The organism is Ruegeria sp. BE10 (genome assembly GCF_056538905.1).
Genome location: NZ_JBQFTX010000010.1, coordinates 57,672 through 115,342, shown reverse-complemented (window position 1 = coordinate 115,342; position 57,671 = coordinate 57,672). Strand labels below are relative to the sequence as shown.

The window sequence follows — 57,671 nt, the reverse complement described above, 5'->3', positions numbered from 1 at the left end:
CCACCCATAGATGAACAGGATCACGAACAACGCTGCGATATTGGTCCGGCTCATCGGCACCACGATATCGATGAAGAACCGCATCGGCCGGGCCCCGTCCACGCGGGCGGCTTCGGCCAGTTCATCCGGGATCGTCAGAAAGAACTGCCGGAAAAGAAATGTTGCCGTGGCCGAAGCGATAAGAGGGAAGATCAAACCGTAATAGCTGTTGAGCATACCGAACCCGGCAACAACTTCGAACGTTGGAACGATACGCACCTCGACCGGTAGCATAAGCGTCAGGAAGATCAGCCAAAAGAATGTCGTCCGCCCGGGAAAACGGAAATAGACAATCGCAAAGGCTGACAGCAGCGAGATGACTATTTTGCCAACGGCAATCCCGATGGCCATCACCAAACTGTTGAACAGCATCGTTGCAACCGGGACATTCACGCCGGAAAACAGCGCGGCCTTGTAGTTTTCCCAGAACTGATCACCCGGCACCAACGGCATGGGCGGTGTCACGATTTCCGGTTGGGTTACGGTCGACGCGACAAAGGCCAGCCAGATCGGGAAAAAGATGATCAACACCCCGAGGATCATCATGGCATGGGTCAGCCAGATGCCCATCCCGCGTTTTTCGACCATTCCGTGTTGTTGGGCTGCCATCAGTAGTGCACCCTTTTTTCCACGTATTTGAATTGGATGACCGTCAGCAGGCCGACGACGATCAGCAGGATGACCGATTGCGCCGAAGACGAACCCAGATCCTGTCCCACGAACCCATCCGAGAAGACCTTGTAGACCAGAATGGTTGTTGCCTGTTGTGGTCCACCACCGGTAATCGTGTGGATAACGCCGAAGGTTTCAAAGAAGGCGTAGACAACATTAACCACCAGCAGGAAGAACGCGGTGGGTGACAAGAGCGGCAGCACTATGGTGAAGAACCGGCGCCAGAAACGCGCGCCGTCGATCGCAGCGGCCTCAATCACGGACCTTGGAACTGACTGCAATGCCGCGAAGAAAAACAGGAAGTTATAGCTGATGCGCCCCCAGGCCGAGGCGACAACAACCAGCCCCATGGCCTCGGTTCCGTTCAGGACATGGTTCCAGTCATAGCCGAGTTGGCCGAGGTACCACGAGACGACGCCGACGCGTGTGTTGAACATGAACAGCCACAGCACGCCTGCAACAGCGGGGGCAACGGCGTAGGGCCAGATCAGTAGCGTCCGGTAAACGCCCGATCCTTTGATCAGGCGGTCCGCGATGACCGCCAGAAACAACGCCGGGATCATCGAGCAGAGAGTGACAAGCGTTGAAAACACCGCTGTCGTCACGAAAGAGGCTCGGTAGAATTTATCGCTCAGCAGGAATTCAAAGTTACCGAGACCCACGAATTGGGACGACAGCCCAAAGGGGTCAGGTATGAATAGAGATTGCCAAACAGCCTGCCCCGCCGGATAGAAAAAAAATACAGCGGAAATGATGACTTGCGGGGCGATTAGCGCCAATGGCAACAGCCAGCCGCGAAAGGTGACGCGTTTTTCCATCCCGATAATCCACCGAATATAGAAAATGCGGGCCCGAAACAGGCCCGCATCGAGTTACGACTTATTGATTGGCGGATTCGAACCGGCGCAGCAGAGCGTCACCTCGCTCTTTCGCGCTGTCCATCGCTTCCTGAGCGGTTTTCTCGCCGGACCAAACGGCCTCAAGCTCTTCGTCGATGATGCCGCGAATCTGATCAAACGATCCCAAACGCAGACCTTTCGAATTTGCGGTGGGCTCTTTCGCCGTCATCTGGATCACAGCGATATCGGTTCCCGGGTTTTCGTCGTAAAAGCCTGCGGCACGCGTGGCTTCACCTGCTTCGGCCGTGATCGGAAGATAACCGGTGTTCTGGTGCCACGCCGCCTGAACGTCCGAAGACGACAGGAAGCTGAGGAATTCGCCGACGCCTTTGTATTCCTCGGCGTCATGACCTTCCATCACCCAAAGGGACGCACCGCCGATAATCGTGTTCTGCGGCTCGCTTGTGACGCCTTCCCAATAGGGCAGCGGGCGAACATCGAATTCGAACTCGGCTTCGGAGCTGATGCCAGCGTAACCGGCCGAACTTTCGGTAAACAATGCGCATTCGCCAGCCCGGAAGTTTGCACCACCTTCATTTCTGCGTCCGGTATAGATGAACTTGCCATCCTTGGCCCAGTCACCCATTGCTGTCAGGTGTGCGACCTGCGCCGCACCGTTCAGCATCAGCTCGGTATCCAGACCGGCAAAACCGTTGTCCTGCGATGCGAACGGAACGTCGTGATAGGCCGACAGGTTCTCGAGGTGAATCCAGCTTTGCCATGCAGTCACCAGCGGGCAGTCCTCGCCGCCAGCCTTAAGCTGCTCAAGTACATCGCCAACCTTTTCCCAGGTCGATAGATCTGTGTCCGGATCAACACCCGCCGCTTCGAAGGCATCGCGATTGACCCACAGAACCGGGGTGGACGAGTTGAAAGGCAGTGAGAGCATTTCTCCGTCCGTTGTAGTATAGTACCCTTTGACAGCGCCAATGTACGCGTCAGGATCAAACGACGCGCCGCTTTCAGCCATCACTTCATAGACGGGTTTGATCGCACCTTCGGCTGACATCATCGTTGCCGTGCCCACTTCGAAAACCATTAGAATGTGGGGCTGCTCACCGGCGCGGAAAGCCGCAATACCCGCGTTCAGAGTTTCCGAGTAATTGCCTTTGTGGCTTTCGACCACGACGAACTCATCCTGGCCGGCGTTGAACTCTTCAACCTGCGCTTTAACAAGCTCACCCAGTCGGCCGGTGAAGGCGTGCCAGAACTGAACTTCAGTTTGGGCCATCGCCGCCACGGGGGACAACGCAGTAGTTACGGCGAGAGCGCCGAGAAATTGCTTATTCATGATTCCTCCCATGCATCAGTGTTGATGCTTCGTTGAATACCGACCGCAACGCGTAATCAGCACACATGACGATTTCACGACGTTAACGTTACAAATCTATAATTCAAGCATTTAATTTTTGAGAAAAACATAACATTACATTATAAAGCAGCTAAGCAAACAACGAACCAGGATCAAAGTATGAGTCAAACTTTGAGGATCCGCCAATTGGAGGCGCTCATGGCAGTTTCCACAAACGGATCGGTCACTGCTGCAGCTACGGATCTTGGGATAAGCCAACCTGCGGTCAGCCGACTGCTTTCCGATCTGGAAAAATCGCTTGGCTTTCAACTTTTTGATCGCAGGGAAGGTCGCTTGGTGCCTTCGCAGGAGGTGCGTTATCTGCAACCCAGCGTAGAGCGCGTTTTGGAATTGATGAAGCAGATCTCGGACGTTAGTCAAGACATAACCCAACGCAAAGCGGGACACATCCGCATCGCATGTTTGCCCGGGTTCGCCACCAGTCACCTGCCCAACGTCATCGCCACGTTTTTACAAGATCGGCCAGGTGTAACCATGACGATCGAACCTGACAGACCGGAACGCATTCTCGAGTGGATGATCGGTGAGCAATATGATTTCGGAATCACAGATAACTTTAACGGGCATCCGGCCGTCGAAAGCAGAGACATCGATGTCCGTACAGTTTGCGTGTTTCCAACCGGACATGAATTGGAACACCTCTCCGAGGTGACACCTACGGATCTTGCAACCGCCAAGATTATTCACACACGGCGCGACAGCAATTTTTTTGGACAGCTTTCAAAAGCCTTTCAAAGCGCCAACGTCAAACTGAATTCCCACATCGAAGTCAGGCAGTTCACGGCGGCATGTGAATTGGCTGTAAAAGGTGTTGGGATTTCCGTGGTCAGCGAGTTGGACGCCGTCCAATATGCAGACAAGGGATTGAGCTACCGACCGTTCCAACCGCTCTTGTCACATACGCTTTCCCTTGTGCGTCCTATTTTGAAGCAACCGTCACTGGTGACGCTAGAGTTCATCGAGCAGTTCCAAGAGAGCCTAGCCCCGTTCAAGGCAGGTAAACTCCATCACTGATTGTAGGGCGGTAAACGCTAACGTTCGCTGCCTACAGGCCGAACATTTTCTATCTTCATAGCTTGAAACCAATTCTTGAGCATTTGGAATAGCCCTAAGATCGACCTCGCCTTATTAGTCAAAGTGGTGAAAGACCGAGTAGTTTTGCTGTTGAGCTTGGATAATTTAGCTCCTAATCCTAGGACACTCTAGCGCCCGCTTCGTCCCGCATTTGGTGAGTTCATAACGCTCTGTATATTGCCCGTGCAGCGAACGGCAGTAATGTGGGCTGCAAACGCAGCTTCGAACATAGTGCTCAAGGTCGGCAATGGGCCGACTATACCGGTCCGCTCATAGGCGATTGCGGAAGACACAGCAATGAAGCGGATATCAGATCGATCCCCCCAAGAAGAGGTCGGATAGTAAGATGCTAACCCAATTGAGGCGTGTTCTTTCTAGGCGCGCGAGAGAGCTTTAACCCTAGCAGTGCAATCAAGACGTATGGCCAGATGAAGAGAGCGATCTGTCCTATTGTGGAAGCTGATCGCTCTTTCTCCTTCTCAATTTCGTCGGTAATTTCTCGGCTTTTGGACCGAACATCGTCGATTTTTTGATTGAGGACGGTTTGTGCCTCTTCAAGGGCAGTGATGTGCTCTGCCATAGAAAATTCGCCGCTAAAGACCGCAGACGCTGTTCCTATTGTCACGCTGTACCCGCCGAGCCGTACCAAACGTTGGGATATTCCACTCTCTTTCAGCACGGTTTGCTCGATATCGCCGAACCTTGTCGCTATCGGATAGTTTTCGACAAAAATAGCCCGCTCTTGTTCGATTCTCGTTCTTGCTGCAGAGCACATTTGTTGAGCAAATACGCGCTCCATTTCTTTTTGATGGTCATCAATGATTGCATCAACACCAGATGGCTCATCTAGGCCGAAGTCGGTAGCCCCAAAGTCAAAGCCGCTTCCAATTAAGCATGCGTCCAGTTCTGCTGCGTTCATCTCGATTTGAAGCGAACGAAACTCGGCAATTTCACGACTAATCTCGCGAACTGATTGCTCTTCGTTCTCTCGGATGAATCGGGCTGCGCCCGTTCCATTTTCGACATCGATCTCAAGCCGATCCACGGTCGACTGAGAGTCCTCTAGCTGAGATCTTAGTTCGGCCAGGTCTCGATACCCGAGAAACTCTGTGCGCTCCACTGACTGCGCGTAGAAATAGAGACAAGCTCCCAACATAGCCGATGTGTAGTAAGTTCGGTCGACGGCTTCTCCGTTCAGAGGGTTGGTTTTCGAGATCGTGAGAGAAGCCACAAAAACTAAAACGGCAACAATCACTAACGTAGTTGGGCTTCCCCCAAATAACGCGGTAAGTAGCGCGCCCATAACAAGAATTACTGTTACAAAAGCAATGCAATTTCGATAGTGAATCACGAAATTTCCTTGCTTAAAGCTTTTTCTCAGAACGAATTCGTGTGGTCTTTACCTGCGTGGTATTCGCGATGCTATTTTGACGGGAATGTGCGACTGTGTCATCGTCTGAAACTGGCGATAGCCTCGCGAAAACGACTGCAAAGTCCGCTGTGAGCCCGCAGTCTAGAGTTTCGCGACCACCAATTTCGAGCATATAGAGCGAAGGTCGGCAATGTGGGTTGCTGGCGCAGCATTGAGCAACACCACTAAACGGTAGCTAAGGACCGCCTTGTTGGTACGGATGGTTTTCCACGAGTCAGATAGTGCGGTGCATCCGAGGTCTGGAAAGAGCACAATCTACCGGATGCTGCGCCTCGAACGAATGTCCGCTCAAAAGCAATGAACGATACCAACGCTCATGACCTGCCTAATGAAAGTTAAGGTCGATTAACTCGCAGATTTGGCGTGCTCAGCTGCCGTATCGGCGAAGACTCCAGCGAAGTCCGTTGCTTCGTGTTCCGTCTGACCGCCACTTTTCAGGAAGGCCTTGATAATCATTTGAGTCTTTTCTTCAGCCACCCGCTCAAGGAAATAGCGCAACTCGATTGAGGCACCCGCTGCTTCGTCACGGATCGACGCATTCACAATGTCCTTGTACATGGTCAAATCGTGCAGGTCTCTGGCTCGAAGAGTATTCAGGATGCCTTCAAGATACAGTTCTGTCGCAAACTTTGTTCCACCTGTCAGACTGAGTGTCGTTTTGGTAGCGCATGCTCAGATAAGACAGGAGCAGACCGTGACCATCTCATTCAAAGGTGCGCACTTTCCGAAAGACGTGATCTTGTACGCTGTTTTCTTCTATCTCCGATACGGCGTGTATCCGATACCGATCGAGATGGTGAGGCAGAAGTATCTCAACAACATCATTGAACAAGAACATCGATTCATCAAACGTCGGATCAGGCCCATGGTGGGTTTCAAGTCTTTCGATTCAGCTGCATCTGCCCTGGCTGGCACCGAGCTGGGCAACATGATCCGCAAAGGTCAATTCACACCCGGACTCTCCCTGTTTCAGCAGTTTGTTCAACTGGTAAGATAATCAACCCGCCTGCGTTGCCTTATCGTCCTTCAAAGGAATTTGCGACAGAACCGTTTCGGGGAACGGGGGTTTGTGCTGGCCTCACTCGCGCCACTGTCGGGGCGAGGTTTGGATGTGCCGGATGGGCTGAGTTATCAGACACCCGATGTCTGGCAGGCCGTACAGGTGTTTGGTGCCGATATGGACCGCGTTGCGGCCAAGCCCAACACGCTGCAGACCCATGTGCTGGCGGGGTACTACTTAGACGGGTGGAACTATTGGTTCCGCTGAACTGCGGCCCATACCGGACTTTGTGATCGCATTTTTCAGATGGTCACTTGAAGTCTTAGAAAAATTAGTATACCGCCGCATACAATTCGATACCGGCAGTGGTCAGCCCGCTGAAAACCCGGTAGGCACCCACACGAAACGCTAACAGCCGGAACAGCCATGAGCCTTTATACAGATTACCTCAGCGAGATCGAAACCCGCAAAGGACAAGGGCTGCATCCTAAGCCCATCGACGACGGCGCATTGGTGAAAGAGATCGTCGCCCACATCAAGGATGTGGCAAGCGAACACCGGGACGGGGCGCTGAACTTTTTCATCTATAACACGCTGCCTGGTACAACCAGCGCTGCCGGTGAAAAGGCCAAATTCCTGAAAGAGATTATTCTGGGCGAAGCTGAGGTCGAAGAGATCTCGGTTCCTTTCGCGTTTGAGCTGCTGTCGCACATGAAAGGTGGTCCTTCGGTTGAGGTTCTGCTGGACCTGGCACTGGGTTCGGATGCCTCGATTGCGGATCAGGCCGCCGAGGTGCTGAAATCGCAGGTCTTCTTGTACGACGCCGATACAGACCGTCTCAAGGCGGCCTATGAAGCTGGAAATATTATCGCGAAGGACGTTCTGGAGAGCTATGCCAAAGCAGAGTTCTTTACCAAGTTGCCAGAGATCGACGAAGAAATCGAAGTCGTAACCTATGTCGCGGCCGAGGGTGACATCTCGACCGACTTGTTGTCGCCGGGCAATCAGGCGCATTCGCGGGCTGACCGGGAGTTGCACGGCAAGTGCTTTATCTCGGATAAGGCGCAGCAGGAGGTCGAAGCACTGAAGCTGCAGCACCCCGACAAGCGTGTCATGCTGATCGCGGAAAAAGGCACCATGGGTGTGGGCTCGTCCCGGATGTCGGGCGTGAACAACGTGGCGCTGTGGACCGGTAAGCAGGCCAGCCCCTACGTGCCATTCGTCAATTTCGCGCCGATCGTTGCGGGTACCAACGGCATTTCACCGATTTTTCTGACCACCGTGGGCGTGACCGGCGGTATCGGTCTGGACCTGAAAAACTGGGTCAAGAAGGTGGATGAAGACGGCAACGCGATCCTGAACAATGACGGCAACCCGATCCTTGAAGAGAAGTACTCGGTCGCAACCGGCACGGTTCTGAAGATCAACACCAAAACGCAAAAGCTTCTGAGTGAAGATGGCGAAGAACTGGTTGACGTGCCTTCGTCCTTCACTCCGCAAAAAGTAGAGTTCATGAAGGCCGGCGGATCCTACGCCATCGTCTTCGGCAAGAAACTGCAGGCACTTGCGGCCGAGACGCTGGGTGTTGAGGCACCTTTGGTGTTTGCACCGTCGAAAGAAGTCAGCCACGAAGGTCAGGGCCTGACCGCGGTCGAGAAAATCTTTAACAAGAATGCCGTGGGCTCAACCCCAGGCAAGACCCTGCACGCCGGTTCGGACGTACGTGTGAAGGTCAACATCGTCGGTTCGCAGGACACCACCGGCCTGATGACCATGCAAGAACTTGAGGCGATGGCCGCCACCGTCGTGGCACCCAGCGTTGATGGAGCCTATCAGTCGGGTTGCCATACCGCGTCGGTCTGGGATGCCAAAGCTCAGGCAAATACGCCTCGTCTGATGAAGTTCATGAACGACTTCGGCCTTGTCACTGGTCGTGACCCGAAAGGGGTCTATCACTCTATGACGGACGTAATCCACAAGGTGCTGAACGATATCACCGTGGATGACTGGTCGGTGATCATTGGCGGCGACAGCCATACCCGGATGTCCAAAGGCGTGGCCTTTGGTGCCGACTCGGGCACTGTGGCACTGGCGCTGGCCACCGGCGAAGCCTCGATGCCGGTTCCGGAATCGGTCAAGGTGACCTTCAAGGGTAAGATGGCTGAGCATATGGATTTCCGCGACGTGGTGCATGCCACCCAGGCGCAGATGCTGGAACAGCATGGCGACAACGTGTTCCAGGGCCGCGTGATCGAAGTGCATATCGGTACGCTGTTGGCAGACCAGGCCTTCACCTTCACCGACTGGACGGCCGAGATGAAGGCCAAGGCTTCGGTCTGTATCTCGAATGACGAGACCCTGATCGGTTCGCTGGAACTGGCCAAGTCGCGCATCCAGATCATGATCGACAAGGGTATGGAGCATGAAAACGGGATGCTGCAAAAGCTGATCGACATCGCTGATGCACGCATTGCCGAGATCAAGTCGGGTGAAAAGCCTGCTCTGACACCCGATGACAACGCGAAATACTTTGCTGAGGTTGTTGTCGATCTGGATCAGATCGTCGAGCCGATGATCGCCGACCCGGACGTCAACAATGCCGACGTGTCAAAGCGTTACACGCACGATACGATCCGTCCGATCTCGTATTACAATGCCGAAAAACATGTTGATCTGGGCTTTGTCGGATCGTGCATGGTGCATAAGGGTGACATCAAGATTGTCGCCCAGATGTTGAAAAACCTGGAAAAGGAAACCGGTAAGGTCGAATTCAAGGCTCCGCTGGTGGTTGCGGCACCGACTTACAACATCATCGACGAGTTGAAGGAAGAAGGCGACTGGGAAGTGCTCGAGAAATACTCGGGCTTCGAATTCGACGACCTGTTCCCGAAACAGAAGGCGCGCACCGAGTACGAAAATATTCTCTATCTTGAGCGCCCCGGCTGTAACCTGTGCATGGGCAACCAAGAAAAAGCCGCTAAGGGTGATACCGTTCTTGCCACGTCGACCCGCCTGTTCCAGGGCCGCGTCGTGGCAGATGCACCGGACAAAAAAGGCGAGAGCTTGCTGGCATCGACCCCGGTTGTTGTCCTCTCAGCGATTTTGGGCCGGACGCCGAAGATCGAAGAGTACAAATCCGCCGTGGAAGGCATCGACCTGACAAAGTTCGCACCGCCCGTCGCGCCGGAAGGGACCAAGTCGGCCCATTTCTAAGTTCTGCACGGCCGGTTCACCTGTCGCAGGTTGGGCCGGCCCGCTTCTTTACCAGATATGACGTCCGGGATGCTCGGCTAGCTTAGGGCGGCCGTGCGCTCAGGAACAATGTCGTGCAATCCGGGCCAAGCAATAGAAGTGTTGCACAGAATCAGGAAGTGCCTGACCAGTCCGCCCCGCAAGCGCCGGTCAAGAATCCATCGCTTAGGCGCAGGGCGGGGTCCTCCGTCGTGATCGCTTTTGCAACACCGCCTTGGGGCAAGGTCTGATCCAGACGCTGGCGGTACAGTATACAAAGTTTCGCAAACCCCTTGGATTGTGGCGACAGACGCAAGGCTGACACTCCGACCCAGCGCAATTGGTCAATTTGATGGTCGGTGCAGGCATAGCTGTCGGATAAGGTCTGTACCCCGTTCATTGCCATGAAGGGCCTGCCGTCGCCGGTCAGAACCTCGAGCCCGTCGGGGTCGTCTTCGCAAGCGAATTGGCAGTTGTCCTTGGTGCGCCCATGTAGGCGAGCGTGATAGCAGCGGCCAGAGATGGCAAGCGGTAACCGGCCGTGACCCCAGACCTCGATCGCGATATCCAGGTCATTGGCAACCCGCGTCAATGCCTCAACTGATGCCAGGGGCAATTCCGGCGGCAGACAGACTCGATTTGCGCCACGGGCCGCCAGCCAGTTCAGCGTGCCTTCATTGTAGACATTCACCAGCGGTCCTACCGTGAACGCGCAGCCCTTGGGCAGATGGGCCAGGGCGGTCAAATCATTGACCTCGACCGTCACACCCATTTCGGCCAGTTCGGCGGTCAGTTTGCGTTCGCGTTTCAGCGTGATCAGCGCAAGACTGGTGAGGGAAACCTGTTTCCCGGCCTCGATCAACGCGGCAATCGCATCGGGGATACGGTCCTGGTAGAAGGGCAGGCGTTTGGAACAGACCAGCTCGCCGATCACCACACGATCGACCGGAGACTGGGTCAGGTCCTGATAAAATCCGGTCCAGAAATCGGCGGGCCAGAAGAACTGGCTGGGCCCGACTGTCAGTTCCATCGCGTTATCTCCATGTTTTCTTGTAGGCGCCGGTTGTCATGGCCTGCCCCTCGGACAGGCGGGCCAGCATGCCCTCGGGCATCGGGCGCCCGGCCTCAAGCGCATCCACCGCCGCGCGGAAATTGCGCACCACTTGCGCGACATAGGATTTCGACCGTTGCCGCCCTTCGATCTTCAGCGCCGTAACGCCCGCTTTTTGCAATTGCGGGATCAACTGCTCGGCGTTCAGGCTGACAGGATCTTCGAACAGATGTCCGGTTTGGGATCCTGCGGTGAAACATCCCTTGCACAGGGTGGGGTAGGGGGCCGGTTCCCCCTTATCGACCCGGTGGATTAGATAACCGCCCAGACGCGCATCCAGAACGCCCTGATCTTCTGAGTAATCCACATGGCTGGCGGGTGAGCAGACACCGTTCATGTTTGGTGACAACCCGGTGGCATAGGAAGAGAGCGAACAGCGCCCTTCGGCCATCACGCACAGGCCGCCGAAGACGAACACCTCAGTCTCAACCTCGGTTTCGGCATTGATGGCGGCAATCTCGGGCACGGACAGAACGCGTGGCAGGACCACACGTTTGACGCCAAACGTGTCTGCATAGAAATTGATTACATCGGCATTGGCAGCGGCGGCCTGCACAGACAGGTGCCGTCGCAATCCAGGGTGGGTGCGGGCGGTGTGGTCCAGCAGTCCAAGATCGGCAAGGATCACCGCGTCTGCGCCGCAAGTTTTGGCATCTGCTACGGCGCTGTGCCAGATCGCCTCATCCCCTGCGCGCGGGAAAGTATTGATGGCAACCAGCACTTTTGAGCTGTGTTGATGGGCGAAACTTACAGCATCGCGCATTTCGCTGCGATTGAAGTTGAGGCCCGGAAAGTTTCGGGCGTTGGTTTCATCGTTGAAACCGCAATAGACCGTATGTGCCCCCGCCTTAACGGCGGCCCGCAAGGCGGCGGGCGTTCCTGCCGGGCAGACGATTTCCATCACCATATTACTGCGTCCTCGGGTCGGGTCAGGCAGAGGCCGGTTTGACGCTCGGCCAGGGCAATCAGCTGCTGTATCGGACGCGCGAATGGCCCGGTAAGTCTGGCCGCTTCCTGCGCCAGGTCCAGTTCGGCATCGTCCACGGCATTGCGCAGGGCGAGGGCGGCGCCGGTATCGCCCTCAACCACCAGATCGCGCGAGAAAAACAGCGCATCGCCATCAAAGGCCCCGTGTACCAGACCAAGCAAGGCCGCAAGCGGACCCGAGATCCGGGCCACTCCTTTCCCCCGACCGCGAGTCAGGGTCACCTTTGGTCGACCATCGTTGGGATTGAGACACAGAACAATCGGCAGGTCGACCGGGTCGAGTACAAAATCGGTCTGCCTGTATTCGCCGAGGCGCTGAAACAGGCCGGGTGAGGTGCGGGCGATCTTGCGCGAAAAAACCGTCAGCGACAGGGACAGGGGTGCAAGCGGTACCAGTCGAAGCGCCGCCGCCAGAGGGGCGGGGCAGTGCGGTATTGTTATGTGAGGATCGGACAAACTGACCTCCGGCGGTTTAGCAGGTCCTGCTGTCGTAGGCGGGTGCAGGTGCCCGTTAATTGACTGTTGTCAATTCTGCGCGACAAAATCGTTGTTAGGGAAAGGCAGATTACCGGAGCTGTCCCATTCGCACCTTACCGAAATTTCCCACCCTTCGTGATTTTCTTGTTTGGAGCGAAAGCACCGGCCAATTCCAGGCGGTGTCCGAACCCATCTCTTTGCGCCACCAGATGACGGCCGTGCATCGCGCTGTTTTGGAAGCACAAGGGCCGGTTCTGCGGTTTGATCACCCGGTAACGGCGCAGGGCGACCGATTGGATTTTCCCGTCGTAGTCAACCTGTTCGGCACAGCCCGGCGTGTCGCCGCCGGGCTGGGCGTTACGCCAGATGGCCTGGATGAATTGGGGTCCTTTCTGGCGGCGCTGCGCAGCCCCGCGCCGCCGGATGGGTTGCGCGATGCCCTGTCACACTGGCCGATGTTGAAGGCGGCGTTGGCAGCGCGTCCAAAAACCGTTCGGTCGGCGGCGGTTCAGGATGTTGTCCACACCGGGACAGATGTCGACCTGTCTGCATTGCCGGTACAGACCCATTGGCCGGGCGATGCCGGGCCACTGATCACATGGCCCGTGGTGGTGACCCGCCCGTATGACAGCGATGCCGTGGATGTCAGCCGCTACAATGCTGGTATCTACCGTGTGCAGGTTCTGAACCGGAGCCGATTGATCATGCGCTGGCTGCCTCATCGCGGCGGGGCGGGGCATCATCGCAGCTGGGTTCAGCGTGGTGAAAAAATGCCTGTGGCCATCGTTTTGGGTGCTGATCCGGCAACGCTGTTGTCAGCAGCGTTGCCGCTGCCGGAAACCGTGTCAGAGTTGAGTTTTGCAGGTGCCCTGAACGGCACACGACCCCGGATGATACCTGCCAAGTCTGTGCCACTGTTGGTGCCGGCCGACGCCGAGATTGTGTTGGAAGGCTGGGTTTCCCCAACCGATACCGCCCCCGAAGGACCGTTTGGCGACCACACTGGATACTACAACCCGGCCGAGCCGTTTCCTGTGATGCATGTCACCGCCGTGACCCATCGTGAAGCACCAGTCTACCTGTCCACTTATACCGGTCGCCCCCCGGATGAACCTGCCATCATCGGCGAAGTGTTCACCCGGCTGTCATTGCCGACCATCCGAGCGCAGATTCCCGAAGTGCGTGACCTCTGGCTGCCACCTGCCGCTTGTTCGTATCGCATGGCGATTGTCAGTATAGACAAACGCTATCCCGGACAGGCGCGGCGGGTGATGATGGCGCTTTGGGGGATGTTGCCGCAATTCAGCTATACCAAGATGATCGTGGTCGTGGATGACGATATCGATCCGTCCAACTGGGACGACATCGCCTGGGCGCTGGCCACCCGAATGGACCCTGTGCGCGATGTGATGTTGCTGGAAAATACTGCCATGGATTACCTCGACTTTGCCTCGCCCCAACCCGGATTGGCGGGCAAGATGGGCATCGATGCCACAACCAAGATCGGTTCGGAAACCTCGCGCGAATGGGGTGAGGTCATGCGAACTTCGGATGCCGATGCGGCCTTTGCTGCTGATCTGTTGGGCCGGATCATGCCGGGGCTGAGCCAATGAGCGCTGCCCGTGTCATATTGGGGGTGTCCGGTGCATCGGGCGCAGCGCTAAGCCTTGCTGTGGCGGGCAATTTGTCGGGGTTGGGAGTTGAGATTGATCTGGTCGTCAGCCCGGCGGCCAATCTTACGTTGGCGCAGGAATGCGGCGCGGATGCGTTGGACGATCTGTGCAATCTGGCGACCCGGCACCATGCCACCGGCGATGTGGGGGCAAGTATCGCTTCCGGCTCGGTCCCGGTTGCGGGCATGATTGTAGCGCCTTGTTCGATGCGCACGCTTGCAGCGATTTCGTTGGGTCTGGACGACAACCTGCTGACCCGAGCGGCCAGCGTGCAGCTTAAGGAACGCCGCCCTTTGATCCTGCTCACCCGCGAAGCGCCGTTGACGTTAGCGCATCTGCGCAACATGACCTCTGCAACGGAAATGGGGGCCGTGATCATGCCGCCTGTGCCCGCCTTTTACCTCAAGCCGCAAAATTTGAATGACGTGATCGATCAGATTGCTGCGCGGGCTGTTGATTCCCTGCGTTTGAGTTCCCCCACCGCCGCGCGCTGGAATGCGGGTGCCTGAACAGGGCGCGATTTGGATGTTAGGGAACCCATAATTCTGCCACTATGGTGCAATCTATTGGCGAGTATTGGTTTTTTGGGATTCTCTTATTGTGAACGCTCTTTTTCCTGACATTTCGGCAGCACCAGTCAAAACTCCCATTTTAAACGTTGAAACCGAATTGAATGGCGCCGTTCGGGCAGAGCTGCGCCAATTGGAGGCCCGCAAGCAGTTTGCGCTGAACATGCTTTTTGCCCTGGCCTTGAGTGTCTGGGCTGCCATTTTCCTTGCTGAATCCGTGGGCACTTTCTTTATTTCATGGCATTCGAATCTGGGCGTTTCGGCGGCTGGTGAACAACCTTGGACCGCGTTGTTCGTCGGGCTGCTATGCTTGTTCTTTGCGCGGTCGAGCGCGTTGAAAGCAGGCAGTTTCTGGGCGATCTGGACGGGCCGCGCGCCTGTTATTCTTACTCCAACTGAGCGTGTGCCCGAGGCGGTGACTTATTCGATTGAGCAAGATCACGTTACCGCACAAGAGAAGGATTTCACTGAATCTTGGCATTTTGCGCATATCTCTAGACTTAAACGCAATGGGCGGTTCGTGATTTGGCGCAGCCCCGATATGCGGTTGCTTTTTATCCCCTTACCGACCGAGCAAGATGCCCAGCACCTGCTGCGCAAACTCAAACAGGAAAGCCGTTCGGGCAAAGGCAGTTTTGCGCTGCAAGACGCACCGGATGCGGCGTTGGTGCAGAAAATCTCGGCCCGGGACGCGTTTGAGGCGCTTAAAGGAGTCGCAAAGAAAACAGGAACCAAATGCCCCAATAGGTTGGATTCTGTTTTCAACTATTTGACCTTCCTGATCCTCACCGGGTTTGCTGCGCTTGGCCTGTGGTCCCTTGTTTCGGGTAATACCGTGCAGGCAGGTTTTCCGCTGTTCAATCAGCTGTGCATCGTGCTGTTGGTCACCGCACTGATGGCGCATGCGTCGTTTTTTCGAAAGCATCTGCCCCGTCTGCGGCATCTGCACTTTGCTCGGTACGGGCTTGTGCGCGGCATCGCCTGGGGACCGACCGCCGTGACCTGCGACACGTCAGGATTAGAGATCTGGCGGGAAGGCAGGGTTTTGCGCATCGGCTGGAACATGGTGCGCGCGGTACACTGCGAAAATTTTCTGACTGTTGTTGAGCTGACCGACGATCAGGTTTTTGTCATCCCTGAAATCCCGTCGGCGACAAACCTATTTGCTGCCCACCGTACATCGCGAGGGTTGGGCCCATGGGATGGCGCCAGACACGCCACGGTACCGAAACAGGGAAAAAAGAAACGGTGGTGGTCGTTCCTGATCAGCGGCGTGGTCTGGTTGATTGTTTTCGTGACGATCTTGGGATTCATCGGCTGGCTTCAATCCAAACCCGCCGCAGCCGAGATGCTGCGAAATCCAACCCTGCCTGCATGGTACGAAGAGGTTTCGCCACAGGATCGAGGGGCCGCTTTGGCAGCAGACAGATCCGTGAGCCAACCCCTGTTTGATGAGAAAATGCGGGTCGAAGAGGCCGGGTATGAAATCGTCAGACAGGGATTTTTTGTTGTTCACGACCGGTCCAGTCTTGAGGATTTCGGTGAGGTTCGCCTGACGGTGGATCCGATTTTCGAACGCGCCACATTGCATCGGCTGCGGATACATCGGAAGGGAAAGACATTTGACCAACTCGACTTGCCGTTTCGAGAATTGAGTCTGGAGCGTGAACTCAAATCCGGCGTGATGCAGGGCGATATTGAATATTTCGGCCAGATCGCCGATCTGCGCGTGGGGGATGGCCTTGAGATCATCTGGTCGAAAAAAGCGACAACACCGGTTTTTCCTGATCAGTTCCACTATTGGGCAGACAAGCCCAGAGTCAGCAGTTGGACGGAGAGGCGGATAAGCATCGACCTGCCAGCGTCGACCCGTTTTGGTCTAAATCATACCGAAGACTTCTCGATCAACCGCTACGAAGCCAATGGGCGCACGGTCTTGTCGTGGGCCTTTGGCGAGATTGAGGAGGAAGACGGAAACCTGCATGCGGCAGAGGCCTGGGATGTCTCGAATGACGGGGTGCAGCTGTCCACGTTTCTCGATTGGGGACAGATCGCACAGCGCTTTGCGACAGATTACCGACCTCGTCCTGATCTTTTGCCCGATGATCTGATCGCGATACTTGAAGAGATCGCGGCGCAATCGGACGACCCCGAATGGCGCGCGACCCAGGCCCTGCGGCTGGTTCAGGACCGTGTGCGGTATTTCAGTGTTTCCATCGGGGAAGGCGGTTGGATACCCCGTACGCCGAATACGGTCTGGTCCACAGCTTACGGGGATTGCAAGGATAAGGCGCTGTTGCTGATTTCGATGCTGGCGCATCTGGGTATTCAAGCCGATGCGGTCATCGTGGATCATGAAATCGGACCTGCCTTGCCACGCATGTTGCCGTCGCCCTTTGTTTTTGATCATGCGATTGTTCGCATTCGCGATGTACAGGGCGATTGGTTTGTTGACCCCACCGACTTGTTGCAGGGCGGAGTCGGCCGGGCCATTTCGCTGACCGATTTCACCTGGGGACTGCCGCTGTCACCGGACAGCACCGAACTGGTCGAGATTGTGCGGCATCTTCCAGCTGAGCCCACGTCCGAAGTTCTACAAGAGTACACTTTGTTGGATGAAGGTCCGGTGGCTGCCATTCTGGATGTGACCGAAACCTGGCGCGGTGTGAACGCAGATTACAGGCGGTGGCTTTTTGATCGTCAGGATGAGGAAAAGCGGCACAAGAATTACGAAGATTGGTATGCGGATCGCTTTCCCGGTGCCACGCATCCCGATGCGATGGTTGTTGAGGATGATCTTGACGCCAACGTCATTCGGCTGGTGCAGCGATATTCCCTGCCGCGCGACGGGTTTGAAGAAGATGGCCTTTGGGCGGACCTGAGCCATTTTGGCTATGTGGTTTCGGATCAGCTTTACGAGCTTGATGATGACGCGGCGTTGGCAGGGCAATCGCAGGTTAATAATCCGATCCACGCTGTACACAGAGTGGTCATGCGCAATGTGCCGGCATCCTTGAACCAACCGGTCAGTTACAGCTTTGAAAACCGCTTTGTCGATTTTGAAACCAAGGGCGAGTGGAACGAAGCTGAGGCGTCCTTGCGCTATGAGTGGGTCCTGAAAACCAAGAAAACCACACTAAAACCCGGAGATGAAGACGCCTGGCGCGAGGCGGCTGATTACGTTGAAGATCATGACATTTACAACGTCAACCTGCATCAAAACCTGTTCGGCCTGGAATTGGGTAAGCCGGTCTATCTGGGGATGAACGGAACCCAGCTGATGGTTCTTCCCCTGCTTGTGTTGGTGGCCATGATGATGTTTTTGATGTTCCGCAGCGGTGTCCGAGCTGAAGTGGCAGCCAGCCGCGCAATGAGGGACGCGGAGCGGCGTTAAAGCCCGCCCCGCCCTTGTTATCCCTCTTGCCGGGAAGACAGGATCCAATCCCGCACAATCTCGGCCTTTGGTGTCAGGGGGCGAGTTTTGGACCACACCAGATAAAACCCTTTGCCCGTTTTCCAGGCCCATTCAGGACGCGCCGCCAGCATGCCCTGCCGCACCAGCGGAGCTACGACATGATGCCAGCCAAAGGCAAAGCCCTCACCCGCCATCGCGGCCTGCAAAACCAAGGCATAATCGTTCAGCCGCAGACCGGTACGAGGGGTGACCTCGGTGATGCCAAAGGTGCGAAACCACTGTTCCCATGTGGGGCGTTCACGGACCGGCTCCTCTAGGTGAATAAGCCGTTGATTCAGAAGGCCGGGCACATTCTTGAGCGTGACGGCGGCGGCCATGACGCGAGGTGAAGCGACGGGATAGATCACCTCATCCGATATCAAATGCGCGTCGCAATCGGGCCAATTGCCATCGCCCAACCGCACGGCAAGGCTGATGGTTTCCACATTCAGGTCCGGCTCGCGATCGCTGGATTGCAGGCGCAGCTCAATATCGGGATGATTTTGCTGAAACGATGCTATTCGAGGCATAAGCCAGTAGTTGTTGAATGCCGAGGAAGCGCTGAGTGTCACGTGATCATTGCTGGCAAATTGCCGGATCGAAGCTGCAGAATGCGACAGCAGCTCGAACGCGCGGGTGACATCTGAAAACAGACGGTTTCCTGCATTGGTCAAAGTGATCCTGCGATGGCTGCGCCGAAACAAAACGACGCCAAGTGAGGTTTCTAATTGCTTGATCGAGGCACTGACGGCGGGTTGCTGCACATTCAACTCCTCTGCCGCTTTGGTGAATGATCCCGTGCGTGCGGCAGCTTCGAAGACGACCAGATGGCGAGGTGAGGAGAGGAGGGACCAGGGTTTTTGCATAACTTCAGATTATGCTAAACATCAATATTTTCAACCGTCACAGAGATGTGGTTGAGCGCTATGGTTCTTGAAGAAACATGGCGATGAGGGTTTCAATGGCACGGCGCGCTCGGACATCCAGAAAACGGCAGGACACACATATCGCTGTGCCCGCCTCACCCTTTATTCAGCGCCAGGCCCCGTTTTACGATCTGCTTGACGAGGAGCAGGTCGTTCGTCTGGAACGTCAGGTGGATTGGTTTTTGCAGGACGTGGGCATCGCCTTTCGTGACGACCCCGAGGCGCTTGCGCTATGGAAGTGCGAAGGGGCACAGGTCGACGGTGATATCGTGCGCGCCCCTGCAGATTGGATTCGCGCCCTTTGTGCCAAGGCACCGCGAGAGTTTACTCAGTTGGCCCGCAATCGGGATCGATCGGTTGTCATCGGCGGTCGAAATCAGGTTTTCGCCCCGGTCTATGGCGCCCCTTTTGTGCGTGATCTGAAAGGTGGGCGGCGTTATGGCGATCTGAACTCCTTTGAGGACCTGGTGCGCCTTACCTACCTGCACCCAAACCTGCATCACGGGGGTTTTGTGACCTGCGAGCCGTGTGATGTTCCAGTCAGCAAGCGGCATCTGGATATGTTGCTGGCCCACATGACGCTAAGCGACAAACCGCATCTGGGCGCAATTACCGAGATGAGCCGCGCTCAGGACAGTGTCGACATGGCCGAGATCGTATTTGGCGCGGATGTGATGGCGGAAAACTGTGTCATCATGGGCAACGTGAACACCAATTCACCGCTGCTGGTTGATCGGGTGGTGACGGAATCCGCGCGGGTCTACAGCAGCCGGGGTCAAGGTATGATGGTGGTGCCGTTCATCCTGTCCGGGGCGATGGGGCCGGTATCGACCGCTGCCTCGGTGGCCCAGGCATTGGCCGAGGCGATGATGGTCTGTGCATATATTCAGCTTATCCGTCCCGGTGCGCCTTTCATACTGGGGAACTTCCTGTCTTCGATGTCGCTGAAATCCGGCGCGCCGACTTTTGGCATGCCCGAGCCGGTGATCTCGAATTATGCGATCGGGCAACTCGCGCGACGCGTGGGCCTGCCTCTGCGCTGTGGCGGATCGCTGACAGCGTCCAAGATCGAGGATGCGCAAGCCGCGTATGAAAGCGCGGATTCGATGCATTCGACCATGTTGGCCGGGGCGAATTTCGTGCTGCAATCGGCGGGTTGGCTGGAAGGTGGACTGTGCGCCGGATTCGAAAAGCTGATCATGGATGCGGACCGGCTTGGGTCTTATCAAAAGGTTCTGGACCTGGGGCTGGACACATCAGACGAAGCGCTGGCCAGTGACGCCTATGAGGAGGTTGGTCCCGGCGGTCATTTCCTGGGCTGCGGTCACACCATTCGTAATTATCAGGATGCGTTCTATGAACCCGCGCTCAGCCACAGTGAAAACGTCGAAAGCTGGGAGGATGAAGGTGCCAAGGACATGCGCACGCGGGCTTATGAACGCTGGAACCAGATGCTGAAAGATTATGAGGCACCTCCCATCGACGTGGCGTTGAAAGAAGAGTTGGAGGCTTTCGTTGCCAAACGCAAAGAAAGCTTGCCCGACGCCTGGTACTAAATTCCCCGACCTTTTACCTATGCCGGTCAACCAAGGAAAACACGTATGCCCGAGATTCAAAAAGACGAAACAGCCACCGGCAAACCGTTGCCGTCCCACGCCAAGGTCGTTGTAATTGGTGGCGGTGTCGTTGGCTGCTCGATCCTGTTTCATCTGGCCAAATTCGGCTGGAAGGACGTGGTGCTTCTGGAACGAGATGAGTTGACCTCGGGTTCAAGCTGGCACGCGGCGGGGCAGATTCACACGATCAGCTCGGACCCGAATATCAGCCGTCTGCAAAGTTATACCATTGATCTGTATAAAGAGATTGAAGAGACCTCGGGCCATTCGGTTGGATTGCATATCACTGGAGGGTTCTACGCGGCCTCGACCAAGGAGTGGTACGACTATCTGAAACGCGAGCGGTCGAAGGCGCGCTATATGGGCCTGCATCAGGAGTTCATTTCTCCGTCCGAGTTGGCCGAACGGCACCCGCTGGTCGATCCGAAACATTACTATGCAGCGCTGTGGGATGATCAGGACGGCGATCTGGACCCGTCGGGAGCGACCTATGCATTTGCCAAATCTGCGCGCGTTCATGGTGCGCAGTATTTCACCCATTGCGGTGTCACCGCGATGTCGCAGCGACCCGATGGCTCGTGGGATTTGACCACGCCCAAAGGTCAGATCAATGCCGAACACGTGGTGAATTGTGGAGGGCTGTGGGCGCGCGAGGTCGGGCATATGTCTGGCGTTCACCTGCCGGTTCAGCCAATGGAACACCATTATCTGATCACCGAGAAAATCCCTCAGATTGCTGAGCGGATGGAGATCATGGGGGAGGTGGGGCGTCTGCCGGCCGGGATCGACTATGAGGCCAACATCTATTTCCGGCAGGAACGGCAGGGGATGCTGCTGGGCACGTATGAACCGAAATCGACCCCTTGGAAGGTGAACGGCACGCCGTGGGATTTTGGGCATGAGCTGCTGCAACCTGATCTTGACCGTATCGCCGACCGTCTGGAGATGTCGTTTGCACGCATTCCTTCCATTGGTGAGGCTGGGATCAAGGACATGATCAATGGTCCCTTCACCTTTGGCCCCGATGGCAACCCAATGATCGGCCCGGTGCCGGGGATGAAGAATTATTGGGTCGCAGTGGGCGTCATGGCGGGCTTTTGCCAAGGCGGCGGTGTGGGGCTGACCATGGCTGAATGGATGATCGACGGAGAGCCTTCGATCGACGTCTGGGCTATGGATGTGGCGCGGTTTGGCGAGTTCGCAACGCCAGACTGGGGCACAATCAAATCCTCGGAAAACTACGAACGCCGTTTCGTGATGACGTTTCCGAACGAAACGCTACCCAAGGGACGGATGCAGAAAACCACCGCGCTTTATGATCGTTTGGTCGCAAAAGGCGCGCGGATGGGGCAGGGCTTTGGGTTGGAAAACGCGCTGTGGTTCGCCGATGGTCCTGAGGACGCGCATGAAGACCCGACTTTTGAGCGCAATCGCAGTCACGACTATGTCGCGCGTGAGGTGAAAGCGGTGCAAGAGGCTGTTGGTGGGATCGAGATTGCCAATTTCGCCAAACATGAATTCAAAGGCGCGGGTGCGCGGGCCTATCTGGATTACGTGCTGGCCGGGTATGTGCCCAAACCGGGGCGCCTGACGCTGACACCGATGTTGACGCCCAAGGGTAAGCTCTTTGGTGATTTGACCGTGGCCTGCTTGGCCGACGATCACTTTATCCTGTTTGGTTCAGGCGCCATGCAAGAGGCGCACCGCCGCTGGTTCGAAAAGGACCTGCCGGATGATGTGAGCTATGCCAACGTGTCGGACGATTGGCACGGAATCGCATTGTCTGGCCCCAAATCCCGCGAGTTGTTGGCGCGGCTGACGCGAGAGGATGTCTCGGCCGAGGCCTTCAAGTTCCGCGATCTTCACCAGACCTTTGTGGCCGGTGTACCGGTGATCCTGAATCGCATCTCGTTCAGCGGCGAACTGGGCTATGAGATTTATTGCAAGCCGCAATACCTGTTGCGCTTGGCCGAAGCGATTGAAGAGGCCGGGGCCGATCTGGGCTATCGCTGGTATGGGGCCCGCGCGTTGATGTCGATGCGGCTGGAGAAAGGGTGGGGTGTCTGGACGCTTGAATTCCGCCCGGATTTCAATGCAGTCGAAAGCGGCATGGAAGCCTTCATCAATTGGAACAAAGAGTTTGTCGGCAAGACGGCGACCGCGGCGGCCCGCGCCGAAGGCGTCAAACAGAAGCTAGTGACCATGACAATCGACGTCGACGGAATTGATGTGTCGAATGATGAGGCGATCGTGAAAGACGGAACTGCCGTTGGTTATGTCTCGTCCGGTGGCTATGCGCATCGGGTCGGGGAGTCGATGGCCATGGGGTATGTTGCCGCGGACCATGCCGCGCCGGGAACGATCCTACAGGTGGAAATCCTTGGCGCGTTCTATGACGCCACGGTTCTGGGTGCACCAATTTACGATGCCAATGGAGCCAATATGCGCACCTGAGTAGTTGGTCGAAAAGCCATCCGCGCACAGGTTGCAAGACCGTCATCATTTTGTTGGCTTGTAACCTGGCCTGCCATCAGCGTTCGTCAAAAGCGTTGTTCACGGTCTGATGCACCGGCTTCAGCATTTAGGCGAGCAGAGTATTCTCGCCTGTGGTCATCTCTGCCACCACGGTCATTCCGGCCTGAAGAGGACGTTCATACGCGCCGCTGCCAATAGATTTTTCGGCCAACTGTATCGAAGCCCGGAAATAGGTTTCGCCTGTCATCTTATCGACAAGCGACACCGAATCCAGCCCGCCTGAGCAGATTACGATCGTTTTCATATTTTGAACCCTTGTTTTGTTACCCGGGTAGGCTGCGACCGGGATGCACCCTGTTACACACGGGGGCTAGGCGTGCCAACCCTCCATTCCCGCAATCACGCGCTTGTGGTAGATGACCCGTGGGTCGTACGGCGTGACCAGATATTCACTTGCTGTGTTCAACACCGGGTAAACTAATCGGCATGATCCTTGAAACTATCTGGAAACAAGAAATTGCACCCTCTAATCTTCCACTGACATTTGGCCGATCAACCCCAGATTTAAGCCACCAACAGCCGTTTTGGACCACAAGTGCGAGTCAGCGTAGGAATTGCCGTATCAATACTTGTCGCGCTTTCAATCGGCGCGTCGACTTTTGTGGTGCATTCGCTGTGGTGGACGACCGCGAGGGAAAACAGTCGGATGTTGGCGGCCGAGATCAACAGTCAAATCGCCAACACGGTGCGGATTGAAGTTGGATTGACCCTAAGATCCGCCGAAGCGGCCTGGGCCGCGGTCCGGACAATCTTTGTCCAGAATGTGATTCAGACACAGCAAGCCGACAAGCGAGAGTTTGTGTTCCTGTCGCAATTGCAGGCGCAGCCCAACATATCGTGGATTACCTTCGGCTGGCCTGACGGGGACTTTTTCGCCGCCCACCGTTTAGGCGACAGTGGGCTGGAGATGATCGAAATCAACGACGAGATCCGGGATCGGAGCCTGCGCAAGGACCGCTACATTTTTATTCCCGGGGACATCCAATTCGAAGACCGCTCGTTTTCGCCAACCCAATATGATCCGCGCGATCACGCCTGGTACGGTAATTTCATTGATCGCGATACGCCGGACTGGATCGAGGTGCGCGACCTGCCGGGTAGCGACAAAACGGTCTATGCCTTTGCCGGGGCAATCGACGTGAACCGCAGACGCCAAGGCGTGTTGACAGTGGCCATTGAAACGGATCGCCTGTCGCGCTTTTTGGGATCATTGCGACCGGGTGAGTTTGGCGCGGCCTATATTCTGAGCGCGGATGGCAAGGTGATCGCCGTACCGGACCCGGATGCAGATGAGGTCACCCCGGCGCGGATGGGTGAAGGTGAGCTGTACGAAGTTGCCAAGATGTCTGGGGAAACCCTTTTGGCGACCTCTGGTCCGAATGTCGCCGGCAGTTTGACGACCCGTGTGGTGTATGACGACGTGCCCTATGCCGTGGCACTGACCCCGCTTGGATTTTACGGGTGGCGCGTGGCCACGGTCATCCCCGAAGCCGCCTTCCTGTCAGGTATCGACCGGACGCTTGTCAATCTGATTTATGCGCTGCTTGGGGTGGTTGTTGTGGCGACCGGTCTTGCCATTTGGTTAATGCGCAAGGTTGTGGCAAACCCTTTGTCGCGCGTTGCCGAAGACCTCAGCCGAATTGAGCGTTTCGATGTCGAGCAGGTCTCGCGGCGTCCCTCGCGCCTGAAAGAGCTCAATAACCTGTCCGCGGCGACGGCCAACATGGCGGCGGGTCTGTCGGCGTTTCGAAAGTATGTGCCGACCGATCTTGTGCGAATGCTGGTGGCGGCAGGTATCAAGACGCAGCCCGGAGGGGAAACAAAAACGATATCTGTGCTGTTTTGTGATGTGTCGGGTTTCACCGGCCTGACCGAAAAGCATGGCCCGAAGATTGTCGAGTTGATGGCACCATTCTTCAGCGCTGCGTCATCGACCATTGAACGGCATCATGGAACAATCGATAAGTTTATCGGGGATGCGGTGATGGCGTTCTGGGGTGCCCCGCGAGAAAATCTCGACCACGCTGAAGATGCCTGTCGTGCTGCGCTGGAACTCGTGGACGTGGTCGAAAGTGCTGGCTTGCGAAGTGACTCTGACGATTCCCTGCGCGTCAGGGTCGGTCTGAACAGTGGTGAAGCTCTGGTTGGGAATATCGGATCGGAACAGCGGCTGAACTACACGGCAATTGGAGACGTCGTAAACGTAGCAAGCCGTCTGGAGGTGGCCAACAAGGCCTATGGCAGCGCGATCCTCATTGGGCCCGAAACACGGCGAGAAGCAGGTGATGCGATCATCGTCCGGGAACTGGATACGCTTGAAATTGCCGGCCGGTCCGGAGAACTGGTCGTTTTCGAATTGATTGCCATGGCTGACAGTGTCGCTGAGACCCCACCGTGGATCGAGGCTTATGAAACAGGTCTTGCCCATTACCGGGCCAGACGCATGTCCGAGGCGGTCGCGTCCTTTGAGACCGCAGATAATTTGCGCGGGGGCGATCCTGCGTCCGTTTTGATGATCAAGCGAGCAAAAGCGTTGCTGGCGGACCCTCCGCCAGGCGATTGGACGGGCGTTGCATTCATGGATGATAAGTAGTGTTTCCTTAGGATGTTTGAGGCGTGAGGCGCTCGTCACTCTGTTTTCTGGCGTCATCGCCTTGAAATTTTGTTTCGTTTTGCCGGTAAATACTGAAACATCATGACAGCGCGAGCTTGATAGTTTAGTTGTTCAATTTAAAGCAAAATTGACAATGTCTCGGTGAATATAGTGGAACACGTAACCTTCACGTTCGAGATGGGAGTGGTGTGCGCTTTGTTGGCCTTCACCGTTTTCCTTTTCGTATCGGAAATTGTCAGAATAGACCTTTCTGCGATACTGGTTTTGGTTCTGGTCGGCCTTCTTAGCTACGCTCCGGGGCTTGAGAACCTTGCCAATGTTTCGCAACTGTTCGACGGATTTGCGTCCAACGCGGTGATATCCATCATCGCGGTTATGATCGTGGGGGCGGGTCTGGATAAAACCGGCATCATGAACAAAGTTGCGGCGGTCATATTGAAATATGGCGGCACCGCCGAGAACCGGGTGCTGCCAATTGTTTCGGGCACGGTCGGCGTTATTTCATCCTTTATGCAGAATGTCGGTGCGGCCGCATTGTTCTTGCCGGTGGTCAGCCGAATTTCCTCTAGGTCCGGAATTCCGCTGTCCCGCTTGCTGATGCCCATGGGGTTTTGCGCCATTTTGGGCGGCACGATGACAATGGTGGGCTCATCACCGCTGATTTTGCTTAACGATCTCGTCATCACTGCAAACAAGGGGCTGCCCGCTGACCAGCAGATTGAACCATTTGGTCTTTTTTCGGTTACACCAATCGGAGCGGTCCTGATCTTAACTGGGATCGCGTATTTTCTGCTGCTTGGGCGGTGGGTATTACCGGGCGATACCGGATCTGACAGTACCGGCACAGGGCAGGGTACGCAGGAATATTTGCAACGGGTGTACGGGCTGCAGGCAGATGTTTTCGAGGTGATCGTGCCCGAAGATAGCCCGCTGGTGGGGCGCATTCTGGCTGATATCAACCACGAGGAACACCTATACATAATCTCTACGTTCTATCGCGGCAAAACGTCGATGGTTCAGGTCCTGACCGCCGAGATTGCAGCACCTTGCAGATTGGCCATCATCGGAAACCGCTGGGATGTAGAACAATTTGCACTGAAATTTGGTCTAACGGTTCTGCCGGATTTAGATATCTTCGTTGAAGAATTTGCGCCGACCAATGCCGGCATAGCCGAAGTCGTTGTGACGCCCGATAGCAAACTGATCGGAAAATGCCCGCGCGAGCTTTTGTTTCGCAAGACCTATGGCATGTCGTTGCTTGCAATTCACCGCGGTGAAGAAACGCTTAGCCATGTTGAAACCGACACGCACGATTCCACTCAGATCGGGCTCGAGGATTTTCACGCAGGCGACATGCTTGTTGCACATACCCGATGGGACAACCTGATGCGCATTAAGCGTGATCCTGATTTTGTCGTCGTGACAACGGACTTCCCGCAGGATGAATTGCGGCCGCAGAAGGTCGGTTGGGCCTTGGCCTTTTTCGCAATTTCCCTGTCGCTGATTTTGTTCACCGACGTTCGTTTGTCGCTGTGCCTGCTGACCGGAGCTGCGGGAATGATGCTCACACGTGTACTGAGTGTGGATGAGGCCTATCGCGCAGTCGGATGGAACACCGTATTCCTGCTGGCCTGTCTCATACCGCTTGGGCAGGCGGTGCAAAACACCGGAACGGCGGCATGGATTGCCCAGCAAATCATGATCATTCTAAACGGTTGGCCGATTTGGGCGCTGCAGGCTGGTGTCGCGATATTGGCCACAGCCTTTTCTTTGGTCATGTCGAATGTCGGGGCCACTGTCTTGCTTGTGCCGCTTGCCATTTCGATTGCGGTGGCGGCAGGAGGCAACCCAGCTGTCTTTGCACTGACCGTAGCAATCTCGACCTCAAACAGCTTTATTATTCCAACCCATCAGGTCAACGCGCTGATTATGGGCCCTGCAGGTTACAAGGTTATGGATTTTGTGCGCTCGGGTGGGGTTATGACAATTCTGTTCCTGGTTGTTTCCTTGTTGATGCTTAACGTCATCTACTGAACTGCCCGGGCGCGCAGCCCGATCAGAGGTGCTTGTTTCTGAAAAAGGCGCTAGTTGACTAGGTAATTTGTCGGCGGACGTTTCGGTTCAGTCTGCTATTTCTTTCACGACGGAAAAAACGAAAAAAGTGTTGAGAAATCATGCTTTTGAATTCTGACTTATCATTAATCAACGCAGCGCTTCTTTTTGATCGCCAGTGTTATTGGGCCAGAATGTCGTTTGTGGATTTCACATCCGCGATTTCACCGTCAAGCGTTGCCATGCTAACCGAATGAACTTGAGTGGCATTGTGGGATTTTCCGTCCGGGCCGGTAAGCCCATAAGTCCAAACAGCATCGGCTGCATAGATTGGCTGAAAGCCAAGATCAGCTGCACTGCGCGTGGTCGATTCTACACAATGATTGGCGGTCGCACCGCACAGGATAACACGCTCGACGCCAGCGCCTTGCAGAATTGCCTGCAATGGTGTTCCCACAAAACCGCTGCTGCCAGTCTTGACGACGATAGGCTCATTGGTCGCCGGGGCCGCGAATGGTTGAACTGCACACCCCGGGGCGTCGGGGTGAAACGGGTCCTCGGGATCCGTACCATGGTGGTGAATATGGACGACCGTACTGCCGTCGCGGCGGAATTTTTCCAGCAGCTGGGTAATATTGCTTTCTGCCTCGGGACAAGACCGTTCCGTGCCCAAAGCATCCTCGTGCGCCAGGGCCATCTGAACATCAATCACCAGAAGTGCGGTTTTCATTCTTTTCGATCCTTAGCTCGCGGTTTCGGCCTTGCGGCTTGCCAGTATGTTTTCCACCCGCTTGCCGTATATGCGAATGTTGATCTCATCCCCGATTTCGCGGTCGGGCTGTTCGTCATAAGTCATCGTGGCCGTGATACGGGGGCGGTCACCTTCAACCTTGGTCACACCATGTAACGAGTACCCGCCACGGAACAACGTCAGCGTTCCCGCCCCGCGCGCGAAGGTCTGGGCATGGGACAAGTCCCCATCCAACAAGCGGTCCACCGCCTCTCGGTCTTCATCCGAGTCTGTCCGGGAATTTGGAATAAAGGTGAACTCGCCACCTTTTTCGGCAGCCTGCAATAACAGCGTGACAGTGCATTCGGTCGTATCATAGTGCCAGGCATGTCCGCTTCCGGGTTGCAGGGCGACGACGTTGAGCGCCTGAAACTCATCCGCGCATCGATACAGTTGGTCTTTCATCTGCACCCGCCGCACAAACTCGGTCAAAATTTCTGACTGGTACAGCTGCTTGAGGCCGGACTCTGCCGGTATTTGATCATCTGCAAGCTGCACGGCGCTATGGATGAATTCTTTTCGGCGTGGATCATCGTCAGGCAGCGAAGGGTCAATCGCCCCCTGATAGATGTTTCGCTTCACGTGCAAAACCTCCGCCGTCGGAAGCAGGGCGTTTGCCTCTGAATTCACCTGTTTCAAAGCCTTGGAATGCAGAAAGCCATCCAGATTGCACCAGCCGTTGGTGTCGATGCTGAGCTGACATTGGGCTAATAATTCTGCACCCGGGCCATTGTCCAGATCGGCAATCGGGTAGCGGTCGAGGTCTACAAAATCCAGAGCGACATCCCGTTTGGATTGGCTGGTGTCAGTCATGATGATCTCCTTCAGGAAAACTCAACCGGTCAGTGCGCTGTCGCACACCCCGATACTATGCAGAGCAGTCTTGATCAGATAAAACGAAACAAAACGGGCCCATGAACAAAAAATTTTTATGGAAAGCTGATGCGCCACAATCTGAACCTCAACTGGTTGCGGAGTTTCGAAGCCGCAGCGCGATTGCTGAGCTTCACATCTGCGAGTCAAGAAATCGGCCTGACACAGACTGCCGTAAGCCAGCATATCAAAGCCCTTGAGGCGCAGCTGGGCGATAAGCTGTTCGTGCGCCGCCCCAAAAGTCTGCAATTGACCGATGTGGGCAAAGCTTACTTACTGCCTGTCCGCGAAGCACTGGGCACGATTGAGATGTCGACGACCGGCCTATTTGGTCCCCGCGGGGCAGCAACGATCACTATACGTGCCTCGATGGCCTTCATCATGTGGTTGTCTCCAAGGTTGGATGGCTTTCTGCGCGACCATCCCGACACCAGCGTCAAACTTTTAACCTCGATCTGGAAGGATTCCTCGGAACAACACCCGGTCGACGTTGATATCGTCTTAGCGTCCAAAGACTATGCAGGCCCTAATTTGGAACCGCTTTCGGACGAGGCGATTGTCCCGATTGTCAGTGCCGTGTCCCATGAAGTGATAAAAGGGCCCAAGGACTTACTGCAGCACCCCTCAATTCATATCTTGGGTTTTGACGATCATTGGGCGCGCTACCTTTCCGCCTTTTCGCTGGAATCAACGCGCCCTGGCGCGCGGCTGGTGACCGACACCTCAACCGCCGCGATCGAATTGGTTGGTGCTGGTTTGGGGTGTGCCGTGGTCATTGAACGTTTTGCGGCACGGGCGATGGCGGCCGGACAGAACATTCGTATCGCTGGCGAAGCGGTAGCATTGGAGCAATCTCATTACCTCATTAGAAAAGATCACCGCGCTGCTGTTCGTCCACAAATCGAAGCGTTCAATTCTTGGCTTCGGCAGCAGTTCTGAGTTCAGCACCCTGATGTTGCCAGATGAGGTGAACTAAGCCACAGCTGACGAAGAATGAGGTCCTGCACCGTTTTTCTTAAGAAACATGGGGAAAACCCCCATGTTAACCCGCGAATCTTCACGTGAACGAATCTTGCGTAGTCAGTGATAGGGTGAGACCATCGCAGTACAGTCCGAGCAAGCATGCGATAAAAGGGGTGTTTATGGAACCAGGCAATCTCAGGCTATTGCCAGTTTACAACGGGAATACACTGGCCGACCTGTTTCAGGCTTGTTCAAGCCCTTCTTTATCGTCGGCGATTTGCGGTTTGTGGGGCAATTCTGACTTCAAGCTGGGCAATCACATCATTGATCAGCCTGAACAGAGCTCGATTGACCTTTCACAATGCTTTGGCAAGGCGCTACCCTTTGTCGGATGTCGGTTTTGAGAATGGAAAGCCCAGAGGCTTTCTATATTCCGGGATACGTACACAATTCGCGTAGCCCCCAAAACTCGGATGCAGGATCACAATAATCATGCGTCTTGTGTTTTATCAAATGGCCAGTTCACGATGAGCAAAAATCTCTCTTGCAAAAATCAACCAGAGGCATCCGATGCACAGCGTTCGGCGTCAAATCTGGTCAATGTGATGAACATCGACCGCGATGACGCATTAGGTATACGCGATCAGATACGCGCAGAGTTGGCTTTTTTGATTTCAAGCGGCGTACTGCAAAATGGAGCGAAATTGCCCTCCTGCAGAGCACTTGCGCGTGATCTCAAGGTGTCTGTGAACTCGGTGTTGGGTGCATATTCCAGGCTTGTTGACGAAGGTACGATCATTTCGAAGCCAAAATCTGGCTACTATGTCTCTCTCAATCTGAACCGGACGCAGGCCAAGGCAGATCAAGAGATCAACGCGAATTTCCCGAACATCGTCGAAAGAATAACCAGAAGGCGTTTGCCATCCAAAGCAGGCTGTATCACCCGGCCTGCGGATTGGCCGGACTATCAGTTCCCGTTCGTGTGCAACCAGGCGGCCTCGAACAGGTTTCCTTTAGCTGAATGGCGTGAATGTTCCCGACTGGCGTTGAACATGCGCGACCTCAGCAATTGGACAGGTGACAACCAGTATCGTGATTCCGACACCTTTGTTGAACAAATCTGTAGCCGGTTGTTGCCGCATAGAGGCATCGTCGCCAAGCCTGAAAACGTGCTGATTACCATGGGTGCGCAGCAGGCCATCTATATAGTGGCGGCTTTGCTGCGTGGCTTTGGCCGCGTCGTTGCAATTGAGGATCCAGGATATGCCGACGCGCGTAACATATTCGAGCAGACCTTTGATGAGGTCCGGTTCATCCCCGTCGACAGTGAGGGTCTTGTTGTCGATGAAAGACTGGCCGGATGCGATCTGGTCTATGTGACGCCAAACCGTCAGATGCCAACAGTTCTGTCTATGTCGCAGACCCGAAAACGTCAGCTACTGGACATGGCAAAGAAGGAAGATTTCCTGATTATCGAAGACGATTATGAAGGTGACATGGACTTTGATGAGAACAGTCTGCTTCCTTTGTATAGTGGGCATTCTCAGGGGCGGGTGATCTATACTGGCAGCCTTTCAAAAAGCTTGGCTCCGGGTCTGCGGCTGGGCTATCTGGTCGCCCAGGAATCTCTGGTACAAGAAGCGCGCGCCCTGCGCGGAATGATGATCCGCCATCCACCGCACGTCATTCAACACACCGCATCTCTGTTCCTGCGTTTTGGTCATCATGAGACGCACCGGGCAAAGATGCACCGGATTTTCAACGAACGCTGGCACGTCGCATCGCAGGTCATCCAAGAGCTGTTTCCCGATTTCGAGTTGCAATACGAATATGGCAGCACGAACTTTTTCTTCCGCAGCACCCAAGGGCACAGCGCCTATCAAATCGCGGAAGCTGCACGTCAAAGGGGCGTGATTATCGAGCCGTCAAGCGTCTGTTTTTCTGATGAAAAGAAGGGTGAAATAACCTTCAGGCTTGGCATTTCCGCCGTTCCGGCAGGCAATATCGAACAGGGTCTTCGCACCTTGCGCAGCGCCATTGATGCGCTCTAGCTGTGCCCACACTTAAACTCATCTGTGTCTATCCAACAGGCCAACAATCTTACCTTTATTGATGGGCAAGGCCAATCGGGCTGGTCTGATCGAGTCACTTGCCCACGCGAAAGCAAGTTATTTTTTTGTTGATTTACCGCGCCCATAGGTCCGTCAGGTCGAATGTAGCGAGGTGAGAGATGAATATTCTGGGGCACTTTGTATCCAACGAATTTTGGCCAGGTGCGAGCAACAGGATTTCTGAAATTGTAAACCCGGCCACCGGGGCGGTGACCGGAAAGGCAACGCTGGCCTCTGTCGAAGACGTAGACACCATCGTTAGAACAGCGGCTGAGGCGGCGCCGGGCTGGGCTGCAACACCGCCTGCCAAACGCGCGATGGTTATGTTCGAGTTTCGCGATCTTCTCAAAAAACATACCAATGAACTGGCTGAACTGCTGTCGTCAGAACATGGAAAAACTCTGCCGGACGCAAAAGGCGAGATTGCGCGCGGTATCGAGGTTGTCGAATTCGCGTGTGGGATTCCTCAGCTTCTTAAAGGCGAGTATTCAGAGGCCGTTGCAGCAAACGTAGATTGTTTTTCTGTCAGACAGCCTTTGGGCGTTGTTGCAGGTGTAACACCCTTCAATTTTCCCGCCATGGTCCCGCTTTGGATGTATCCGGTGGCCATTGCCTGTGGAAATACCTTCGTGCTGAAGCCTTCCGAAAGAGACCCCTCGGTCGTGATGCGCATCGCGGAATTACTGGCGCAGGCCGGGTTGCCACCGGGCGTTTTCAACGTCGTGAATGGGGACAAAGTGGCCGTGGATGCGCTTTTGGATCATCCATTGGTTGAAGCGGTCAGCTTTGTCGGCTCAACGGCAATTGGGCGTTACATATACTCGCGTGGCTCTGCGAACGGGAAACGCGTGCAGGCGTTGTGCGGCGCAAAAAATCATCTGGTCGTTATGCCGGATGCGGATTTGGAACAGGTTTCGGACGCGCTCATTGGGTCGGCCTATGGCTCTGCGGGTGAGCGATGTATGGCCATTTCCGTTGCCGTACCCGTTGGTGAAGACACAGCAGATCGGCTGATCGACGTACTGGCACCCAGGGTGCGGGCTTTGAAAGTTGCGCCATTTACCGACCCGTCCTCAGAACTTGGTCCCGTGATCAGCAAGCAAAGCTACGACCGCATCTATTCCTATATTGAACACGGCCTTGAAAAGGGTGCCGAGCTTGTTGTCGACGGGCGCGAAATCTCGTTGCAGGGGTACGAAGACGGCTATTTCATCGGCGGGTGCCTGTTTGACCGAGTGACGCCTGATATGCCCATCTACAAGGATGAAATCTTTGGACCGGTCCTTTCCGTGGTGCGAGTCGCCAGTTACGAAGACGCAGTTGGTCTGATAAACGATCATGAATATGGAAACGGGACGGCGATCTTCACCCGCGACGGTGACGCTGCGCGTGATTTCTGGGCGCGCGTGCGCATAGGTATGGTCGGAGTAAATGTGCCAATCCCGGTTCCGGTCGCTTATCACTCTTTCGGAGGGTGGAAGCGGTCCTTGTTCGGCGACCATCACATCCACGGCATGGAAGGGGTGCGATTCAATACCCGACTCAAAACCATGACAACCAGATGGCCATCCGGAATTCGCACGGGGGCTGAATTCAATGTTAACGGTGGAAAAGTTGTCTGAGCCTAGGCTGGGAGTGAGCAGCCATTCTTAAAATTCTCGCATTGAGACATTGAGGCGCCACATCCTATCCCGGCGAGGTTCTATTATTTGAAGTTGATCCCAAAGGCCTCGTGAAAACACTAACACGTGCCTACGCAAAATCTGTGTAGCATCCTAGTGCTTTTCTGAATCTCATCTTTGGAATGCATCAGGACGACGAAGAACCACCGTCTGGTCGATCCATTGAATCAATGTGCGTTGGACGGGCGCTAACTGTTCCCATCGACATTGAAATTATCCGCTTAATTTCAAGTCGATATCGAATAATATTGTTATTTTACAATGTGATAAGCATTGGATTGATCTGTGCCCATATTTTCATCGATCTGTGCCTTTCGCTTATTGGCCTGCATAATCTTAACTTGACCCGAGGAGGACGATGCAAGCCTTCTGCGAAATGAGGGGTTGCGCCTGCTCGCGTATGGAACGCATCATATTCCTCTAGGGAAGACAGAGCTGGGTCTGCAAAGTCATTGCAACGCCTTGTTCAAAATAGGCATTTTCACGGGGAGGACAAAGCGTGCTGATGCGAGGACTTGAAGCTCTTACAGGGGCCATATCCGAATTCGCAGGTTGGATCGGATGGTTTCTGATTTTGTACTGCATGGCGTTTGGTGTTTCCGACGTTTTCATGCGTTACCTGCTCAACAACCCATCGCAATGGATCGGCACCACCTTGCAGGCCGCAATGGTGCTTTTGGCATGTGTGGGTGGTATCTATTCGCTGCAGCATGATAGCTTTGTGAAGCTTGATCTTTTCTACGCGAATGCGACAACGCGAAAGAAGGCGATCCTAGATGTGTTAACCGCGCCCATCGCGATCCTCTTTCTGGTGACTCTGATCTGGAAAGGATACGAAGCGGGTTCGCTTTCACTGATGCTCAACCAGTGGACGCCGACATCGGTGCCAATTCCGATCTACCCAATCAAATTTGCAATCCCACTCGCCGGATTCTTTGTTCTGCTGATCGTCATCAAGAAGCTTCTTGTGGATTTGCAAACAATCTTCGGCGGCGAACCTGATGAGGCGTAAGCCGAAACTCGGCGACGTCCTAATCTGAACAAGATCAAAACGAAAAAAATCATCTCTACAAACAAGGAGGATACAAATGAAACTTGAAAAATCCATAAAGACAGCCTTTTGGGCCGGTGCTCTTGCCACCAGTGCAAGCGTTGCTTTCGCTGCAGACGGCCCGCCGGATGAGGTAACAGAATGGGTTTTCCAGCCGGCATTTGACCAAACTGACGCTGGTTGGGACAACGGCCTGATCCCTTGGGTTGAAGCCGTTGAGGAAGCAACACAAGGTACCGTTAAAATCCGTGTCGAGCCTGCTGGCGCACTGGTAAGCGGCGCCGAGGCCTTCTCTGCGGCCGCAGCCGGTCAAACAGACGGCTATGCCGGCTGGGGATCCGTCTATGGGGGTGACATGCCGGAAGGCATGCTGGCTTTCGGTATGGCAATGGGCGCCAACAACACCGAAGAAGCATGGGAAGTGATGTGGGGAAATCCTGATTATCGCGTCGGCGATATCGTTCAGGAAGCTGCACACGCGCGTAACCTGCACTGGGCTGGTTGGACCAACCAGGGTCCTAACGCGATGTTCACCAAATTCCGGGTTGAAAAAATGGAAGACCTGGAAGGCCACAAAATGCGCGCAGGTGGTCCTCAGGCGATCTTCCACTCGACAATGGGCGGTGCACCCGTTTCCATGAACGGTGGCGAAATCTATACTGCCATCAAGCTGGGAACGATCGAAGGCACCTACTGGGATACCGGTGGGATCGACGACATGTCCTTCCAGGAAGTGATCGACTACGCGATCATGCCGGGTTGGAACCCCGCACAGCACCAGGAAATCTTCATCAACCTGCAAAGCTGGAATGCCCTGACGGACTGGCAGCGTGAGCAAATCGACGGTATTTTCGAAGAAACCTACTTTGAAACCAGCCGTATGCACGCGGAAGGCGTTGAAGAAGCGCTGCAAATCCTGCGCGATGCCGGTGGCGAAGTGATCATGCTGAGCGACGAAGAAGTGGCAAGAATGCGTGAAAAGTCCATCGCAGAAGTTTGGCCCCAAGTTGCTGCAGCATCTAAAGGAAACGCCAAAGGCGTCGAAATCTACAAAAAGTTCCTCGAAGATAAAGCTGCAGGGAACTAATCCACCGAAAATTCGTCATACGTGACGCACAAAATGACCGCTGGCTTGTTAAACGAGCCAGCGGTGCCCCGAAAAATGCCGCCAACAATACGGCATTTGGAACCGCGCATTAGCCGACGTTCCTAGGCTGCCACGTGCTAAGGAAAGACAAAAAATGAGCCTTGAACTTATCACAGCGCTGTACTTCATAGTGCTATTCGCCATTCTTTTCATGGGTTTGCCGGTCTCATTTGGCCTTGGCGGTACAGCCGTACTGTTCGCGATGATCATAGAACCGCGAGCGCTCTTGTCGGTGCCAAGTGCCTTTTATTCGACTCCGTGGAGTTCGATTCTGGTGACCGTGCCGCTCTTCCTGTTCATGGGATCCTTGATACGATTTTCCGGAATAGCCGAGGCCGCCTATGACGCTGTCTATAAGCTGATTGGACATGTTCATGGCGGACTGGCGATGGGAACGGTTCAGGTCTGTACCGTTTTCGCAGCTATCACTGGCATCACGCCACCTGCGACGACAACCATGGGGCAGATCGCATACCCCTCGATGATGCGATACAATTATGACCGTAGGATCGCCATCGGATGTATCGCGGCAGGTGGCGCTCTGGGCGCGCTGATCCCGCCGAGCGTTCCGTTCATCTTCTATGGTCTTTTGGCAAAAGTATCCATCGGTGACCTGTTCATGGCCGGTCTGATGCCGGGTCTGATGCTTGCCATGTTCTATACCATCTACATCGGTGTCCGTTGCCGCATTCAGCCGGAACTTGGGCCCGCTCTGCCGGCAGATCAGAAATTCACGGTGAGTGAAAAACTTACCGCCGTGCTCAGTATCTGGCCCTTTGCCCTTTTGATCGTGATCGTTTTGGGCGTTATCTGGGGCGGCATCGCAACGCCTGCCGAGGCTGCTGCGTTTGGTGCTGCGGGCGCATTCGTCATCAACTTCATCTATGGCAAACTGACCAAGGAAGTTCTGGTTGAATCGCTGGTGTCGACAGTAAAGCTCAGCGGTATGGGCCTGTGGATCTTGATTGGCGCAACTGTCTATCTCAACGTGTTCAATACCTTAGGCAGCCAGGACCTTCTGACCAATCTGGTTCTATCCATGCCAGGCGGAAGCACAGGCATCCTGTTGATGATGATGCTGATCATCTTGATCCTGGGTATGGTCATGGATGACTGGGCCATCATTCTGCTTTGCACCCCACTGTTCATCCCGATCATTGATGAACTAGGGATCGACAAACTGTGGTTCGGCGCTTTGTTCATCGTAAACATTCAGATCGCCTATCTGACCCCTCCATTCGGCTTCGTTCTGTTCTGGATCAAGGGCGTTTTGCCCAAGGACGTGAGTATGGGCGATGTTTACAACTCGGTTGGACCCTTTGTTGTACTTCAATTCGTTGGTCTCACGTTGATTTTCATCTTCCCGGAAATCGCCACCTGGCTGCCCAACGCGCTGAAATAGAGGATATCAGATGTTCAAACATATACTTGTCCCCGTAGCTCCCGGACATGAGAAAGAGTATTCGGCATCCATAGAAGCAGCTAAAAAACTGTTGGCGGACGGTGGTCGGATTTCGGTCTTGTCCATTATGGAAGAGCTGCCATCCTACATGGCGTCATATTTTCCGAAGGATCAGCTTAAGAAAGCAATTGAGGAGCTTGCGGATACTTTGACGGCAGAGCTGGGATCGGACGTGATCGATGTTCATGTTGTGTCAGGACATTCGACCAATGCAATCCTCAGTTGGCAGGAAAAGCACAAGGCGGATTGTGTCGTCGTGTCCTCACACCGGCCCGGTCTTTCTGACCTACTACTGGGATCTACGGCCGCCAGGGTTGTACGGCATTCCAATTGCAGCGTGGTGGTCCTAAGATAAGGTCAAGCAAAATCAATTGGTTGCAAAAAGATGGGGTTTCCGGTTCCCCTTGGGGAGGGGCCGGAAACTTTTTTCATTCAAAGTACTGTATTGAAAAATGTAAAACTCTCAGGCGCTTGGTTTCATTTTATTGAAATCCAACAGTTCTTGTCGGATCGCTTAATTGCTGTGACTGCGCATGCAACAGATTCAGTTACTTAGGTTTTGGAGTCTTTGAGACCCGGAAACGGGCCAAAATTTCCAAAACTTAAGAACGCGACTTTCGGTTGACAGGTAGGGAATGCTTGGAAAGAGACCAAGAGAGCTTCCTTTGTGGCGCTCACGGCACGGAGATTTCTGCGGATCTACGTTTTCGTGTATTCTGTGCAGCGAATAGACCGATCATTGATCCAAGCTGAAGACTAGAGTTTTCAGGAGCGCACAGATAGTGCCTTTGCACGCCATGCTGAAAGGCAGGCACTGATCCCCCGGTTTTCAATCAACCAAAGCAGCCTCATCTGACTGGTTTAAGTTGATTGTTAGTACATGATTGAACTTGGCTCCATCGGTATGATTGCTTCTGGCACGGGTGGGCTAAGTTATCATAGAAAGAAACCCAATGACCTAGCCCAAAGGAAATGAAGTGGGGCGAGCAGGGTAACTCCATTCGCGAAGTAAGCTAGCAGCAGGCGAACTGCCTGCGCTGACGAAATTCGACCGATTGACATTGTCAGAAGCAAAGGCGGAACCAGGTATGGAAACGGCACGAGAATCCATGTTGGAACTTGCGCCGTTAAGACCCACTCAACTGGCCAGCCAGTGGTTTCTGCCAATTGTCCTGCCAGTGGCGTCATTACACCTGGCGCATTCGGAACCGTCGTACACACCGCCACCAGTGATCCGATGGCGGCCAGAGAGGCAAATATTGCCGTATTGCTGGAAAGGTTTGCTTCATGAACATGGTCACCAGATACACTCCGGCCCAGGCATTTATTCCGGAGTGAAAAACCACAGCTCCGAAGCCAATGACCCCGGACACAATGAAGATTGGCGCAATGTTTACTTTCTGAGGAAGATCACTGAAGGGGATGACACCGACTACAGGTAATGCACAGATCAGAGCGGCCCCAAGTGCGACCCACGCAGGTGCGATTCCATGCCAGCTGTCTGTAACCCAAAGTAAAATGGTAACTCCGAGTATGCCGGATATGGCGACTGGGCCGAACGCGACATCCGCCATCTGGGGCATCAATTTGCCGAAATCGTTTGCCATCCAAGCCTGGCCGCCTCGCTCAGTCGCAACCTGTGCCTGAAAAAATTGGCCGAACGGGCTGTCCAGATCATCGGATCTGAGGCGGACTGGGATCAGATGGCGGGGAATGCTGGCATAGAGTTGCCGGACCACACTGCCATGAAGGTGGATTCTTCACTGATTGCCTTGCAGATCGTTTCCCGGGGCCAAGGCGCGGCGATTATCTCGGCGGATTATTCGCACAGCTACATCAAATAGGGACTGCTGGTCTCTCCACTCGATGATCGGCTGCCTACGCCCGCAGTGTTTTTTGGTCGTTCAGGTCACCTCGGAAAAACGAAACGAGGTGAACCAGTTCTGCAGGTGGCTTCAAGACTACTATAAAGCAGCGCAAAGTTGAGGACTAAGGCTAACAGTTGGAGCGTAACCCCGCCGCTTGACGTCCAAGAGGTGCAACTACTCGGCTAATGAATTGCTACAGCCTGTGTGAATCATAACTTTTCTACTGCGCGGAAGCGAACTATCCGGCGCTCATGCAGCTGTTTTCACACCGCAAGCACTTAAAGCGAGAAAATTGCCAATCTGCTATCAGTTCATCGCGACCAGCAGGGGCGTTCACACCTTCACAACCGAAAACGCTCAATACGAGAATTTTCCGGGGGCAAAAAATATTGCCTTGAATAGCCGCTAATTCGTCACTGGGCCCGTTGTTCCTCTGACGATGCACTCCAATTCGCAGCAGACTCTGAATGGCTCCGGATCGTCTGAGGTAATGTAGTCGGTGAACTTTTCCCCCGCCAGCGTTCCGATGGTTTCTGCCGGAATACGAATGGTCGTTAGACCCGGCTCGACGTCTGACGACCCTTTGAAATCGCCGATGCCGATAATCGACAGGTCTTCGGGAACGGTCAGGCCCAGTCTCTGCGCGGCAAACAAGGCACCCTGTGCAATAACATCGTTTCCGCACAACAATGCCGTGGGGCGCGGATGTCCCGTCAAAAGGTAAATGGCAGCCTGCTTTGCCTGCGAGACACTGTAGGGCGCTTCGGAAACTCGCTTGTCCGGAAGGCAAATATCCCTTTCCGCGAGCGTATCATGCACGGCTGTGAACCGGTGCTGCGCTCGATCATTGCCATTGGTTTTGGGAAAAATCAGTCCGATGTCCCGATGCCCCAAGGCCAGAAGATGCTCGGTCGCAAGTCGCCCGGCCAGAAGATTGTCTGCCCCGACACAGGGCAAGTCTGAATCTTCGGAGTAGTTCCATATCGCCAGCCCCGGAATTTTCTGCTGTTCGATCAGGCGGGCGGTTGCCTCGGCGTGTTCCAAACCGACAAGCGCGACGCCATCCACGCGATGCTCGAGCAGTTTGCGGACCATGGCGTATTCCCGGTCAAGATCGTATCCGTGCGACGCCAGCAACAGGCTGAACCCGGCCTTGTCGATCGAATCCGAGAATGCCTGAATGACCTCAGCAAAAATGGCATGGTTGATTGTGGGCACAACTAGTCCGATGGTCCCGGACCGTTTGCCATGCATCGTCTGTGCAGCACGGTTGCGGATATACCCCAGTCTCTGAACCGCTCGGTTGATCTTTTTGCGAGTCGCTGGGTTCACCAAATTCGGGTGATTAAAGGTACGTGACACCGTGGACGGAGAGACTTTTGCAGCCTTTGCAACTGCCACAATATCCACCTTACCCTTTTGAAAAATAGTCATAATTTTCTTCCATTTGGTCAATTTTATGAAAACATTTGCAAAACTATTTTCATTGCCTAACCTGATTTGTCAACAAAAGTAAAAACATGAACCGACGGGTTGGGAGGCCCTGAATGGAATTCATTTATTACTTCGGAGACGTGTTTACCCCGCTGTCATTCATGCTGCTGCTCGGCGGTACAATTGGGGGCCTGATTCTGGGTGCCACGCCCGGGCTTTCACCGACCATGGCTGTCGCGCTGTTGATCCCGTTTACCTTCCAGCTTGAGGCGGCGCAGGGTCTGATCTTGCTGGGAGCCGCCTATACATCGACCGTGGCCGGAGGGGCAGTCAGCGCAATTCTCCTCAAGATCCCCGGCGCGCCTGCCAATATTGCCACAACACTGGACGGGCATACGATGGCCAAACAAGGCCAAGGTGCGCGCGCTTTGCAGCTTTCGTTTCTGGCTTCGGCGGTGGGCGGAATATTCGGGGTTCTGCTTTTGATCTTCCTGACCCCCGTTTTGGCCAAATGGGCTCTGGCGTTCGGCCCTTCGCATTTGTTCTGGCTGGCTATTCTGGGCGTGACGGTGATCGGGACTTTGGACTCCGCGTCGGTGGTAAAGGGACTACTGTCAGGCTGCATCGGCTTGTGGCTGGCCACTATCGGTTTTGATGACATCATGGGGGCGCAGCGTTTCATCTTTCACCCCGCTTTGGGTGGTGGAATCAACATCATTGCCGCGCTGATCGGCCTGTTCGCAATCCCACAGGTGCTGACGATGTTCGCCAAGGGTCGCCATAACGCAGGGGCCGAGGTCATTGAAGTGCAGCGCCATTCGATCGTCGCGGCATTCCGAGAGTTGTTCAGCCGCACCCGTGCGCTGGGTATCGGAACGATGACAGGCTCAATCATCGGCCTGATCCCGGGTGTCGGCGGACAAATCGCGGGTCTTGTTGCCTACGATCAGACCAAAAAGTTCTCGGCTGAAAAAGACAAGTTCGGCACGGGTCATTCCGAAGGAGTGATCGCTGCGGAATCCGCCAACAATGCCATGGTCGGCCCATCTCTGGTACCTTTGCTGACGCTGTCCATTCCCGGCAGCCCCACTGCCGCCGTTCTGTTGGGCGGCTTGCTGATTCACGGTATTTTCCCCGGCTCAGACCTGTTCGACAATCACCCCGATGTCGCCTGGACCTTCATCAACTCGATGCTGATCGGGCAGATACTGATGTGCATCTTTGGCCTTTATGTCGCAGGGCTAGCAGCCCGCGTGGCGCAGGTGCCGCAATCGGTCATGGCCGCCATCGTGCTGGCGCTGTCGGTCTTTGGGGCCTATTCGGTGCAGGGATCGATGGGCGACGTCTATGTCATGGCCTGTCTTGGCATCGGCATGTTCTTTCTGGAACGTTTCGGATTCTCTGCCGCACCCCTGGTGCTGGGGCTGATCCTTGGACCCATCGCCGAGGCCAACTTCATTCAGGGCGGAATGATCGCCGACGCCACCGTTGGCAAGGCTTCGTATTTCCTGACCGGCGGTTTGAACCTGTTGCTGATCGTCATTGTGCTGGCCTCGATCGCCTATTCGGTCTGGATGGAACTGCGCAGCCGTCGCTACACCACCAAAGAGGAGGCGCAGGCATGAACCGCTCGCAGCACATATTCGGGTCGGGTCTGGTTTTTGCAGTTGGTCTCTGGGTGACGTGGGTCAGCTATACCCAGCAACCGGCCGAAGCCTTTCTGTTCCCGCGCCTTATCGCGTCTGTTTTCGTGGTTCTGGCCGGCTGGACATTTGGCAAAGCCCTGATGGGCTTGTCCAAAGTCGGAAACGGCGTGACGCGCGCCATGTTCATCAACATGCTGCCCGGCCTGATCATCACGCTGATCTACGTGTTCTGGGCGGCAAAAACGCTTGGGTTCTACACCGCTACGACCATCACCTTTTTTGTCCTGCTGTCGATCTACGATCCCGCGCCTCATGCCGAAGCAAAAAGCTGGATCAAGCGCGGTGTCATCACAGTGGTGTTTGTGACGGTGATGTACGGGCTCTTCGCCATGCTTCTGAACGTCTACACCCCAAGGGAAATTCTGTTCTGACCGCACCAATTTGCGGGTGAACCAAATCAGGGAGGAAACGCAAAATGAAACGATTGATCGCAGGGGCCGCACTGGTTCTGGCTGGCCTGACAGGCCAGGCAATGGCCGAGGAATACCCGGAACGACCACTGATGATGATGGTCAGCTATGGGGCCGGAGGTGCAACCGACTTTCAGGCGCGGATCGTCACCATGACAGCCGGGAACGAGGATGCGCTGGGAATGCCCATTGCCATCATCAACAAACCTGGCGCAGGTGGTCGCGTTGGCTGGAACTGGTTTGCCACGCAGGCCGACCCGGACGGTTATACTTTGGCCGCCTACAACGTTCCCCACTTCATCGCCCAATCGATCAAGGGCGGCGTCGAATACTCGACCGACAGCTTTGAGCCCATCGCCAATTGGGGGGCCGATCCTGCTGTGTTCGTGGTTGGTGCGGACAGTGAATTCAATTCAATGCAGGATGTTGTCGCCTTTGCGAAGGAAAACCCCGGCAAACTGACCGTTTCGGGTGCAGGATTGTTTGTAGGCCACCACATTGCTGCACTGCAACTCGACAAGGCCGCCGGGACCAAAATGGCCTACATCCCGACCAAAGGTGGCGGGGCCGCAGCAATGAAAGCGGTGATCGCGGGCGAAGTCATGGGCGGCATCAACAACCTGTCTGACGCGTTCCGCGCCCAAGAGGCGGGTAACGTCAAAATCCTGGGCGTCGCCGATCTGGAACGCAACGCCTTCCTGCCGGATGTTCCGACGATGATGGAACAGGGGCTCGAGGTCGACAATTCGTCGGTCAACTTCCGGGGTGTGATGGTGCCCAAAGGAACTCCGCCGGAGGTGATCGAGAAACTGGCCGCCACCGTGCCCGAGATGTTCGCCAATTCCCGCGTCGCAAAAAAGATGGAGGCAGGCGGTTCGCCAATGCACATCATGACACGGGACGAAGTGATCGAAATGTGGGCTCAACGCCAACAGACACTGAACGAATTGCTGGCCGGCCTCTGATCCGGCGATCATAGCGGGGCGGAACGGGTCCGCCCCGAACAACCATTCGAGGACCAAGATGAACGCTCAGGACGGGATTTCCCCCGAAATTGCTGAAATAGATCGTATTGTCGCACGCGCGCGAAAAGCTCAGGCGGCTTTTGAAGCCGGTGCTAGCCAGTCGCTTTACGACAAAGCGGCACTGGCGGCGGGCTGGGCCATCATGGAACCGACGCGCAATCGGGCGCTTGCCGAGGTAGCCGTCGAAACCACCGGACTGGGCAATGTGCCCGACAAGATCACAAAGAACCACCGCAAAACACTTGGCCTGTTGCGGGATATCGCGAGCGTTAAAACCCAGGGCATTGTCAGCGACGATCCGGCCACCGGAATTACCGAGATTGCCCGGCCGATCGGGGTCATTGGCGCGGTCGTCCCTTCGACCAACCCTGCCGCGACGCCCGCGAACAACATCATCAATGCGCTCAAGGGTGGCAATTCCATCGTGGTGGCACCGTCGCCCAAGGGCGTGGCCTCTTGTGAGCTGCTGGTGGGTTACATCCACGCTGAGTTTGAAAAACTGGGGCTGGATTGTGATCTGGTCCAGATGATCGCAGCGCCCGGGTCAAAGGCGAAAACCCAGCGGCTGATGGAGACCGTTGATCGGGTGATCTGCACTGGCAGTCAAAACAACGTCCAGCGCGCCCAGTCCTGCGGCACGCCTGCGGTGGCGGTTGGCGCTGGCAACGTAACTGTGATTGTCGACGAAACCGCCGACCTGCAAGATGCCGCAGCCAAGATCGCGGCGTCTAAATGTTTCGACAATGCAACGTCCTGCTCTTCCGAGAATGCTTTGGTCGTGGTGGATGCGGTTTATGACGCATTCGTCGCCGCGATGGCGACCGAAGGCGGCGTTCTGGTACCGTCTTCGGAAACAGACGGTATCATCGCGAGGCTCTGGCCTGATGGTCACCTCAACCGGTCCGTTATCGCGCAGGACGCCGACAAGATGCTAGACGCCTTGGGGATGGCAGGCAAAGTCCCTGAAGGAACCAAGTTTCTTGCGGTTGAGACCGACGGTATCGGCGCGGATCATCCTTTGTCGGGCGAAAAACTCAGCCGGGTTCTGGCACTCTATCACGCGGCGGATTTCGACGACGCTAGGGAAATTGCAACCCGAATTCTGGCGCATCAAGGGGCGGGGCATTCGGTTGGCATTCATACGAATGACGATGCGCGTGCCATCGGTATGGGGCGTGATCTGCCCACCTGCCGGGTGATCGTTAATCAAGCACATACCTTTGCCACTGGCGGCAGCTTTACCAACGGGATGCCTTTTTCGCTGTCGATGGGCTGCGGCAGCTGGGGCGAGAACTCAATCGACACCAATCTGCACTGGCGTCACTTCGTTCAGACCACGAAAATTGTGCGTGAAACGCCGCCGCGCGAACCCGGGCTTGATGAGATTTTCGGCGCCTACTGGTCGGAGGTCGGACAATGACCAACCCGCCCGAAGGCACCATCCGTGATTGGCTGGACTACCGTGCGATCCAAGGTGGGACCGGCTTCGTCTTCCCGGACGGCGCGGCGGACCTGACTTGGAGCGAGTTGCGCGAAACCGCGCGTCGTGTTGCCGTAATGTTGACCGATCTGGGCGTGGAAAAAGGCGAAAGTGTCGCCATCCTCTACCCAAATTGTCGCGAAGCGTTGGAGGTTCTGTTTGGTGTTCTCTACGGCGGATTCCGAGCGACGATGATCAACCTCGTCGCCGGAGACAGCGCTGTTACCTATGCTCTGGAGCACAGCGATGCACGTTATGGGTTCGTGCATTCCGACCAAACGGACCTGTTTGCGCGAACAGCCGATCCGGCAGCGATTACAGCGCTGCATGTATCGGACGCCAAAGACACCGGCAGCAACTTGCATGGCATCTCATCAAGCAGTCATGCGCTGTTGATGTACACTTCGGGGACGACTGGGCGTCCCAAGGGGGTGGTTCACACTCACGCCAGCTTGTTGGCGGGCGGTTGGACAACTGCGGTCGCGCACCAATTGACTGACGCTGACCGTGGGTTTTGCGTCTTACCGATCTACCACATAAACGGGCTGTGCGTGACGGTCATGGGAACATTGGTATCGGGCGGTTCGCTGGCCATGTGCGAAAAGTTTTCGGCCAGCAGATTCTGGGACAATCTTGGCAAGGTCGGCGCAACTTGGTTCTCGGTGGTACCAACCATCATTTCTCATCTGCTGCACTCGGACACCAGTCCGGATGCCAATACCCGACAGCGCGTACGCTTCGGGCGATCCGCATCTTCAGCATTGGCGCCGGACGTTCAGCGCAATTTTGAAAACCGCTTCGAAATTCCGATCATAGAAACGATGGGCCTGACTGAGACGGCGGCGCAGATTCTGTCGAACCCGCTGCCTCCGGGTGTTCGAAAGATCGGGTCGCCCGGGGTTGCCTTTGGAAACGAAGCGACAATCCTGGACGCCAGTCTTCAGCCTGTGCCGCGCGGAACCGAAGGCGAATTGGTCATTCGTGGTCCCAATTTGATGCTGGAATACCTCAAGGACCCCCGCGCGACGTCGGGAACGTTTACGGTTGATGGCTGGTTGCGCACCGGCGACCTCGCGCGCATGGACAAGGACGGATATGTTTTTGTAACAGGACGCTTGAAAGAGTTGATCATCAAAGGCGGTGAGAACATCGCGCCGCGTGAGATCGATGAAGCGCTTTATTCCCACCCAGACGTTGTCGAAGCGGCAGCTTTCGCACGCCCCTGCGCCAGCTATGGTGAAACCGTAGAAGCCGCTGTTGCAATTCGCGAGGGGTCTCAAGTGACCTCTATGGATCTATCGAAAATTTGCGAAGCGCAGGTCGGCCGGTTCAAATCGCCCGATCGCGTTCATTTTCTGCTGGAACTGCCAAAAGGGCCATCTGGGAAAATCCAACGAAACCGAATACTTGAGATCGTTAACGAGAGAGCTGGTGACCCAACTACCTGAACATCCGCGACATCGTTAATTAGATTATCCAGTGTTCGCGCTGGCGAAGCCGCGCTGCAGCATCAACAGAGTTGTCACTTGACCACATTGAACCTCAGTCCCAGCACTGTAATCAGTGACTTCGTTTCGATTGGCTGATACCGAAGATGGCAACTCTTTTTATTTTTCGCGTAAGAATGTGTAAATTGTTTCTGTGGCTTCGAAAGGGGACCTGATCCAGAAGCTTCTCAAGGGCATCGAAACCGGTGATGCGGCAGCTGCGGCTGTCGCAAACGAGGTACGCAATATGACCCGAGGCTGCGGCCGACAAGTCGCTGTCGAAACATTCAAAAAACGCAAAATTCTTAAGGTGTTGAATTCAATGGGAGGCGAGTCTCAATAATTCGGTCCCATTATTTACGTACTCCGACAATTCTTGTCGGACCACCTGATTGGTGAGACAATCTCTTCCGGCTTCGGTCGCTTGTTCGCCATGTGGTTCCTCCATTTTCTTTACCATAGCGGCGGACCACTTCAGAGGGGGAGGATCAACACAAAGTCAGCTTGATATCGGCGGTAGGAGATGCTGTTGAGCAGCCCCATCTGACTGGTCCAAGTTTCCCAGACGTTGATTTTCCGGATTTAAACTGCATCCCAAAAGGGTTACGACACAAACCTGTTATTCAATAGCGCTTAGTGTTGCCAATTGAGTTAACCTAATAGGAGTAGTTGTTTTTCTTAGTCTGCGGTCATTCGATCTCTCCGAAAAACGCCGCAAAATAGATAGGTTTCAAGCCGTGGTGCCGCGGGAATGGCGGCTGTTTATGTGTCGATCAACAAGGTTTAGGTCGTTGGCGAGTAGGCCGTGGGCTAGTTGGCTGTTCGTTTCAACGCCATTTACGGTGCTCACCATTCTGGCGACAGCTGAATCGGCCTGCGACTACAGACAATCTCCGCTGTTATTGAATAACAATTCACACAAGCTCTATTATCGGATTTGGATGTTGGCTTATCGAAGACTATGGCCTCTATTTCTGTGTTTTGAATTGCTAGAAAGATGCTTTTATGAAGCGAGCCGTATTGGCAATATCTATTTTGATGTTGGCGGGATGCGTATCAACCAACCCTCCTCCATCTGCACCTATCCCAAACCCCGGTCGCGCAAGCGCCCCCGTCAGTTCACAGCAGGCACAAGTAAGGTTTCGGCAGGTCGCCGCACGGATAGAACCCGTGGCAGAGCGAGAATGCCGCCGCCGTACTCGGGGAGTGAATTGCGATTTCTTGATCCGCATTGATCCAAACAAAAAAGCACCCTCAAACGCATATCAGAGCTTAAGTAAGTCGGGGCGCCCGGTGATCACAATGACCCAAGCGCTGACACGAAGTGTGAACAATACCGATGAACTTGCATTTGTAATGGCGCATGAAGCCGCTCACCACATTCAAGGGCATTTGGCGCGTCGCGCTCAAAATGCGGCGGCTGGTGCAGTAATTTTGGCTGGTCTGGCAACAATTGCCGGGACCGGGCCGAATGATATTGCCGCTGCACAAGATCTTGGAGCGTTTGTCGGCGGGCGCAGCTATTCAAAGAGCTTTGAATTGGAAGCTGATCAACTAGGCACGGTAATAGCCCATAAAGCGGGCTATGATCCACTCAAAGGTGCGCTGTACTTCGCGCGAGTTCCTGATCCTGGTGATCGTTTTCTGGGCACACATCCTCCCAACGCACAAAGGTATCATGCGGTTCAAGCTACGATGACTCAGATTGGCGGCTGATTCATTAGGTCAATAGGTAGTCGCAGAGTCACAATGCTAAAGTTCGTGCAAGCCTTGATACCGCAGTTTCAGTGAATGGCCGCTTCGACAGTGTGCGCCGCAGCACCAGTGGGCAAAGCTAATGTCGGCTCAGAGCCGAATGATGGCGTGGCGGCTGCTCAACTGCGGTTGCGGACAGCCATTAACCAGGACTCCCTTGCGCGAACATAACGCAAAAGCAGCCTCAGTCGTTTCTGGCAATGTGATAGACTGCCGTGAGACAGAATGGGCCCCAACATGATATCGCACGAGAACAAGCGCAGGCTCTTTGAAGTTGTTGGTGAAAATCCAAAAGCCCATTTGAGTCCGTACTGCTGGCGCAGTCGCATGTCGCTGGCGCATAAACAACTAAGTTTTGACTCAGAGCCATGGCACATAACCGAAAAGCAACGGATCGCAAGATCCGGGGGTGTGACGGCGCCGGTTCTGGTGGATGGCAATCAGTGGGTCCGGGACAGTTGGTGCATTGCGTCTTATCTGGATGACACCTATCCGGGCCATCCACTGTTTGCCAGCCCATCCGACAAGGCAAAGTCGCTATTCGTCAATCACTGGGCAGACAACACGCTGCACCCTCTGATCTTTCGTGCTGTCATAGCGGAGCAATTTCCCCTGACGGCGAAGTGCGACAAGGATTACTATCGTGAACGAACCCTGCGCAAATTCGGCCAGACCGTCGAAGAAATCGGAGCTGACCCTGAATCCGCACGTCACGCGATCAAACAAGCACTGATCCCGCTTGAGGTAACTCTCGCCGAAACGCCGTTCCTGGGCGGCGTAGCACCAGATTATTCGGACTATATATTGTTCGGTACATTCCAGTGGCCCCGGGTTGTCAGTCTGACGACATTCTGGCCACCAGAGAGTGCTCTGCACCGTTGGTTCGAAGAACTGCTCGGCGCATTCGATGGAATGGGGCGGGCACAACTCCCGCGCAGCGCTCTTTAGGGCAGTAACTCTGATCGATGGGTGCGAATATAATCTGCCGTGCGAAACACCAACGCAGCCAGCGTAGCCGTCGGGTTGATGGCGCCGGGCGTTGGAAACAGGCTTGCGCCGGCGACAAACAGATTGTCGATCTCATGCACCTGCCCATATGAATTCGTGACCGATGCCGATGCATCGTCGCCCATGATTGTTCCGCCCATCATATGCATAGGATTTCGCGGGCCCGCCCAGGCATCAGTAACCCCCGCCGCATTGAAGATACGGAGACCCTCGGCCCTGGCCAAATCTGATCTGGAGGCATTTGCCTGTGAAAGAGAGTTTTGCACATGGGCTTGCGGTAACCCATATCGATCTTTTTTTGATGCATCGAGCGTGACACGGTTTTCCGCAATACTATCTTCCTCGCACAACACTGTCATATTACCATAGTGCAAACTGGCTTGACGCAAATATGCGTCCAGAGCCTCGCCGTACAATTCGGGTTTGGCCAGAGCAGTTCCCAACAGATCGTTGGGTTTTGCAGCCTGCCCGACAAGCCAGGCGCGGCTGCCAAAGGAACCCTTTGCCGGTTGCTTGTCCTCATAGCCATCCAGGCAGAGCGTATTTGCACCGGACACACCCGAATGCGGTTCCGTTTCCTGCGAGAAAAGCCCGTGGATGGTCGTGAGGGCATGGGACGTGAAATAGCGCCCCAATGCCCCGCTGCCATTGCCCAGCCCATCGGGATGTTTGTCGCTGGACGACAACAGCAGCAGCCGTGCATTCCAGATCGTGTGACACGCCGAGATGATAATGCCTGCGGGTTGCAGGTTTTCCCGACCCTGCTCATCGACATATAAGACTGCGGTTGCCTTAGATCCCGCAGGGTCAGTTTCAATTCGTGCAACATAGGCGTTGTGGCGTAGATCAACCCCAGCTTTTCGGGCCCGTGGCCATTGCAGGACTAGTGGATTTGCCAACGCCCCGATTGGGCAGCCCGCGTCGCACCAGCCGTCAAGCAGGCATCCTGACCGGCCATCATAGGGAACGGAGTTTACTGCCAATGTGTTTGTCGTGAGTTTCAGCCCTTCGGCTTCAAACCCGGGCTTGATGGCCTGTGACTGTTTGGAGATTGAAATGGCAGGCATGGGATAGGTCTCGCCGGGCGGCGCATTAGTATCTTCATCGCCAGAAACGCCAAAATAAGACTGCGCACGGTCATACCATGGCCGCAGGTCTTCATAATCAATGGGCCAGTCCAGACTGCGCCCGTACAAGGATTTGACGTGAAAGTCGTCCGGATGCAGCCGGTACCAATTTGCGTACCAATGCAAACCGGCCCCGCCGGTCCCCCAACCCATGGCGAAGTTTGCGGCCCCCACAAGATCGCCTGACTCCCGGACCTCCGGCCCTGCCCATCTGAGCCGCCGGGACCAGATCTGCGAGCTGATCATATCCGAAAGCTGGCGCTCCGGCCCGGCTTCCAGGACCAGCACGGTGAACCCCGCCTCACCCAGCTCCGCCGCCATCGTGCTGCCGGCGATGCCAGAGCCGATGATCACGACTTCGACCTTATCATGTGAGATTCTGGTCATTGGTTCTCTGTGTTTTGGGTTTCTCCTAGGTTAGCAGAATTGCTACCAAGGCCGGGGTGGCGGAATATGCGCGAGATAAGGAATATTCAGATCCGCAAATCCCGCCTGCGTGCCATAAACAACATCCACCGCGTCGCTGCGTGAAATGAAATAAAAGAAATTCGGATCTGGATCGGTCCAGACCTGCATCTTCGAGGCTATCGCAGCCTCAACCAATTCCAGTCGGTTACCGGCATCCGCCCGTGCAAAGGACAAACCAAACCGGTGCAGGCATTCTTTTTCAATGCCCAAGATCCCATTGCGGTAAAATCCTGCCATGTCGCTGGCATCAAGGTATCTGAGAAGTAACAAGGACGCGGCCTGATCTCCTGCGAGATTTTCGTCGACAAACCTAGCGACCCCGGCCTGGTCTGCGCCGGACACGATCGCCGCACACCAGGCAGCCAGAGTCTCTACTTCGGCTGCCGTGAGTACCTTGTAGCTTGTGTTTTCGACGGTCTTTGCCTCCGCGTTTATGGAAAGGCTACGCATTACGATGTTTGCCCAGAACGTGGTCGGGATCACACGAGTCAAAAAGCGTCGTCGTCCCATCATTCGACCTGTCTCCACCTATTGCAAACAGATGCCCTGATCACCGGGCTGGGCCTACCTTATCAGTTTCCGTTCAATCCGTCATACACGTCTAACTACCGGCGAAATCCAAACTCGGTGTCAAAGATTGCGGGAGACACCCCATTGAACAGATCGCCCAGCTTTTCAAGCTCCGCTTGAGGGCCATGTAATTCGACCCCGGTGATCTCGACCAGCTGTTGCGTGAGCTCAAAGATGTGGTTGCCCAATTCCATATGGCGGATCACTGCATCGGCGTTGTCATAGTCTTCGCGGGATACAACTTTTCCACCGGCACCGAAACTGTAGGCTGACGCCAAATGGCCGGGTTCTAGCCTACGCAGTTCAATCATTTTGGAACAATTTTCTCTAAATGCCGCTGCATGTGATTCTAGGATCGTCAAATAGCCAACGACAGTTACAATCTGCGGGACGGACACGGTAACTTCTCCTACAATTCGATTTTGAATACACCACAAGAATAAGTGTATTCCGCCCGCAGGTAAAATGGTGGTGGGTACCCTAGTTCGGACACCAAGGAACACAGATGTATTCGTCCATGTGTAAAATCGTACATGCATAACAAAAACATCCAGCACTGGTTACCACCTTACTCCCAATCTCTGGGCCTCGAACTGGTGTCCGTTTCAGTGGAGGAGGTGGTGGCGAAACTGCTCGTCCGAGAAGACATGGGCAACCGAAACGGGGTGATGCATGGTGGTGCGATCATGGGGGCGGCAGACTCCATAGGAGGAGTAGCTGCGGCAGTGAACCTTGACAAAGATGCCAGTACAACAACCCTGGAGAGCAAGACGAACTTCATCCGATCTGTGCGGATTGGCGACGAGATCACTTTGACCTGTATTCCCCTGCATCGCGGTCGAAAAACAATGATTTGGCAGACCACGATTACCCGACCCGATGGCCGTACTGCGGCGATCGTGACCCAAACGCAACTCACTCTGGATTGGAAAGGTTAAACCACCAGGTTCATAGCTGGCTGAGCTTGCAATCGGAAGCCATAACCAGGATTTGTCCGTGATCTGTGAGTTTGGTGCTTTCATAATTCGTACGTGCAGTGAAAGTCAGCAAAGCGGGCTGCGCGCGCAGCAACTATGCACCTCACTGAGTGACCGGATTGGGCCGTCCTTAAGGCCTGTGTGATGTGGGGCAGGGGGCAATGCTGCACTGGCTCTGATGGCCGCCTTGAGCCCTAAGTACCACATTCTGCATATTGCACGAATGGCGCTTGCTTCAAAATAGCAGACATCCACAAGTGTTTCTTACTGAGGATAAGTTGCCCCTCGGGTTAGGTCATCGGTCGCCGCGCACTGGTGACCATGAAGCCTGGTCCGGCCGTCCAAGCTTCGGGGTTACGGATGATCGAAAGTGCTTCGGTCAGCATGTCTTCGGTCATAAAACCGCCACCGATCAATTTAGGCGCCAATGTTGCCAATGTTAGTGACCAGGTCTGCGCTTCAGCCGCTCCTGCGGTATTTCCGGAGAGATTTAAAATGGGCTGAATGTGCCGTGCATCAATTTCCGTAAAGCCCGTTTTGGCAAGAAAGCCCGGCAACGTTGCACCAAACTCTAAATTCCACCCTTGAGATGCGGTGAATTCGAGATACGCGGTCCAGAACGTAGCCCAAAAACGGCTCGGACCGGAAGCAACTCGCCTGAAGTCCATTTCAGTAACAACAAATGCGCCGCCGGGTTTGAGCGACTTCAGGATCGCTGACAAAACCTCTGTTCGGGTCGGTAAAAAGGACAACACCGCGCGGCAATGAACCAGATCATACAATTCTGAACCAAGCTCATCGGTTCGCAGATCGATCTCCTCTAGGGCTATGTTGGGTAAGGTGTTTTCTTTCACGGACGACACGTCCAGATCGCTGGCGATGACTTTTGCGTGGGGCAATGTCTCGGCCAGCCAGATTGCGACGCTTCCGCGCCCGGCACCTATATCCAGACAATGCGCATTCTCTGGAAGGTTCAGTCTTTCAATTGTTGCAAAGGTATCGGGGTCGTGCGCATGTGACATGCGATCAAGCCGCTCGGCCTCAGTCGGCAATGTGTGAGGTAATAGATCTTCGTACATCTGGTGCCTCCCATTTCTATCCAGAAAATACACTGTATTCACGCATGTTAATACCCGGGCGCACGGTCTCCCTGCTTGTGGTAGGATTGATTGACTTCATGTTTTTGTGGTGAGTCACGTGTTCGAAAAAGCGCATTCGTCATGAACAGGCCTGTTGCCCTCGACTATCTGTTATTGGTCGGGATCAGTCTGATTTGGGGGTCCCAGTTTGTTCTGAACGAACTGGCCATTCAGAGTTTTTCGCCGTTGGTCGTGGCGACCGGGCGGGTGCTGATCGGATTTGTCACCCTGACGATCATCGCCGCTGTGATGTACGGACGTTCAGCGGGATCTTCGATAAAAGTCGGCAGACAGCCTTGGTCGCTTTACTGTGCAATCGCGGTAGCTGAAGCAATCTTGCCGTGCTTTCTGATCCCCTGGGGGCAGCAACACGTCGACAGCAGTATTGCTGCCATCCTCCTTGCCACAGTGCCAATCTTTACCCTGATACTGGCCCCGTTTTTCGTGAAAGACGAGCATTGGAGTTTGATCGCAGCGCTGAGTGTCGCTGTCGGCTTTGTAGGGATTCTGGTTCTGATTGTTCCAAGTATCAAAGGGAGCTGGCTGGCGGACATAATCGGCGAACTGGCGATCCTGGGCGGCGCACTGAGTTTCTCGGCAAGCCTGATCATGATGAAACATCTGTCAAACGTGCCACCTGTTCTTGCGATGCGAAACGTCTTTATGATCGCGTCCGCAGTACTGGTGGTTTTGACGTTGATCCTCAATTCCGGGTGGAAGCCGGACCCGTCGTGGCAAAGCGTAACAGCGCTGGCAGGCCTAGGCGTCTTCTGTGGCGGCATAGCCTATGTTCTGTTCATCTATATGGTTGGTCGAACCGGCCCGACCTTTACTGCCCTTTCCGGTTATCTGATCACGCTGGTAGGCGTTTTCATCGGCATTGCGTTTCTTGGAGAGCGACTACAGGCGAATGACATCCTTGCGCTTATTCTGATCGTCGCGGCGCTGATCATTGGCAAGTTCAAGTCTTAGTATGCCGCCATTGTACGTTTGCCTTGTACCTACCTTGGAGCGATGAAGACGTCCTGCTTCGGGAGCTTTTCGACAACATCCAGTTTCTGATCAAAATGCGCGGCAAGCAGGTAGTTGGGATTACCTGCAATCCATTCTGAAAGGTCGATTGCCTGATACTCACCGGTGTTAAACGCGATCAGTATTCGGGCTTTTCCCTCACCAGCATTTTCAATCGAATGCCCATAACCCTGAGGAATATATCCCACATCCCCCTTGTTCAGAGATTCTGTGGCGAAGCGGCCGTTTGCACCAAATATGGTAATTCCGATGCTACCGCTCATTACGTATTGCCATTCATCCGCGTTCGGGTGCCAGTGGAACTCCCTCATCCCCTTAGGCTCAAGTTCCAAAACCACGCCCGTTACCGTGGTTGAGATGGGGAATTCCGATTGGCTGACCAGCCATTCTCGACCACCTGCGAAAGAAGAATTCGGCTCTTGGTCGAGCAGCCTATATTTATGCGTATTCCGAGGTGTTGCCAGATGCCCCTGATGAGGCAAAGCAGGTTCTTCCGGCGGCGGGTCGCCGTGAACGAAATAAACTTCGCTCTTGGGAAAAGAATCAAACGCTGCTGCGGGCAAGCCAAGGGATTTTGACAACAGGTCTTTCGGCGCGTGGCCAATCCAGTCCGTGATGCTGAATGTACCGAATTCAGAGAAATACCCATTGTCGAATATCAGAATGAAGTGGCAAGGCTGGTTGCCCAGACACTGTATGGAATGCCCGTAACCACGCGGGAAATACCATACGTCACCCGGTTCAAAATCGTTCGTTTCGGATTTTCCAGCCGGGTTGATGACTGTCGTCCGGCATCGCCCCTCCATGACAAATGCCCATTCCGCAGCAGTGGCGTGCCAGTGCAATTCACGGGCGACACCGGGTTCCAGTTTCATTGAGACACCGGCGATCCCCGTTGAAACCGGAAGTTGGCGCACGGTGGCTTCTTTTCCGAAACTGCCACCGTCTTCACGTCCTTTGGATTTTTCCAGTTCAAACTTGAAGTTTGGAAGCTCTTGCTTGGAAAGTTCTGGATCAGGAACATTGTTCCAAAATGGGCCCGATGGAAACTCTGCGGCTGAAACTTGCATCGCAGCAGTTCCCCCGAGACCCGTTGCTGCGGCTGCTTTAAAGAATTCTCGCCTGGATGAACTAACCATATTGGCCTCCTAATTCTCGGGGAGTAGTCTCAAAAGTGTAACACAGGATATTTGGCTCTCTAAACTTGCCACAAATTGTTTGGCACGGTCGAATAGCGAGACACCCGTGCCATCTCATCTTCTATGTGTAATCACCTGCGTAGCTATGCTTTAGATGACGCAAAGCACGGGAAGTGGGCCTTTGCTGCGGTCGCACCACAATCTCCCGTCACTTCAGAAAGCGGACGTTGAAGATTTAGATCGTTGCCGTTGTGTTTATGCCACCACTGAAGCGTAGTGCCGGTAATTTTCCGAACAACTCGACTTTCTAATCACTTAAGGTAACCTGTCATTGAGGTTATAGTCCCCCGACACACAGCCGTTCAGTGTTCGGTGCCTTCTGTCTCAGGCAAAATGACCCTCCATTACAGAATCGATTGCCCGGTCGACTTCCAATCATTGAGAAACTGCTCAATGCCGGTGTCGGTTAGCGGATGCCTGACTAATTTGCGGATAACGGACGGGGGGATCGTGGCTATGTCTGATCCGGCCAAGGCCGCCTCTGTAATATGATTGGGGCTTCTGATGGATGCTGCAATGATTTCAGTTTTAAAACAATAGGTGTCGAAGATGCTTCGGATATCACGGATGAGATCGGCTCCGTCCAGATTGATGTCATCCAATCTGCCAACGAAAGGTGATACATAGGTCGCGCCCGCCTTTGCCGCCAAAAGAGCCTGATTGGGTGTGAAGCAAAGCGTGACGTTTGTTCTAATACCCTGCCTCTTGAAATGAGCACAGGCTCTCAGGCCATCCAAGGTCAGCGGCAGTTTGACAACCACGTTGTCTGCGATCGCCGAGAGGTACTCTCCCTCCGCAATCATTCCTGCGGCATCTAAAGCTGCGACTTCTGCCGATACGGGCGTATCTGTCAGAGTGCAAATTTCAGCAATGACTTCTTTGAAATCGCGGCCAGACTTGGCGACCAGGCTTGGATTCGTGGTAACACCGTCCAGCAGTCCAAAGTCTATCAGGTCTTTGATGTCGTTTACTTCTGCGGTGTCCACGAAGAACTTCATAAGCTTCCCTCATCGTGTATGGGATGATGTTAATTGCACTGAAAAACGCCAAGACGAGTTAGTATCAACGGATCGCTTCTGCGTCGGTTGAGCCGGATCAAAACGCGTAACGCATTCCGAATTCAGTGTAATTCTGGTTCAATGTCAGATCGGCCTTCCTGCTCTCTCTGATGACA

General features: G+C 54.7%; 46 protein-coding genes and 1 pseudogene (2 of these 47 cut by a window edge). 27 read left to right on the top strand and 20 right to left on the bottom strand.

Going from position 1 to position 57,671, the window contains the following annotated elements; genetic code table 11:
- From ugpE to ugpB, 3 genes are all read right to left on the bottom strand, one after another.
- Positions 1-627: the 5' portion of a sn-glycerol-3-phosphate ABC transporter permease UgpE gene (ugpE, locus tag ACR0M2_RS18815; protein ID WP_170395270.1), read on the bottom strand. Its footprint begins 210 nt before the window's first position; only the first 627 of its 837 coding nucleotides appear in the window; its start codon is at positions 625-627; the stop codon falls past the left edge of the window.
- 20 nt (positions 628-647) lie between these two features.
- Positions 648-1,529 carry a sn-glycerol-3-phosphate ABC transporter permease UgpA gene (ugpA, locus tag ACR0M2_RS18810; RefSeq protein WP_155150415.1) on the bottom strand — a complete coding sequence of 294 codons (882 nt, stop codon included), beginning with the start codon at positions 1,527-1,529 and terminating at the stop codon, positions 648-650.
- Positions 1,530-1,590: 61 nt separating this feature from the next.
- On the bottom strand, positions 1,591-2,901 hold the full coding sequence (gene ugpB, locus ACR0M2_RS18805; protein WP_425082337.1) for a sn-glycerol-3-phosphate ABC transporter substrate-binding protein UgpB: 1,311 nt from the start codon (positions 2,899-2,901) through the stop codon (positions 1,591-1,593).
- A gap of 180 nt (positions 2,902-3,081) precedes the next feature.
- On the opposite strand from ugpB, the gene ACR0M2_RS18800 reads away from it, so the two are divergent.
- Entirely contained in the window at positions 3,082-3,996 is a 915-nt protein-coding gene (locus tag ACR0M2_RS18800; protein WP_480706554.1) for a LysR substrate-binding domain-containing protein, read from the top strand.
- 409 nt (positions 3,997-4,405) lie between these two features.
- On the opposite strand, the gene ACR0M2_RS18795 is transcribed toward ACR0M2_RS18800, so the two are convergent.
- Both ACR0M2_RS18795 and ACR0M2_RS18790 read right to left on the bottom strand, forming a co-directional pair.
- Complete coding sequence (locus ACR0M2_RS18795; protein ID WP_480706552.1) at positions 4,406-5,407, bottom strand: hypothetical protein; 1,002 nt, start codon at positions 5,405-5,407, stop codon at positions 4,406-4,408.
- Positions 5,408-5,833: 426 nt separating this feature from the next.
- Positions 5,834-6,046 (bottom strand): hypothetical protein, encoded by a 213-nt coding sequence (locus tag ACR0M2_RS18790; RefSeq protein WP_480706550.1) that lies wholly within the window; start codon positions 6,044-6,046, stop codon positions 5,834-5,836.
- Positions 6,047-6,266: 220 nt separating this feature from the next.
- Between ACR0M2_RS18790 and ACR0M2_RS18785 the strand changes: the two are divergent.
- The 3 genes and pseudogenes from ACR0M2_RS18785 to ACR0M2_RS18775 all read left to right on the top strand — a co-directional run.
- Positions 6,267-6,485: pseudogene (locus tag ACR0M2_RS18785) on the top strand (DDE-type integrase/transposase/recombinase); the annotation flags it as partial.
- Between the two features lie 72 nt (positions 6,486-6,557).
- Positions 6,558-6,755, top strand: a complete 198-nt coding sequence (locus ACR0M2_RS18780) for a hypothetical protein (protein ID WP_480706548.1) — start codon at positions 6,558-6,560, stop codon at positions 6,753-6,755.
- A gap of 159 nt (positions 6,756-6,914) precedes the next feature.
- The gene (locus ACR0M2_RS18775) at positions 6,915-9,701 is read left to right on the top strand and encodes a bifunctional aconitate hydratase 2/2-methylisocitrate dehydratase (protein ID WP_170351220.1); all 2,787 of its coding nucleotides are present in this window, start codon (positions 6,915-6,917) and stop codon (positions 9,699-9,701) included.
- Positions 9,702-9,852: 151 nt separating this feature from the next.
- Here the strand turns inward: ACR0M2_RS18775 and ubiV are convergent, their stop codons facing one another.
- Genes ubiV through ubiT form a run of 3 tightly spaced genes read right to left on the bottom strand, consistent with a single transcriptional unit; the run spans position 9,853 to position 12,273 of the window.
- Positions 9,853-10,749, bottom strand: coding sequence for a ubiquinone anaerobic biosynthesis protein UbiV (gene ubiV, locus ACR0M2_RS18770; RefSeq protein ID WP_480706546.1), 897 nt, complete (start codon positions 10,747-10,749; stop codon positions 9,853-9,855).
- Positions 10,750-10,753: 4 nt separating this feature from the next.
- A complete protein-coding gene (gene ubiU, locus ACR0M2_RS18765) occupies positions 10,754-11,731 on the bottom strand; it encodes a ubiquinone anaerobic biosynthesis protein UbiU (RefSeq protein WP_480706662.1) in 978 nt (325 codons plus the stop codon).
- The gene (ubiT, locus tag ACR0M2_RS18760; RefSeq protein WP_480706544.1) at positions 11,731-12,273 is read right to left on the bottom strand and encodes a ubiquinone anaerobic biosynthesis accessory factor UbiT; all 543 of its coding nucleotides are present in this window, start codon (positions 12,271-12,273) and stop codon (positions 11,731-11,733) included. Before ubiT ends, ubiU begins: the two co-directional genes overlap by 1 nt.
- A 125-nt stretch (positions 12,274-12,398) precedes the next feature.
- On the opposite strand from ubiT, the gene ACR0M2_RS18755 reads away from it, so the two are divergent.
- From ACR0M2_RS18755 to ACR0M2_RS18745, 3 genes are all read left to right on the top strand, one after another.
- The gene (locus ACR0M2_RS18755; protein WP_480706660.1) at positions 12,399-13,907 is read left to right on the top strand and encodes a UbiD family decarboxylase; all 1,509 of its coding nucleotides are present in this window, start codon (positions 12,399-12,401) and stop codon (positions 13,905-13,907) included.
- A complete protein-coding gene (locus ACR0M2_RS18750) occupies positions 13,904-14,476 on the top strand; it encodes a UbiX family flavin prenyltransferase (RefSeq protein ID WP_170394548.1) in 573 nt (190 codons plus the stop codon). The genes ACR0M2_RS18755 and ACR0M2_RS18750 overlap by 4 nt, the downstream gene beginning before the upstream one ends.
- A 160-nt stretch (positions 14,477-14,636) precedes the next feature.
- Positions 14,637-17,930, top strand: coding sequence for a DUF3857 domain-containing transglutaminase family protein (locus ACR0M2_RS18745; protein WP_480706542.1), 3,294 nt, complete (start codon positions 14,637-14,639; stop codon positions 17,928-17,930).
- Positions 17,931-17,947: 17 nt separating this feature from the next.
- On the opposite strand, the gene ACR0M2_RS18740 is transcribed toward ACR0M2_RS18745, so the two are convergent.
- Positions 17,948-18,856: a LysR substrate-binding domain-containing protein gene (locus ACR0M2_RS18740; RefSeq protein WP_170362673.1), complete on the bottom strand. Its 909-nt coding sequence runs from the start codon at positions 18,854-18,856 to the stop codon at positions 17,948-17,950.
- 95 nt (positions 18,857-18,951) lie between these two features.
- Here ACR0M2_RS18740 and ACR0M2_RS18735 point away from each other — a divergent pair, with 95 nt between their 5' ends.
- Together ACR0M2_RS18735 and ACR0M2_RS18730 are read left to right on the top strand one after the other, a co-directional pair.
- Positions 18,952-20,472, top strand: a complete 1,521-nt coding sequence (locus ACR0M2_RS18735) for a trimethylamine methyltransferase family protein (protein ID WP_170362674.1) — start codon at positions 18,952-18,954, stop codon at positions 20,470-20,472.
- 45 nt (positions 20,473-20,517) lie between these two features.
- Positions 20,518-22,986: a GcvT family protein gene (locus tag ACR0M2_RS18730; RefSeq protein WP_480706540.1), complete on the top strand. Its 2,469-nt coding sequence runs from the start codon at positions 20,518-20,520 to the stop codon at positions 22,984-22,986.
- A 127-nt stretch (positions 22,987-23,113) separates the two neighbouring features.
- On the opposite strand, the gene ACR0M2_RS18725 is transcribed toward ACR0M2_RS18730, so the two are convergent.
- Complete coding sequence (locus ACR0M2_RS18725; protein ID WP_480706539.1) at positions 23,114-23,311, bottom strand: hypothetical protein; 198 nt, start codon at positions 23,309-23,311, stop codon at positions 23,114-23,116.
- A 291-nt stretch (positions 23,312-23,602) separates the two neighbouring features.
- Between ACR0M2_RS18725 and ACR0M2_RS18720 the strand changes: the two genes are divergently transcribed.
- Together ACR0M2_RS18720 and ACR0M2_RS18715 are read left to right on the top strand one after the other, a co-directional pair.
- Positions 23,603-25,660, top strand: a complete 2,058-nt coding sequence (locus ACR0M2_RS18720) for an adenylate/guanylate cyclase domain-containing protein (RefSeq protein WP_480706537.1) — start codon at positions 23,603-23,605, stop codon at positions 25,658-25,660.
- Positions 25,661-25,831: 171 nt separating this feature from the next.
- Positions 25,832-27,715 carry an SLC13 family permease gene (locus tag ACR0M2_RS18715; RefSeq protein ID WP_437436465.1) on the top strand — a complete coding sequence of 628 codons (1,884 nt, stop codon included), beginning with the start codon at positions 25,832-25,834 and terminating at the stop codon, positions 27,713-27,715.
- 199 nt (positions 27,716-27,914) lie between these two features.
- Here the strand turns inward: ACR0M2_RS18715 and ACR0M2_RS18710 are convergent, their stop codons facing one another.
- Both ACR0M2_RS18710 and ACR0M2_RS18705 read right to left on the bottom strand, forming a co-directional pair.
- Entirely contained in the window at positions 27,915-28,463 is a 549-nt protein-coding gene (locus ACR0M2_RS18710) for an isochorismatase family protein (RefSeq protein WP_480706535.1), read from the bottom strand.
- Between the two features lie 12 nt (positions 28,464-28,475).
- Positions 28,476-29,336 carry a HalD/BesD family halogenase gene (locus ACR0M2_RS18705; RefSeq protein ID WP_480706533.1) on the bottom strand — a complete coding sequence of 287 codons (861 nt, stop codon included), beginning with the start codon at positions 29,334-29,336 and terminating at the stop codon, positions 28,476-28,478.
- Between the two features lie 129 nt (positions 29,337-29,465).
- Here ACR0M2_RS18705 and ACR0M2_RS18700 point away from each other — a divergent pair, with 129 nt between their 5' ends.
- From ACR0M2_RS18700 to ACR0M2_RS18670, 7 genes are all read left to right on the top strand, one after another.
- Positions 29,466-30,335: a LysR family transcriptional regulator gene (locus ACR0M2_RS18700; protein WP_480706531.1), complete on the top strand. Its 870-nt coding sequence runs from the start codon at positions 29,466-29,468 to the stop codon at positions 30,333-30,335.
- Between the two features lie 551 nt (positions 30,336-30,886).
- Complete coding sequence (gene pdxR / locus ACR0M2_RS18695; protein ID WP_480706529.1) at positions 30,887-32,410, top strand: MocR-like pyridoxine biosynthesis transcription factor PdxR; 1,524 nt, start codon at positions 30,887-30,889, stop codon at positions 32,408-32,410.
- 179 nt (positions 32,411-32,589) lie between these two features.
- Positions 32,590-34,092, top strand: coding sequence for a CoA-acylating methylmalonate-semialdehyde dehydrogenase (locus ACR0M2_RS18690; protein ID WP_480706528.1), 1,503 nt, complete (start codon positions 32,590-32,592; stop codon positions 34,090-34,092).
- A gap of 565 nt (positions 34,093-34,657) precedes the next feature.
- Positions 34,658-35,164, top strand: a complete 507-nt coding sequence (locus tag ACR0M2_RS18685; protein WP_170351235.1) for a TRAP transporter small permease subunit — start codon at positions 34,658-34,660, stop codon at positions 35,162-35,164.
- 76 nt (positions 35,165-35,240) lie between these two features.
- Complete coding sequence (locus ACR0M2_RS18680) at positions 35,241-36,290, top strand: TRAP transporter substrate-binding protein (protein ID WP_170351236.1); 1,050 nt, start codon at positions 35,241-35,243, stop codon at positions 36,288-36,290.
- Between the two features lie 154 nt (positions 36,291-36,444).
- The gene (locus tag ACR0M2_RS18675; RefSeq protein ID WP_170351237.1) at positions 36,445-37,752 is read left to right on the top strand and encodes a TRAP transporter large permease; all 1,308 of its coding nucleotides are present in this window, start codon (positions 36,445-36,447) and stop codon (positions 37,750-37,752) included.
- Between the two features lie 10 nt (positions 37,753-37,762).
- Entirely contained in the window at positions 37,763-38,167 is a 405-nt protein-coding gene (locus tag ACR0M2_RS18670; RefSeq protein ID WP_170351238.1) for a universal stress protein, read from the top strand.
- A gap of 1,918 nt (positions 38,168-40,085) precedes the next feature.
- On the opposite strand, the gene ACR0M2_RS18665 is transcribed toward ACR0M2_RS18670, so the two are convergent.
- On the bottom strand, positions 40,086-41,114 hold the full coding sequence (locus ACR0M2_RS18665) for a LacI family DNA-binding transcriptional regulator (RefSeq protein ID WP_480706526.1): 1,029 nt from the start codon (positions 41,112-41,114) through the stop codon (positions 40,086-40,088).
- Positions 41,115-41,227: 113 nt separating this feature from the next.
- On the opposite strand from ACR0M2_RS18665, the gene ACR0M2_RS18660 reads away from it, so the two are divergent.
- From ACR0M2_RS18660 to ACR0M2_RS18630, 7 genes are all read left to right on the top strand, one after another.
- Positions 41,228-42,739 (top strand): tripartite tricarboxylate transporter permease, encoded by a 1,512-nt coding sequence (locus tag ACR0M2_RS18660; protein ID WP_170379681.1) that lies wholly within the window; start codon positions 41,228-41,230, stop codon positions 42,737-42,739.
- Positions 42,736-43,191, top strand: a complete 456-nt coding sequence (locus ACR0M2_RS18655) for a tripartite tricarboxylate transporter TctB family protein (protein ID WP_170379684.1) — start codon at positions 42,736-42,738, stop codon at positions 43,189-43,191. Before ACR0M2_RS18660 ends, ACR0M2_RS18655 begins: the two co-directional genes overlap by 4 nt.
- A 44-nt stretch (positions 43,192-43,235) precedes the next feature.
- The gene (locus ACR0M2_RS18650) at positions 43,236-44,195 is read left to right on the top strand and encodes a Bug family tripartite tricarboxylate transporter substrate binding protein (protein WP_170351243.1); all 960 of its coding nucleotides are present in this window, start codon (positions 43,236-43,238) and stop codon (positions 44,193-44,195) included.
- Positions 44,196-44,253: 58 nt separating this feature from the next.
- A complete protein-coding gene (sauS, locus tag ACR0M2_RS18645) occupies positions 44,254-45,675 on the top strand; it encodes an acylating sulfoacetaldehyde dehydrogenase (RefSeq protein WP_170414794.1) in 1,422 nt (473 codons plus the stop codon).
- Positions 45,672-47,183 (top strand): AMP-binding protein, encoded by a 1,512-nt coding sequence (locus ACR0M2_RS18640; protein WP_480706523.1) that lies wholly within the window; start codon positions 45,672-45,674, stop codon positions 47,181-47,183. The genes sauS and ACR0M2_RS18640 overlap by 4 nt, the downstream gene beginning before the upstream one ends.
- Positions 47,184-48,227: 1,044 nt before the next feature.
- Positions 48,228-48,938: a M48 family metalloprotease gene (locus tag ACR0M2_RS18635; RefSeq protein ID WP_480706521.1), complete on the top strand. Its 711-nt coding sequence runs from the start codon at positions 48,228-48,230 to the stop codon at positions 48,936-48,938.
- A gap of 264 nt (positions 48,939-49,202) precedes the next feature.
- Complete coding sequence (locus tag ACR0M2_RS18630; RefSeq protein WP_480706519.1) at positions 49,203-49,925, top strand: glutathione S-transferase N-terminal domain-containing protein; 723 nt, start codon at positions 49,203-49,205, stop codon at positions 49,923-49,925.
- Here ACR0M2_RS18630 and ACR0M2_RS18625 read toward each other — a convergent pair.
- The 3 genes from ACR0M2_RS18625 to ACR0M2_RS18615 all read right to left on the bottom strand — a co-directional run bounded on the left by ACR0M2_RS18625 (position 49,922) and on the right by ACR0M2_RS18615 (position 52,689).
- Complete coding sequence (locus tag ACR0M2_RS18625) at positions 49,922-51,499, bottom strand: GMC family oxidoreductase (protein WP_480706517.1); 1,578 nt, start codon at positions 51,497-51,499, stop codon at positions 49,922-49,924. The two genes, ACR0M2_RS18630 and ACR0M2_RS18625, sit on opposite strands and share 4 nt — an antisense overlap.
- A gap of 42 nt (positions 51,500-51,541) precedes the next feature.
- The gene (locus tag ACR0M2_RS18620) at positions 51,542-52,093 is read right to left on the bottom strand and encodes a gluconate 2-dehydrogenase subunit 3 family protein (RefSeq protein ID WP_170362691.1); all 552 of its coding nucleotides are present in this window, start codon (positions 52,091-52,093) and stop codon (positions 51,542-51,544) included.
- A 92-nt stretch (positions 52,094-52,185) separates the two neighbouring features.
- On the bottom strand, positions 52,186-52,689 hold the full coding sequence (locus ACR0M2_RS18615) for an antibiotic biosynthesis monooxygenase (protein WP_480706659.1): 504 nt from the start codon (positions 52,687-52,689) through the stop codon (positions 52,186-52,188).
- Here ACR0M2_RS18615 and ACR0M2_RS18610 point away from each other — a divergent pair.
- Complete coding sequence (locus ACR0M2_RS18610) at positions 52,684-53,088, top strand: PaaI family thioesterase (protein WP_170550969.1); 405 nt, start codon at positions 52,684-52,686, stop codon at positions 53,086-53,088. The two genes, ACR0M2_RS18615 and ACR0M2_RS18610, sit on opposite strands and share 6 nt — an antisense overlap.
- A 329-nt stretch (positions 53,089-53,417) precedes the next feature.
- Here the strand turns inward: ACR0M2_RS18610 and ACR0M2_RS18605 are convergent, their stop codons facing one another.
- The gene (locus ACR0M2_RS18605; RefSeq protein ID WP_480706515.1) at positions 53,418-54,206 is read right to left on the bottom strand and encodes a class I SAM-dependent methyltransferase; all 789 of its coding nucleotides are present in this window, start codon (positions 54,204-54,206) and stop codon (positions 53,418-53,420) included.
- Between the two features lie 141 nt (positions 54,207-54,347).
- On the opposite strand from ACR0M2_RS18605, the gene ACR0M2_RS18600 reads away from it, so the two are divergent.
- Entirely contained in the window at positions 54,348-55,238 is an 891-nt protein-coding gene (locus tag ACR0M2_RS18600; RefSeq protein ID WP_480706513.1) for a DMT family transporter, read from the top strand.
- A 29-nt stretch (positions 55,239-55,267) separates the two neighbouring features.
- Here the strand turns inward: ACR0M2_RS18600 and ACR0M2_RS18595 are convergent, their stop codons facing one another.
- The 3 genes from ACR0M2_RS18595 to ACR0M2_RS18585 form a co-directional block, all read right to left on the bottom strand.
- Entirely contained in the window at positions 55,268-56,437 is a 1,170-nt protein-coding gene (locus tag ACR0M2_RS18595) for a cupin domain-containing protein (protein WP_226689542.1), read from the bottom strand.
- A gap of 404 nt (positions 56,438-56,841) precedes the next feature.
- The gene (gene fsa / locus ACR0M2_RS18590; protein WP_480706511.1) at positions 56,842-57,495 is read right to left on the bottom strand and encodes a fructose-6-phosphate aldolase; all 654 of its coding nucleotides are present in this window, start codon (positions 57,493-57,495) and stop codon (positions 56,842-56,844) included.
- Positions 57,496-57,592: 97 nt separating this feature from the next.
- Positions 57,593-57,671: the final stretch of a nucleoside/nucleotide kinase family protein gene (locus tag ACR0M2_RS18585; protein WP_480706509.1), read on the bottom strand. The gene runs 410 nt beyond the window's last position; 79 of the gene's 489 nt are visible here — the last part of the coding sequence; the start codon falls outside the window, past its right edge; it ends in the stop codon at positions 57,593-57,595.

What these genes read in the sequence shown, in the direction of transcription:
- ugpA (WP_155150415.1), bottom strand. Translation starts at nt 1,529, where the DNA reads ATGGAAAAACGCGTCACCTTTCGCGGCTGGCTGTTGCCATTGGCGCTA.
- ugpB (WP_425082337.1), bottom strand. Translation starts at nt 2,901, where the DNA reads ATGAATAAGCAATTTCTCGGCGCTCTCGCCGTAACTACTGCGTTGTCC.
- ACR0M2_RS18800 (WP_480706554.1), top strand. Translation starts at nt 3,082, where the DNA reads ATGAGTCAAACTTTGAGGATCCGCCAATTGGAGGCGCTCATGGCAGTT.
- ACR0M2_RS18790 (WP_480706550.1), bottom strand. Translation starts at nt 6,046, where the DNA reads ATGTACAAGGACATTGTGAATGCGTCGATCCGTGACGAAGCAGCGGGT.
- ACR0M2_RS18775 (WP_170351220.1), top strand. Translation starts at nt 6,915, where the DNA reads ATGAGCCTTTATACAGATTACCTCAGCGAGATCGAAACCCGCAAAGGA.
- ubiV (WP_480706546.1), bottom strand. Translation starts at nt 10,749, where the DNA reads ATGGAACTGACAGTCGGGCCCAGCCAGTTCTTCTGGCCCGCCGATTTC.
- ubiU (WP_480706662.1), bottom strand. Translation starts at nt 11,731, where the DNA reads ATGGAAATCGTCTGCCCGGCAGGAACGCCCGCCGCCTTGCGGGCCGCC.
- ACR0M2_RS18750 (WP_170394548.1), top strand. Translation starts at nt 13,904, where the DNA reads ATGAGCGCTGCCCGTGTCATATTGGGGGTGTCCGGTGCATCGGGCGCA.
- ACR0M2_RS18740 (WP_170362673.1), bottom strand. Translation starts at nt 18,856, where the DNA reads ATGCAAAAACCCTGGTCCCTCCTCTCCTCACCTCGCCATCTGGTCGTC.
- ACR0M2_RS18735 (WP_170362674.1), top strand. Translation starts at nt 18,952, where the DNA reads ATGGCACGGCGCGCTCGGACATCCAGAAAACGGCAGGACACACATATC.
- ACR0M2_RS18730 (WP_480706540.1), top strand. Translation starts at nt 20,518, where the DNA reads ATGCCCGAGATTCAAAAAGACGAAACAGCCACCGGCAAACCGTTGCCG.
- ACR0M2_RS18725 (WP_480706539.1), bottom strand. Translation starts at nt 23,311, where the DNA reads ATGAAAACGATCGTAATCTGCTCAGGCGGGCTGGATTCGGTGTCGCTT.
- ACR0M2_RS18710 (WP_480706535.1), bottom strand. Translation starts at nt 28,463, where the DNA reads ATGAAAACCGCACTTCTGGTGATTGATGTTCAGATGGCCCTGGCGCAC.
- ACR0M2_RS18705 (WP_480706533.1), bottom strand. Translation starts at nt 29,336, where the DNA reads ATGACTGACACCAGCCAATCCAAACGGGATGTCGCTCTGGATTTTGTA.
- ACR0M2_RS18700 (WP_480706531.1), top strand. Translation starts at nt 29,466, where the DNA reads ATGCGCCACAATCTGAACCTCAACTGGTTGCGGAGTTTCGAAGCCGCA.
- pdxR (WP_480706529.1), top strand. Translation starts at nt 30,887, where the DNA reads ATGAGCAAAAATCTCTCTTGCAAAAATCAACCAGAGGCATCCGATGCA.
- ACR0M2_RS18690 (WP_480706528.1), top strand. Translation starts at nt 32,590, where the DNA reads ATGAATATTCTGGGGCACTTTGTATCCAACGAATTTTGGCCAGGTGCG.
- ACR0M2_RS18685 (WP_170351235.1), top strand. Translation starts at nt 34,658, where the DNA reads ATGCGAGGACTTGAAGCTCTTACAGGGGCCATATCCGAATTCGCAGGT.
- ACR0M2_RS18680 (WP_170351236.1), top strand. Translation starts at nt 35,241, where the DNA reads ATGAAACTTGAAAAATCCATAAAGACAGCCTTTTGGGCCGGTGCTCTT.
- ACR0M2_RS18675 (WP_170351237.1), top strand. Translation starts at nt 36,445, where the DNA reads ATGAGCCTTGAACTTATCACAGCGCTGTACTTCATAGTGCTATTCGCC.
- ACR0M2_RS18670 (WP_170351238.1), top strand. Translation starts at nt 37,763, where the DNA reads ATGTTCAAACATATACTTGTCCCCGTAGCTCCCGGACATGAGAAAGAG.
- ACR0M2_RS18665 (WP_480706526.1), bottom strand. Translation starts at nt 41,114, where the DNA reads ATGACTATTTTTCAAAAGGGTAAGGTGGATATTGTGGCAGTTGCAAAG.
- ACR0M2_RS18660 (WP_170379681.1), top strand. Translation starts at nt 41,228, where the DNA reads ATGGAATTCATTTATTACTTCGGAGACGTGTTTACCCCGCTGTCATTC.
- ACR0M2_RS18655 (WP_170379684.1), top strand. Translation starts at nt 42,736, where the DNA reads ATGAACCGCTCGCAGCACATATTCGGGTCGGGTCTGGTTTTTGCAGTT.
- ACR0M2_RS18650 (WP_170351243.1), top strand. Translation starts at nt 43,236, where the DNA reads ATGAAACGATTGATCGCAGGGGCCGCACTGGTTCTGGCTGGCCTGACA.
- sauS (WP_170414794.1), top strand. Translation starts at nt 44,254, where the DNA reads ATGAACGCTCAGGACGGGATTTCCCCCGAAATTGCTGAAATAGATCGT.
- ACR0M2_RS18640 (WP_480706523.1), top strand. Translation starts at nt 45,672, where the DNA reads ATGACCAACCCGCCCGAAGGCACCATCCGTGATTGGCTGGACTACCGT.
- ACR0M2_RS18635 (WP_480706521.1), top strand. Translation starts at nt 48,228, where the DNA reads ATGAAGCGAGCCGTATTGGCAATATCTATTTTGATGTTGGCGGGATGC.
- ACR0M2_RS18630 (WP_480706519.1), top strand. Translation starts at nt 49,203, where the DNA reads ATGGGCCCCAACATGATATCGCACGAGAACAAGCGCAGGCTCTTTGAA.
- ACR0M2_RS18625 (WP_480706517.1), bottom strand. Translation starts at nt 51,499, where the DNA reads ATGACCAGAATCTCACATGATAAGGTCGAAGTCGTGATCATCGGCTCT.
- ACR0M2_RS18620 (WP_170362691.1), bottom strand. Translation starts at nt 52,093, where the DNA reads ATGATGGGACGACGACGCTTTTTGACTCGTGTGATCCCGACCACGTTC.
- ACR0M2_RS18610 (WP_170550969.1), top strand. Translation starts at nt 52,684, where the DNA reads ATGCATAACAAAAACATCCAGCACTGGTTACCACCTTACTCCCAATCT.
- ACR0M2_RS18615 (WP_480706659.1), bottom strand. Translation starts at nt 52,689, where the DNA reads ATGCATGTACGATTTTACACATGGACGAATACATCTGTGTTCCTTGGT.
- ACR0M2_RS18605 (WP_480706515.1), bottom strand. Translation starts at nt 54,206, where the DNA reads ATGTACGAAGATCTATTACCTCACACATTGCCGACTGAGGCCGAGCGG.
- ACR0M2_RS18600 (WP_480706513.1), top strand. Translation starts at nt 54,348, where the DNA reads ATGAACAGGCCTGTTGCCCTCGACTATCTGTTATTGGTCGGGATCAGT.
- ACR0M2_RS18595 (WP_226689542.1), bottom strand. Translation starts at nt 56,437, where the DNA reads ATGGTTAGTTCATCCAGGCGAGAATTCTTTAAAGCAGCCGCAGCAACG.
- fsa (WP_480706511.1), bottom strand. Translation starts at nt 57,495, where the DNA reads ATGAAGTTCTTCGTGGACACCGCAGAAGTAAACGACATCAAAGACCTG.